Source organism: Flavisericum labens, assembly GCF_045446075.1.
Classification (GTDB): domain Bacteria; phylum Bacteroidota; class Bacteroidia; order Flavobacteriales; family Flavobacteriaceae; genus Flavisericum; species Flavisericum labens.
Window position 1 is genome coordinate 57,672 of sequence record NZ_JBJJBQ010000010.1, and the last position, 57,671, is coordinate 115,342.

The following is a 57,671-nucleotide window of genomic DNA, read 5'->3' on the forward strand; positions in this document are numbered from 1 at the left end:
TCCAACAGCTTTTCATTTATATTGTTGGGCAGATGCGTTAAACAGTAAGTTGGTAATTGTACCAGATAAAGTAGAAACTCAAAAACTTGTAAAGAGCGTTCAAAAGGAATTAGCTAACGATAATTCCAGTGTATGTAAAACGCCAGTAAATGATAATATGCTTGCAGTTTCAGAAAAGAAGATTAAGTTGAGTAACTAATACGTTAACACACAAAAAGAGGTCGCTGACCCTTAAAAGTCAAAGCGACCTCTTTTCTTAAGATACTAAAAACCATATAGATTAATACGCTCAATTTAATACTTGTGAAATAAAACATTATTATCTTGTAATACCGTATAAAGATTTTTATTTTTATAGCTAATTTCCGTCAATTTCTCTTACGTTTAACGGAGATATACAACCACTAAATTTAGAGCGTATTTATATGTCATCAAATGAAAAACTAGACCTTGCTTCACCTGATTTTGTGAATGAAAATTTTGAAAAATTAGCCGACTTATTTCCCAATTGTGTTACTGAAAGTGCAGATGGTAAAGCCATAGACTTTGATTTACTTAAGCAAGAATTAAGTCATAAAGTGGTTGAAGGTACAAAAGAACGGTATCGTTTAGAATGGTCAGGAAAAAGAGAGGCTATTGTAACGGCTAACCTGCCAACCACAAAAACACTTAGACCAGTACGAGAAGATTCGGTAGATTTCGATAATACCGAAAACCTGTATATAGAAGGTGATAATCTTGAAGTTTTAAAGCTTTTACAAGAAAGTTACTTGGGTAAAATAAAGATGATTTATATAGACCCGCCTTATAACACAGGTAAGGATTTTGTGTATAAAGACAACTTTACCAAAGATGCCCAAGAAGAACTTCTTGATAGTGGGCAAAAAGATGAACAAAACCAGCGTTTGGTGGCTAACCCTGAAACAGGAGGACGTTATCACTCAGACTGGTTAAGTATGATGTACCCTAGATTAAAACTTGCTAGAAATTTACTTACTGATGATGGTGTTATTTTCATTTCAATAGATGATAATGAAGTACATAATTTAAGAAGAATCTGTGATGATGTGTTTGGAGATTTAAGTCATGTTGGGACAATAGTTTGGAGAAAGAAGTATGGTTTACAAAATGATGCGAAATACTACTCGACAAGTCATGAGTATCTTTTAACCTATGCCAAAAAGAAATATGAATTTAAACCTAATCTAGTTGATAGAACTGATCAACAAGATAATAGATATAAGAATCCAGATAATGACCCACGAGGTCCATGGAAATCAGCGGATTTAAGTGTTGGTAGAGTAACTGAAAAGGATAGATATAGTATAACTACTCCTTCTGGAAGAGTGGTTAACCCTCCTGAAGGAAGAAGCTGGGTAGTGGGAGAATCTAAATTTGATGAGCTTGTAAAAGATAATCGTATTTGGTTTGGTCAGTCAGGTAGCAATGTTCCATCTGTTAAAAAGTTTTTGACTGAGGTAAAACAAGGTTTAACACCTGCTACTTTTTGGGATTATGACGAGGTTGGGCATACTGATGGCTCGAACAAAGCCTTAAAAAAAATTTTTGATGGAAGATCTTATTTTGATTATCCAAAGCCAGTTGAGTATTTAAAGAAAGCTATAACAATTGGTAGTAACCGAGATGATATAGTTTTAGACTTTTTTAGTGGGTCTGCTTCTATTGCTGAAGCTGTTTTCAAAATTAATAGTGAAAAAGAGAATAGTAATAGAAAGTTTCTTTGTGTTCAGTTAAATGAAAAAACTGAAGAAAAATCAGATGCGTTTAAAGATGGATACAAAAACATTTGCGAAATAGGCAAAGAACGTATTCGTAGAGCAGCTGCAAAAATAAAAGAAGAAACTAAAGCTGATATAGATTATGGTTTCCGAGTCTATCGTTTAGATGAAAGTAATATGCAAGATGTGTATTATAAACCCCAAGAATATACCCAAGATAATCTAGAATTATTTTCAGATAATGTAAAACCAGATAGAACTGCCGATGATTTGCTAGCTCAGGTCATGTTGGATTGGGGTTTGCCACTGTCGCTAAAAATAGAGCAAAAAACAATTGAGGGAAAACATGTTTTTAAGGTTTCTGAAAACTCTTTATATGCCTGTTTTGATGATGGCATTGATGAAGTTTTTGCCAAAGCCATCGCTAAAGACCAACCATTACGTATTGTATTTAAAGACAGTGGCTTTAAGGATGATACTGCCAAAACCAATGTAAAGCAGTTGCTAAAACAATTGAATCCCGAAACTGAAATGAAAGTTATTTAGTCTATGGCATTACCAATTAACATACAGGATTTGGTACATGGTAATACCGTAGAATGGGAACGACTGGAATTTAAACGTGGTTGGAATCCAGAAGAAATTGTGCATTCCATTTGTGCATTTGCCAATGACATCCATAATTGGGGTGGTGGTTATATTATTGTAGGTGTTGAAGAGAATAATGGGCAACCTATATTGCCGCCAGTAGGGCTGCAACAAAATCAGTTAGATGCAATTCAGGGTGATATTGTGAGGTTGGCGCACCAAGTACAGCCTAATTATTTCCCTATTTCGCAACCTTATGTTCTAGAGGGGCAGTATATATTGGTGCTTTGGTGTCCAGCAGGAGATAATCGTCCATATACTGCGCCAAGTACCCAAGGAAGAAATGCACAACGGCATCCTTATATAAGAGTTGGTTCTCGAAGTATTATTGCCCGAGGCGAAAACTTAAGAAGATTACACGAATTAGCGGCACGGATTCCTTTTGATGATCGTGTAAATAACCAAGCAACTATTAATGACTTGGATTTAGGTTTGATACAGGCACACTTACAAGAAGTTAAAAGTGATTTGTATGCAAGTAGTATAACAATGCCGCTTGTTGATTTATGTAGAGCAATGCTTATTGCTAAAGGTGCAGATGAAGATATTCGTCCTGTTAATGTTGGTTTGCTCTTTTTTACTAAAGCTCCAGAAGCATTTTTTCCAAGGTCTTGGATAGAATTGGTTTGGCATAAAGATAATTCTAGTAAAAAATTTAAGGAGTATTATTTTAAAGGACCTCTCCAGAAACAGTTGCGGGATGTATTTTCGTTTTTTAAAACGAATATTTTTTCTGAGCAAGTGGTTAAAAGTGCAGATGAAGCAAAAGCTGACAGGTTTTTTAATTTTCCATTTGCCGCTTTTGAGGAAGCTGTTTCTAATGCGGTATATCATAAAAGTTATGAATTAGGTTCGCCTATTGAAATACAAATTTGGTCTGATAAAATTGAGATATTAAGCTACCCAAGTCCTGTACCTCCTGTAAATGCAGAAATACTAAGTACACATAAGCGTATTGTTGCCCGTGAGTATAGAAATAGAAGAATAGGTGATTTTTTAAAAGAATTACAACTAACAGAAGGAAGAGGTACTGGTTTTCCAACTATTTATGATGCTATGGCTAATAATGGCTCTCCTGAACCAATTTTTGAAACAGATGAACAAACATATGTTCTAGTTACGCTTCCTATTCATGATGCTTTTAAAGAAAGTGACCAAGCTAGTAAACAAGTTAATACTCCTGATGACACTATTGTTTTAAATAGTTTAGAAGAAGTTATAGCTTTTAGTGACCAAGTTAGTGACCAAGTTAGTGACCAAGTTAGTGACCAAGTTAGTGACCAAGTTAGTGACCAAGTTAAAGCTGTACTTAATAATGAAATAAATAGTAAAGCAATTGATGTTCTTAATCTAACAATAGATTGGATTAAAAGAGGTGATTTGTTAAAAGGAATAGGGTTAAGTAATCATACAACAAATAGAAAAAAATATTTAGATCCATTAATAGATTTGGGATGGGTAAGCATGGAGTTTCCTGAGGCAAGAACAAGTCCTAATCAACGCTACAAATTAACCGCATCTGGTATGTCAGTATTAAAACTCATAAGGTAAGCATGAAATTACAGTTTAAAGAACAAGATTTTCAGGTAAATGCGGTAAAGGCAGTAGTAGATTGTTTTGAAGGGCAACCTTTAAAAACAAATCGTTTTACTTTAGAGCGAAGCAAGGAATTAATCAGAAAAGCAAAGCAAGCGGCTTCTGGTGCTACAATGTTAGATTTTAATATTGAAGAAGAAATTGGATACAGAAATAGTAGTATTCAAATTTTAGAAAGTCAGATATTAAAAAACATCCAAGCAGTTCAAAAAGAAAACGACTTACACGAAAGTCAACAAATAGAACGCCCTAAAGGGGTTAAGTTAGGGTATAACCTGACTATTGAAATGGAAACTGGAACGGGTAAAACCTATACCTATGTCCGTACCATGTATGAGTTATTTGAAAAATATGGGTGGAGCAAGTTTATTGTTATTGTACCAAGTATCGCTATTAGAGAAGGCGTTTATAAGTCGTTTCAAGTTACTCAGGAACATTTTCAAGAAAAATATGGTCATAAAGTAAACCCCTTTATATATAATTCTAGCCGTCCACAAGATATTGAGAATTTTGCATCTGATAGCCGTATTAGTGTAATGATAATCAATACACAAGCATTTAATGCCAGAGGTAAGGATGCTAGGAGAATTTATCAGGAGTTAGACCAATTTGGTACGCGGAAACCTATCGAAATTATTTCTCAGACCAACCCCATTTTAATTATAGATGAACCTCAATCTGTTGATGGGAAGAAAACTCTAGAGAGTATGCAGGATTTTAATCCACTCTTTACCTTACGATATTCGGCAACACACAAAGTTGATTATAATAAAATCTACCGCTTAGACGCTTTAGATGCTTATAACAAGCGATTAGTTAAGAAGATTCAGGTTAAGGGTATTAATTTAAAAGGGTCAACTGGTACAACAGGTTATCTGTACTTAGAGCATATAAGTTTAAGTACAACCAAGCCACCATTTGCTGTACTGGAATATGAACAACGTGTCGGGTCTGGAGTCAAAAAGGTTCGAAAAAAACTTAGTGAGGGAGCAAACTTATATGAGTTATCTGGTAATATGCCAGCTTATAAAAATCAGACCATTACAGAAATTAATGGCTATTTGAATAAAGTAGTTGTTGGCGGTCAGGACATTTACCCAGGCGATATACTGAATGACAAAGATGAAAATGCTTTTCGCAGAGTGCAAATACGCGAATGTATTATGTCTCATCTACAAAAAGAAAAGCAACTATTTGATAAGGGAATAAAAGTGCTGTCTTTGTTCTTTATTGATACGGTTGAAAAATATCGTGTCTATGATGAATTAGGAGAACAGCAATTAGGTGAATACGCTAAGATATTTGAAGAGGAATATAATAACGCGGTTAGTGAATTCCTTGACCTTTTTCATCAAGAATACAACGATTATTTAAAGGATAATGACCCAAGTCAGGTTCATAAAGGTTATATGCCTACTTCTTATGGTCAGTATTTAAAGCGTGACCATGCGGAAGATGTGCATGAGGGTTACTTTTCTATTGATAAAAAGAAGAGGATGGTTGACCCAGCCGTAAAAAGAGGTCGTGAAGATTCTGATGATATTTCTGCTTATGACCTTATTATGAAAGATAAGGAACGGTTGTTGAGTTTTGATGAGCCTACTCGATTTATCTTTTCGCATTCAGCGTTAAAAGAAGGGTGGGACAATCCAAATGTGTTTCAGATTTGTGCACTTAAAAATCCTGAAAGTGGAAGTGAAACCAGAAGGCGACAAGAAGTTGGGCGTGGAATGCGCTTGTGCGTGAACAAGAACGGTAATCGTTTAGATTTTGAATCTGTTGGTGAGCAAGTACACGAAATAAATAAATTAACGGTTATAGCTTCAGAAAGTTATGAAGCTTTTGCAAAAGGGTTACAAAAAGAAATTGCGGCAACTTTAAAAGACCGACCTCAAAAAGCAGAAGTGGAATATTTTGTTGGTAAGATTGTTACTAATGAAAAAGAAGAAGAGCATCGTATCACAGAAGAAGAGGCAAAGAAGTTAAATAAGATTCTTTATAAAATGGATGTAATCGATGAGGATGACAAGATTACAACAGAAGGGAAAGAGCTTATTGAACAAAATAAAATGCCTCTACCCGAAATTTTAGAACCTTATCGAGCATCGATTGGACAATTGTTGAAATCTGTATATACAGGTGAAGAATTTAAACCTGAAAATGAACGTGAAACGGTAGTGCTAAATACCAATGACAATTTCAAAAAGAAAGAGTTTCAGGCACTTTGGGATAAAATTAATTTGAAGACCATTTATGAAGTCAAGTTTGATACTTCTAAGCTTATTGAAGATAGTAAGATTCTCATCAATGCACAGTTAAATATTGGTGATAGGGTATATGAGGTGAAAACTGGAGAGTTACATGATGGAACTAAGGAACAGATGCAAGAAGGGAATCTTGTTAGAGAGTCGAAACGTGAATATTTAAAACTGAATAATAACTTATATGCCGATGCAGTTTATGACATCGTTGGTGAGATTGAGGCATTAACGAATTTAACAAGGCGGACAATCGTATCTATTCTAAAGTCTATTAGTGAAAAGAAGTTTTTACTTATTCGTAAAAATCCTGAAGAATTCATTGCTAAAACAAGTAAGCTTATTAATGAAATTAAGGCAAGCCTTATAATTAATAACATTGTCTATCACAAAACTGATGATAGGCATGATGCGAAAACGGTATTTACCAATGATAAATTTGCTTTGCGGAAATCGGAATTACTCAAAAAACACATATACGATTTTCTTACCTCAGATTCAGGGATTGAATCAAAATTCGCTGAAGCTTTGGAGAATAGTGTTGAGGTTGTTGTCTATGCAAAACTACCTAAGAGTTTCTACATTTCTACACCAGTAGCTAATTATAGTCCAGATTGGGCAATTGTTTTTGACAAGGATAAGGTTAGACAAATTTATTTTGTTGCTGAAACAAAAGGTTCAGATTCAGATATGGATTTAAGAGAAATAGAAAAACTAAAAATTCATTGTGCAGGGGAGCATTTTAAAGAGATTAGTGGCAATGAGGTTCGGTTTGAAAAAGTTAGTAGTTATGATAAGTTAATGGAAATAGTTCAAAGCCAATGAATAGCGTAGAAAAAATTATAAGAATTCCAATTAGAGAAGCTTTTCCTTATGAGGCTAGAAGTTTTACCCCTTGGCTTTGTGAGAATATTGAAGTTCTTGGGGATGCCATCGGCATTGAATTAATAAATGCTGAAAGAGAACAGAGTACTGGAAGTTTTAATGTTGATATAAAAGCTGAAAATGATAATGGGGATATTGTTGTCATAGAAAACCAATATGGCGCAAGCGATCATGACCATCTTGGAAAATTGATTACCTATTTGACGTCTTTTGAAGCCAAGGTTGCAATTTGGATTGTTGAAACTCCAAAACAAGAGCATATCAATGCTATATCATGGTTAAACGAAGCAGATAATGGTTGCGATTTTTACTTCTTAAAAATTGAGGCAATAAAGATTGGGGAAAGTAATCCTGCACCTTTGTTGTCCAAAATTATTGGACCTAGTGAAGAATCCAAACAAATTGGTAAGATTAAAAAGGAGGATTCATTAAGGCACAAGCAAAGGAGGGCTTTTTGGACAAAGCTTCTATCTGTAACTAGCACAAAAAAAGTAACAACATTTTCTGCTATTTCCCCATCAGGAGATGCATGGATAGGAGCTTCATCAGGTGTTAGAGGGTTATCATTTGTTTTCTGGGTAAATCAGCATAGTGTTCGTATTGAACTTCGCATTGACAGGGGCAAAGGTTCAGAAGATGAAAATTTGACTATCCTAAGAACATTGGAAAAATCAAAGCAGAATATAGAAGAAAGCTTTGGAGGCGGTTTGAACTGGGATGAACTAGAAGGCTATAGAGTTTGTAGTGTAAGAAAAGAATATGATTTAGGAGGATATAGAGATGACGAGGAAAAATGGGATTCAATAATTGACCAAGTGGTCGGAGCTATGAATTCCTTAATCAATGCCACCAAGAAACATATAAAGGCTTTGCGATTGTAAGCATGAAATTAATAGATAATATAAATAGCCGTTTAGGTGATGACTTAAAAGCAAGTATTGAAAAGGGCAGCAAGTTAAGTATTGCTGCCGCTTCTTTTTCAATTTATGCGTTCGAAGCTCTAAAAAAAGAGCTTGAGAAGATAGAAGAACTAAGATTTATTTTTTCATCACCAACATTTGTTGAAGAGGAAATTCAAAAACAAGATAGAAAATTTTACATTCCTCATATTTATAGAGAATCTGAGCTTTGTGGTGGCGAATTTGAATTACGTTTAATGAACCAGCTCAATCAAAGAGCAATTGCTAGAGAGTGTTCAAAATGGGTAAAAGAGAAAGTTACGTTTAAATCCAATAAGCATAGTAATCTGCCTTTAAATGGGATGATACATATTCAGGGTGAAAAGGAATATGCTTATGCTAATGTGAGTAGTTTTACTTCTTCAGATTTAGGAATTACCCATAAAAAGGGATTTCCTACTTTAATTCAAAAAACCGATTTTCCTGATAGTAGTGCTTACCTTGATTGGTTTAATCAAGTTTGGGAAAATGAGGAATATTTAAAAGACGTTACAGAAAAAGTTCAAGATTACTTTGAAAGTGCCTATAAAGAAAACAGTCCTGAGTTTATATACTTCATTACGCTATATAATATTTTTAATGATTTTCTCGATGATTTATCAATAGATAACTTGCCTAATGATCAGATTGGTTTTAAGCAGTCTGTTGTTTGGAGTAAACTTTATAATTTCCAGCAAGATGCGGTTATTGGCGCAATAAATAAATTAGAGAAATATAAGGGCTGTATTTTGGCTGATAGTGTTGGTTTGGGTAAAACTTTTTCGGCACTAGGGGTTATTAAGTATTACGAAATGCGTAACAAAGATGTGCTGGTTCTTTGCCCTAAAAAATTAGAAGCCAATTGGAATACGTATCGTCATAATGATAAAAATAATATTCTAGCCAAGGATAGATTTAGATATGATGTTTTATTTCATACAGATTTGTCTAGAGAAAGAGGAACAAGTAACGGACGGAATTTAGAGTCTGTCAATTGGGGTAATTATGGACTAATCGTTATTGATGAATCTCATAACTTTAGAAACAATAACACAGTTGTTGGAAAAGAGAATAGGTATCAAAAGTTACTTAGGAAAGTAATTCAAGAGGGAATTGAAACTAAGGTAATGATGCTTTCGGCTACACCTGTTAATAATAGATTTAATGACTTAAAGAACCAATTAGCTTTAGCTTATGAAGGTGAGACTGTTAATATTGATGATAAATTAGAGACTGACAGGGGAATAGATCAGGTATTTAGAAGAGCGCAAACTGCCTTTAATGTTTGGAGTAAATTTGATACGTCTGAGAGAACAACTGAAAAGTTGTTAGACATGTTAGATTTTGATTTTTTTGAAATCTTGGATTCACTCACAATAGCTCGTTCTAGAAAACATATAACGACGTATTATGATACCACAGCAATAGGGAAGTTTCCTGAGCGTAATAAACCAATATCTATACAAAGTCCATTAACTGATACAATGGATGTAACCTATGTAGATATAGCTGAGAAATTAACGCTGCTCAATCTTTCGATATATACGCCATTAAACTATATTCTTCCTAGTAAAATGCAGCTTTATGCTGACCTATACGATAAGACGGTAAAATCAGGGAGGTTGACACAGATTGATCGTGAAAAGAGTTTAAGAATTCTAATGAGAATTAATCTTTTGAAACGATTAGAGAGTTCAGTTGATTCATTCAGAATTACTTTGGAAGGTGTTATATCCCAAATTGAAAGTGCTATTAAAACTATAGACAAGGGTGGCTCTGGGGATTACGAGGGCTTGCAAGCTAAAATTGGAGATGAGAATTTTGATTGGGAAGCCGATTGGGGTGATGAAGAAAATGTTATAGGTAAGAAAATCAAAATTCATATTAACGATATGGATGCCACAAAATGGCGTGAAGATCTAAGTGAAGACTTAGTTATTTTAAACAGCCTTTGGAGTAGTATTGTTGATATAAGAGGGGAAAAAGATACTAAACTACAAAAGCTAATAAGTCTGCTAGATGATAAAGTTCAAAACCCTTTTAATGGAAAAAATAAAAAAGCAATAGTATTTACAGCATTTGCTGATACAGCCAATTATTTAAATGAGCATCTCGCTAAACATTTAAAGGATGAATATGGTTTAAATACTGCCATAGTTACTGGTTCAAGAAAGGTTAGTAATACTAAAAAAATTCCACCAGATTTGAATGCTATTTTGTCCTGTTTCTCGCCTATATCTAAAGATAAGAAGCAACTCTATCCAAAGATTACTGATTCAATTGATTTGTTGATAGCTACTGATTGTATTTCTGAGGGACAAAACCTTCAAGATTGTGACTATCTAATCAATTATGATATTCATTGGAATCCAGTTCGTATCATTCAACGTTTTGGAAGAATAGACAGGATCGGGTCTAAAAATGAAACCATAACAATGGTGAATTTTTGGCCCGATACAACCTTAGATAACTACATTAATTTAAAACAACGTGTAGAAAATAAAATGTTGATTAGCAATATGGCTAGTACAGGAGATGACAACATTTTAAATTCTGATGAGAAGGATTTAGATTATCGTAAAATTCAATTACAAAAGTTGCAAGAAGAAGTGATTGATTTAGAAGATTTGAGGGAAGGCGTTAGTATTACAGATTTGGGGTTAAATGATTTTAGAGTTGATTTAACAAACCTCATTAAAGAATATGGGGAATTGAAAGATATCCCTGAAGGATTGCACGCTGTTGTTAAATCAACCCCAATACTTGAATCAGGTGTCATTTATGTTTTAAAAAACCTAAATTCTGGGGTAAACATAAATAAGCTAAACAGACTTCATCCGTTTTATATGGTTTATATCAAAAAATCTGGAGAACTCTTGTTGAACCATGTTGAATCCAAAAAGATTTTAGATGCCATAAGAATGTTGTGTAAAGGAGTGAGTGAACCAATTGCTAACCTATGCCAAACACTTAATAAGGAAACTGATGAGTATCACGATATGAGAGAGTATTCAGAGTTGTTACAAAAAAGTATTGGAAGTGTGCTTCAGGTTGAAGAAGAGAAGGAGGTTTTAAGCCTATTTAAGTCGGGAGGAACTACAGCATTGCAAGACAAAATAAAAGGGCTTGAAGATTTTAAATTAATTTCATTTTTAATAGTTAGATAATATGGAATTTTTGAACCTGCCTCCAAGTACAAAAGTCAATAGATTTATTCCTAAAAATGCATTCGATAAATATACAAGTGCAAGGCAAAAGAAGCTTTTTGTTGAAAAAGTAAGTAAAATTACTTGGCTAAATAAGTTGTCCAAGGAAACTGTAAACCTTGAAGCTAAGGAAATTCAAGAGATACAAATTTTTAAGGTAGAGTTAAAGGCTAAAGAAGATATAAAAGAAGTGTTAGAGGTGATTGATAAATCAATTCCCTATCCTATTATATTTTTGGTTCAATATGATGAGCAATTTTACTTTTCTTGTTCCTCAAAACACCCTCATCCAATAGCCGAAGATAATTCTGTTATAGATTGGACATTTATATCCTCTTGGCAGGGTATAAATGAGAAAACATACTTATTAAACTTGAGAACAAGTTTAGATTGGGTTTTTAAAGACTTTTGTGTGCAATTATCGGGAAAAGAAAATTTGAAAAAGAGTTCTTTGGAGACACTTGTTAGTTATCAAAAACAAGTTGATATAGTAGAAAAGGATATATCCAAATTGAAGTCTGCAATATCGCGAATGAAGCAGTTTAATAAAAAAGTAGAATTGAATAATGAATTAAATGATAAGCTACGAGAGCTAGAAAAACTAAAAGGTAAGTAATGGAATTAACTAAAACAGATTTCATACAATATCTGAATTGCTCAGAGTCTTTGTGGCTTCTGAAAAATAAGCCAAAAGATTATCCTAGTGGAGAATTTTCTCTTTTTTTACAAAAGCTGATAGATGAAGGGTATGAAGTTGAAGAGCAGGCGAAAAAGCTATTTCCTAATGCATTTAGTATTTCTGAATTTGGTACACCTGAAGACACTCTAAGAGCCTTTGCAGAAGATAATACTATTTTTTTTCAAGCAGCACTTAAAACTGATACAGGTGTTTTTGCCAGAGTAGATATATTAGAACATCTTCCAAATAATACATGGCATTTGTATGAAGTGAAGTCTTCAACTAGCGTTAAAAAGGATAAAAAACATAATCATTTAAAAGATGCTTGCTTTCAAAAATATGTTTTAGAACAAAATGGTTTATCAGTTTCAAAAGTTTCAATAATTCACCTTAATAAAGAGTATGTTCGTCAAGGAGATATAAATCCATCAGAATTATTACAAATTACTGAGGTAACAGAGGAGGTTCAAAATTTATATCCTGAAGTTTCAATTGAAATAGAACAAGCAATATATTTTATTAATCAAGCTGAAATAGATATGACTTCTTGCTCATGTAGATTAAATACAAGGTCTAATCATTGTGATAGTTTTTTATTATTTAATGCCAATACTCCTCAGTTTAGCATTTATGAGATTGGGAATATTAGAGCAAATAAGATAAAGGAATTAATTGATAATGATATACTAGAGATTAAAGATATACCTAGTGATTTTAAACTTAATAATAAACAAATATTGCAGTATGAATCGGTAATTCAAGATGTTCCCATTATTGCTAAGGACAGAATTTGTAAGGTCTTATCTTCATTAACATTTCCGCTTCATTTTATTGATTATGAAACCTATGCAAGTGCTGTTCCTAAAATTGATAGAGTGCGACCACATCAACATATTCCTTTTCAGGTTTCTATTCATACAATGGCAAAGGATGGAGTAATAACACATTTTGAGTTTTTAGCCGATTGTTTAGAGCTGCCAGATAAAATGGTAGAATTTATGGAGCAAAGCACAGGTCAAACAGGAACATTTATATCTTGGCATAAAAGTTTTGAGATTGGGCGTAACAAGGATATAATACATTGGATTCCAAAGTATCATGAGTATTTAGAATATATGAACTCCAATATGTTTGATTTAGAAGATGTTTTTAAGTTGGACTATGTGGATTATCGTTTTCATGGGTCAACATCTATAAAAAAAGTTCTTCCAGTTTTATTGCCAGAGCTTTCATATGACGATTTAGAAGTTCAAAATGGTACAATGGCTTTAGACCTTTGGGGGCGCATGGTTTTAGATAAAAACTTTAATCAAGATAAAAAAGAGGTAAGGGAAAGATTATTAGAATATTGCAAACTAGATACCTGGGCTATGGTTGAGTTGTATAATATTTTGAGAAAAATATAAAAAGTAAATGATAAAAAAAATTAATCATATTAGGGGTTTTGGAGTATTTAACTCATATCGAAGATCAGGAAACATTCAAGATTTCGATAAGGTTAACATAATTTATGGTTGGAATTACTCGGGAAAAACAACGATTTCAAGGGTCTTTCAGTGTTTTGAAGAAAAGGAAGTAAAAGAACATTATCCAAGTGCTGAATTTGAACTAGAAGATTATGATGGTAATAAAGGAAATCAACAAAATTTAGATATTAATGGTGGTGAGGTCAAAGTGTTTAACTCAGACTTCATTAGAGATAATATACATCTTGAAGGAGAGAGCTTTAATCCAATCTTGTTATTGGGTGAAGATGCGAAAAAAACTGAAGGTGATATTAAGAAAAAAGATGAGAATCTAGGTAGGCTTAAGAAAATAGAAAATAACCTCAATAAAGTTTATACCACAATTGAAAGCCAAATATTATCAGGCTTAACAAATCGGGCTTCTTCGATTAAAGAAACACTTCAAATTGTTCAAGCTTTTACTCGAACACACTTAAAACCAATTTTTGATGAAGTAAAAGATAACCATAGGAGTTATATTAAAACAGACAAAGAACTGCCAGTTCTTTTAAAATTAGCAACTGCTTCAGAAAATGATAAACTTCCAAAGAAGGAAGATTATTCAACTAAGTTACCCATAGCTGATTTAATTAAAGGTGCGGAAAAATTACTAAAGGAAATTCCTGAGTTTTCTTCTACCGTGCAATATTTTATAGAAAATCCAGATATAGCAAATTGGGTTGAAAAAGGATTGCCGTTACATAAAGAAAAGGAAAAATGTGAATTCTGTGGAAATGAATTGGATTCTGAGCATATTCAAACAATAGCAGCTCATTTTTCGGAGGATTTAAAAAATCATAAAAAACGATTAGCAGATTTTATAGTCCTAATTAATGAGTCAAAAATCATGAACCCTGTTTTGCAGAAAAGTGATTTTTATAAGGAGTTTTGGACAGAGTTTGTTCAATGTAATTCATCCTTAAAAGAAGAGGTAAAGTCATATAACAAGCAACTTGATAATATTATAAAGCTAGTTGAAGCAAAGAATGAAAAACCATTTCAAGCTATTACTGATTTTAGCTTAATTGAAAATAATGATGAAAGGGTTGCAGCTAAAATTAGTGCTTATAATAAGGTTGTGAAAAAGAATAGAGAAAAAACTGATAAGTTTGAAACCAACAAGGCGGATGCCCAAGCAACTTTAAAAAAGCATTATGCAGCAAAGTTTGTAGATGAAATAGAACTAGATAAAAAAGAACTAAAAATTGAACTTTATAAAAAAAGAGAAAAACATTTTCAAGAAGCTCAAACAACTCTTGCCAAAGAAATAAAAACATTAGAAGCAAAGGTTAGTAAAGCTCATAAGGGAAGTGAAAAACTTAATGAGTTTATAAATAAATTTTTAGGTCGTGATGAAATAAAAGTCGTAGTTGAAAAAGAGGGAGAGAAAGAAAGGTTTAGATTAAAAAGGAAGGAAGCCAAGGCTGTAAATCTCAGTGAAGGAGAGAAAACCGCAATTGCTTTTTCTTTTTTTCTAACAAAACTGTTAGAATGCAAAGATTTGGAAAAAGTAATAGTTTATATTGATGACCCAATTTCAAGTTTGGACAGTAACCATATTTTTCAAGTAAATGCAGTTCTAAAAGATTTTTTTTATAGAAAGGAAAATCCAAGTGATGTACATCCAAAAATACTCAACTGTAAACAATTATTTCTTTCCACACATAATTTTGATTTTTTTAGTTTATTAAGGGAGTTACCTGTTCCTAAAGGCTTCAATCGTTTCTACTATTTTGTAAAGAGAGTAAACAGTAATCAGTCGGTAATTGATAGATTACCTAAATCATTGCAAAATTATGGGTCAGAGTATCATTATCTTTTTCAATTAATTCATAGTTTTAATAGTCAAGATGAAAAAGATATAGATTCGGCTATGATATTACCAAACGCGCTACGCAGATTTGTTGAACTGTATACCTATTCCAGAATTCCTAGTATTAAAAGTGAGTCGGTTGATATACGAACTGAGCAATTATGGGGTGCTCATGAAGCAAAACGGATTTTAAAAGTTTGTCATTATTTTAGTCATGGAGCAAGTATTGATAGAATGAGTAAGCATAATGATTTTATATGTGATATAGAAAATGCAGTTAAGGATTTAATAGATTTACTTTCATCGAACGATTCTTTGCATTACAATGAATTAATTAAAGCAGTAAATAGATAACATGAATGAATCCACTCAAATAAAATGTCCTAACTGTTCAACGTCAATTGATGTTCAAGACATTCTTGCACATCAATTAGAAGAAGAAATCAAACAAAAATATCAGGCACAACTTGTTCAAGAAAGGCAGAAGTTTGATAAAGAGTTGGAAAACCTTAATAATGCTAAAGAAGAGTTTGAAAAAAGGAAAAAACAACAAAACGAGTTGTTTGAAGAGCGTTTAGAGAAAAAACTGAAAGAAGAAAAAAAGGCAATAGAGAGTAAAATAAAAGCTAAACTCGCTGAAGAGCAGTCGGAGCAGTTTAAAGAATTGCAAAAAGAACTAAATGAAAAATCTGAGCAAATAAAAGAACTTAATCGTACAAAGGCTGAGATTGAAAAATTAAAACGTGAAAAGGCAGAATTGAAAGAGGCTGCTGAGGCAGAAGCTCAAAAGAAGCTGAATGAAACCTTGCAGACTGAAAAAGTAAAAATAAGGAAAGCTGAAGAAGAAAAGAATGAGTTGAAGTTCAAAGAACTTCAAAAGCAATTGGAGGACCAAAAGAAGCTCACCGAAGAAATGAAACGCAAACAGGAGCAAGGTTCTATGCAAATGCAGGGAGAAGTTCAGGAGCTTGCAATAGAAGAGTGGTTAATGGCACAATTTCCTTTAGATTCAGTGGAAGAAATTAAGAAGGGGACAAGAGGGGGGGATTGTCTTCAAGTTGTGAATACAAGAAGCCGTCAAAATTGTGGAAGGATTTATTATGAAAGTAAAAGAACTAAAGATTTTCAACCAAGCTGGATTGAAAAATTTAAGGCTGATATGCGCGAAAAAGGAGCTGATATTGGTGTTTTGGTAACTGAAGCTATGCCCTCTGATTTTGAAAGGATGGGAATTAAGGATGGTATTTGGATTTGTAGTTACGAAGAATTTAAAGGGCTTTGCTCAGTACTTAGAGAGTCAATCGTTCAAATAAACCTTGCAGTTTCTTCTCAAGAAAATAAAGGAGATAAAATGAACATGCTATATGATTATCTAACAAGTAATAACTTCAAAATGCAGGTGGAAGCTATTGTTGAAGGCTTTACACAAATGAAATCTGATCTTGATAGTGAAAAGCGATCGATGCAAAGAATTTGGAAACAAAGAGAGAGACAAATTGATAAAGTAACAACCAATACAATTGATATGTATGGTTCTATCAAAGGTATTGCAGGTAAAGCAATTCAATCAGTAAAAGCACTGGAATTACCAAATCCAGATGAGAATGAACTCGATTAAAATATGGAAGAAGAGAAGCCATTTACGTTTGAAGAAATTAGAGTTTTGAAGAAGAGATGGGCTTGGTGCTCTAATGTCGTTCTTTGGTTAGAGAATGAAGAGAAAAGAATTATAAATAGGGTTAGAGAAAATGTTAGAAAGCAATAATGGCTTTTTTTCTATTGCTAATCGAAATAATATAAATGTTGTACCTATGTTGTACCCAATAAAATAAAAAAGGCTTCACGTTTTCGTGAAGCCTTGTCTTTTCTAGTAGCGAGATCGAGATTTGAACTCGAGACCTCCGGGTTATGAATCCGACGCTCTAACCAACTGAGCTACCTCGCCTAATTTAAGGCTGCAAATATATAAACAAAATTGGTGTAAGCAAACCAAACCCTCAGAAAATATTCTTAAAAATTCTTGTAATTCTTATCAATTAATGTATATATTGGGCATTATAAATTTCACAGTTATTTATGGACGATAAAGTTAAATTTGATATTGAATTCCCCATACACGCATCACCTCAATTGTTATACCAATATATTTCAACGCCATCGGGTCTGTCCGAATGGTTTTCAGATAATGTAAATTCCAGAGGCGAACTGTTTACATTTATTTGGGATGGCAGCGAAGAAAAAGCGAAATTATTGAATAAGAAAAGTGGAGAACGCGTTAAGTTTAGATGGCTTGTAGATGAAGAAGATGGGCAAACCTATTATTTTGAAATTAGAATTCAAGTTGATGAAATTACAAAAGACGTATCGTTAATGGTTACCGATTATGCAGAAGTAGATGAAATTGATGAATCTAAAATGCTATGGGAAAACCAAATATCTAGCCTAAAACAAGTATTAGGCTCTGCTTAGTTAAAGAAGTATATTTTAAATTATATTTGTCCCGCTGAAAAAAATGAATTTAGTGGGATTTTTTTATGATAAATTTTAACGGAAACCTTTTAAAAGAAAACAATATATTATCAATTCAAAACCGTGGTTATGCCTATGGCGATGCCCTTTTTGAAACCATAAAAGTAAGCCACGGAAAGGTTTTGTTTTGGGAAGACCATTATTTTAGGCTAATGGCCTCAATGCGCATTTTGCGTATGGAGATACCCATGAGTTTTACCATGGAATTTTTGGAAGGCCAAATAAATAAAACTTTGGATGCCACTGGTTTATTAAAAGCATCGGCGCGGGTTAAACTAACGGTTCATAGAAATGAAGGTGGATTGTACGCACCCGAAACCAATGATGTCGGTTTTATTATTTCTGCAAAAGATTTGGATGAAGACTTTTACTTGTTAGCTGACAGTTTTTACGAAGTCGATTTGTTTAAAGATTATTATGTTTCGCCGTCTCTCTTATCAACCTTAAAAACCAATAACAAAGTGCTTAACGTAGTAGCGAGTGTTTATGCCAAAGAAAACAACCTAAATAATTGTTTTCTTTTAAATACCGATAAAAAGGTGATTGAAGCCTTAAACGGAAATGTGTTTTTGGTAAAAGGCAAAGTAATTAAAACGCCGCCGTTAACCGATGGCTGTTTAAAAGGCGTTATGCGAACCCAACTTATTAATATAATTAAACAAGTTCCAGAATATGATTTGGTTGAAGAATCGGTTTCACCATTTGAAATTCAAAAAGCTGATGAAGTTTTTATAACTAACGTTATTGCGGGAATTCAGCCCGTAAGTAAGTATAGAAAGAAAGTATTTGGTAACGAAGCGGCCAAATTGTTACTTCAAAAATTAAATATAAAAGTAAGGCTGGGCTAGTTATAACTGGGGTTTTCTGGTGCGTTGGACCATATGCTGTATTCGCCACCAAATTCCAACATTTTTTCCTTCCAAAACGTTTCGTAGTCTTTTTCTATAATATTCTTTTCATAAACATTTTTTGTAACTACCCACGAATTAGCTTTTAATTCATTTTCCAACTGGTCGGTTTCCCATCCAGAATAGCCCAGAAAAAATTTAATATCTGTTTCCTTAATGGTGCGGTCTTTTATAAGCTCTGCAACCACAGAAAAATCACCACCCCAATATATACCCAAGGAAATTTCTATACTATCTGGAATAAGTTGCGGCACCTTATGGATAAAATACAGGTTGTCCTGCTCTACGGGACCACCATTGTAGACTTTGAAAGTGGCCTCTATTTCGGGGATCAGGTCGCTTATATTATATTCTAGAGGCTTATTTAGTATAAAACCAATAGAACCTTCGTGAGAATGGTCTGCCAATAAAACAATTGAACGATTGAACGAAACATCCCCAATTATCGCAGGTTCTGCAATTAATAAGTTTCCTTTTTTGGGTTTTGCTGTAACCATATGATGAGGAATTAATAACTAAATCTAATATTTATTTATTAAAAATGCAACTGTTTGGGGTATATATAAAAAAACCCCCACGTTTTGTGGAGGCTTTTTTTTCTATAAAAAGGGGCAAATTAGTTTACCGCACTTGATAAATCTGATCCAGCTTTAAACTTTACTACGTTTTTAGCTTTGATTTTTATAGTTTCTCCAGTTTGAGGGTTTCTTCCTTCTCTTGCAGATCTTTTAGAAACTGACCAAGATCCGAAACCAACTAAAGAAACTCTGTTTCCTTTTTGTAAAGCTCCTTCAATTTCAATAAGCGCACACTCTAAAGCTTTTTTTGCGGCAGCTTTAGTAATTCCTGCGTGTTCCGCCATTGCATCGATTAAATCTGTTTTGTTCATAATGTAAAATTTAATTATTAATAAATCGGTTAAACTTTTTGTTAAATCCTCTACAAATTTATACGGATTATGCAACCATGCAAGTAATGGTAAGGGAAAAACGTGGTTTTGTTGATAACTTAAATCATTTGTTAATAAACGGAAGGTATTTCATCGAGTTTTTTTGAAATATCAGTGATAATGAGGGTTTACAGCATTTTAGCATTTTCTTCAAAAGAGAACCCGTTTAAAAAAGATTTTACGTCCATGTTTCGTTTGCCTGGCAACTTTAATTCTTTAATAACAATGTAACCTTTTGAAACTACAACCTTTAGTTCCTTTTTGGTGTGTTTTATGCTTCCTGGTTCAAAATTATGCTCGGCACTTTCTTTTTCTGCACTATAGATTTTTATATCCAAGTGGTCATCACCATTTAATAATGTACACCATGCCGCAGGGTATGGGCTCAGTCCACGAATATGGTTATAAATATGATCCACAGTGTTACTCCAGTCTATTTTACAATTATCCTTGTTGAGTTTATAGGCGGTTTTTATATTTTGGGTTTCAGGCTGCGGAATGGTTTCTACATTACCTTTTTCGATTAGTGTTACCGTTTTTAAAACTAAATCACTACCGATTTCCATCAGTTTATCATGAAGGCTTCCAGCATCTTCATTAGGTTCGATATTTATTTCCTCCTGAAGAATCATGTCGCCTGTATCAATTTTTTCATCAATAAAGAACGTGGAAACACCTGTTTTTGTTTCACCATTAATAATAGCCCAGTTTATAGGAGCCGCACCACGGTAGTTAGGTAATAAGGAAGCATGCAAGTTGAACGTGCCATATTCGGGCATTTGCCAAACCGCTTTGGGCAACATTCTAAATGCCACCACAATTTGAAGGTTAGCCTTTAAAGATTTTAGTTCGCTTAGGAATTCTTGGTTTTTTAAGTTGGTGGGTTGTAACACCCTTAAGTTTTGTGAAACGGCATATTTCTTTACGGCACTCTCGTTAAGTTTTCTGCCGCGTCCAGCAGGCCTGTCAGGTGCAGTTATTACACCAACGATATTATAATGGTTTTCTACTAGCGTTTTTAATGTGGCCACAGCAAAATCTGGTGTGCCCATAAATAGTATTCTTAAATCTTTCATTTATTATAAATGTAGGTTGTGCATTTTTGTAAAATCGTCATTATTTATAAATGACTTAATTTATATGTATTTGTTGGTGTAATAGTAACAATTTGATGCTCCAATAACAACTTTAATACGGTTTTTAGTTCGGTTTGGGTACAGTCCAATTGGGTTAAAAGGTTCCTAGAAGATTGGTCTCCCAATTCAAGAATTTTAATGATACTCTTTTTTAAGGCGTTTAAATCTTTAGGTTTGTCGCTTTTTTTAGATTGAATACAAACCGAACAAATTTTGCAAGGTTGTGTGTCTTTTTCTCCAAAATACGCTAATAGCTGAACGCTTTTACAAACCGAATCGTTTTCTACATAATCAATTATCGCTTTAACTTGTTGTTGTTTCAGCTTGTTTTGCTGTTTTATTATTGAAGCGATTCTATTTATGGTCTTTTCATCTTCACGAGGTTCTATAAAAGTGACTTGAGCATCGGTTTTGGTTAGATTCAATAAGATGATTTCATCACGTTCTAGTTGAGTTAGGCCATTTATTATGGTTGCTTGATTTACTGAAGCTTTTTCTGAAACTTTACTTAAATCGATTTTGGACGGATTGTCAAAAATTCCGCCATAAAGGCGTAAAATTGATTTTACAATAATATCTAGTCTTTTGTGTGTTCCTAGATACCTAAAAAGGGTTTGATTGGATGCTATAAACTGAACGGTAGTTTTATTTTGAAACTGCCTTGATAAAGTAATGACACTATTCCTATCTAAAATAAGTAAGGCGTTGTAACATAAAATGATATTGAAATTATAGGTTTTGCAAAAAGTGTTGAAATCAAAATCGAAAGTTTGATACTGGCCCTCACCGTAAGATATTTGAAAGTAGGCACACAGCTTTCTGTAAACCTGCTTTACAAAATCTACATTGGGCAAAACATTTAAAAACTGATTTTTAACCAATTCTTTGTCGCTATTGTTTTTTAAAATAACAGCAAAGGCTTTTTCGCCATCACGACCAGCCCTACCAGCCTCCTGAAAATAACTTTCAATACTTTCTGGCAAGCTAAAATGGATAACGGTTTTAACATCGGGCTTGTCTATGCCCATACCAAAAGCATTTGTGGCTACCATTACCTGATTTTGGTTATGCAGCCAAGATGTCATATTGGTTTCTTTCTCTGTATTTGAAAGCCCGCCATGGTAATTTGTGGCACTAATGTTTTTCGATTGTAAAAAATGACTCAATTCAACAGTAAGCTTACGGTTTCTTACATATACAATGGAAGGTTTTTGATGTTTTTTTAAAATGGTTTCCAGCCTGTAGTGTTTATCATTTTCATTAAAAACCATATAGGCCAAATTAGGTCTTGAAAACGATTTTCTAAAGATTTTAGGGTCAATAAAATCGAGTTCATTAACAATATCCTGAACTACTTCTGGTCGCGCCGAAGCCGTTAAGGCAACCACATTAACCGTGGGCTGCAGCTGTCTTAAAATAACAATATTCTTGTATGCTGGCCTAAAATCGCTACCCCATTGGGAGATGCAGTGGGCTTCATCAACGGCAATTAAATTAACATTCATTTGCCTTATTCTATCCTGAACCAATTCTTGTTGCAAACGTTCTGGAGAGAGGTATAAAAATTTGTAGTTTCCGTAAATACAGTTGTCTAAAAGCGTGTCTAATTGGCTATAAGAAATACCGCTGGTTATGGCCATGGCCTTAATGCCTTTGTCTTTTAAGGCTTGCACTTGGTCTTTCATTAGTGCGATTAACGGCGAAATAACAATACAAATACCTGGTTTTGCCAATGCCGGTATTTGAAAACATAATGATTTTCCGCCACCAGTAGGCATAAGAACGAAAGTGTCTTCACCCTTTAAAACAGCCTCTATTACAGCTTCTTGATGAGGCCGGAACGAAGTGAAATTCCAATAGCGTTCTAATATGTTTATAGGGTGTTCCATTCTAAATTTTTACAGTATTTAAAATGAAATTGGTGCGGTTTTCAACGGTATCAAATGGTACATCTACTAAGTCATAGTCGAAACTTTTATAAGTACTTACCAAATGGGCATGAATTTTCAAGGCTTGATCAAAATTTTCATAACGTTCGTTGTCGTTGGTGTAAATCGCTCGCCACGGTTTTAAAATAAAAACCTTGTTGTACCTTGAATTTTTACAGGCCTCTATAAATTTTTCGGGATAGGTGTCTCCAATATAGTCCATATAGGCCAAGATATCTGGAATGCCCCTATCAAAGAAAACGGTCTCGTTCTTATAAAGTTCAGACTCAAAATATTGTTTTTGCCTACCTTTTAGCAATAATTCACTAAACATTAAAGGTTTGGTTAAAAACAGTTGGTCGGCACCATTTTTTTGGGCTTCCAAAGTAACCTGTCTCGAAACTTCCTCTAAACAATGGTGCCCTTGACGTATCAAATTATTTATTAAAGTTGATTTTCCCGTTCCTGGACCTCCGGTTATGACAATTTTATGGGTGTTCAATTTGGCTTTATTTGTTGTAAAATTCGGAATTTAACTGTTATAAAAAAAATAGAAAGTAAACCGTATATTTGCCGTCTAATATAATGTTATGGGAACTTCTCCAAATTCAGAAGAATTTTATAAAAAATTAAAAGGCCAATTACAAGACACTGCACTTTGGCCATCAGAGTACCTTTATAAGTTTATTGTGATTTCCGATAAGGAAAAAATCAAGAAAATAGAGGACCTTTTTGATAATTTGGGTGCTGTTATAAATACTAAAGAGTCAAAAAACGGTAAATATACTAGCGTTTCAATAAATGTTAGAATGAAAAATCCAGACGCAGTAATTGAAAAGTATAAAGTAGTTGCAGAAAAAGTTGAAGGTGTCATAAGTCTTTAATAATTTTTTGTATTTTGCGATTGCATAAAAACTACGTGCAAAAATTTTAAAACTTCACATTTATTTTGATAGATAACCTAGAATACAATACAGAGCGTGAACATTTAATCATTCCAGAATACGGACGCCACCTGCAAAAAATGATTAACCATGCTAAAACCTTTGAAAGCAAAGAGGAACGTAACAAAGTGGCAAAGGCCATTATTGCGGTGATGGGTAATATGCAACCGCACTTAAGGGATGTTGCCGACTTTCAGCACAAACTTTGGGACCAACTCTTTATTATGTCTAATTTTGAGTTAGATGTAGATTCACCTTATGAAAAGCCCACCAAAGAGCTTTTTGAGGAGCGGCCAGAACCTTTAAAATATCCTCAAAACCATCCTAAATACCGTTTTTATGGAAACAACATCAAAACGATGATAGATGTGGCCAATACTTGGGAAGAAGGCGAATTAAAAGAGGCTTTGATTTATACCATTGCCAACCATATGAAAAAGTGCTTTTTAAACTGGAACAAAGACACGGTTGAGGATGATGTAATTTACGATCACCTGTTTGAGCTTTCAGGAGGAAAAATCAACTTGAAAAATTCAGAAGAAGACTTATCAGATGCATCGAGTTTAATGCGTTCTAAAAATAAATATTCAAATACAAAAAAAAGCCATCACAAAAAAGGAGGTAATCGTCAACGTAAGCGTTACTAAACAATATGGGAACATTTAGAATTGAAGGAGGCCACCGATTAAAAGGAAGTATACAGCCCCAAGGTGCAAAAAATGAAGCGCTTCAAATTTTATGCGCCGTTTTACTGACTCCAGAAAGAATTACAATCCACAACATTCCAGATATAGTTGATGTTAATAAGCTTATCGACTTATTGAAAAAACTGGGTGTAAAAATTGAAAAATTAAATAAAGGCTCTTATACATTTCAGGCTGATGATGTCAATTTGAAATATTTAGAATCCAATCAGTTTAAAATTGATGGCCGTGGTTTACGAGGCTCAATCATGATTGTAGGGCCGCTTTTGGCACGTTTTGGTAAAGGTTATATACCTAAACCGGGTGGCGATAAAATTGGTCGCCGCAGACTAGACACCCATTTTGAAGGACTAATAAAACTAGGAGCCAAATTTGGCTATAGCCGTGAAGAACAATTTTATGGGGTTGAAGCCAAAAAATTAAAAGGCACATACATGCTTCTTGAAGAAGCATCGGTAACCGGTACCGCCAACATTTTAATGGCTGCGGTTTTGGCTGAAGGTCAAACCACCATTTATAATGCGGCTTGCGAGCCCTATTTACAGCAATTGTGTAAAATGCTGAATAGAATGGGGGCGAAGATAAGTGGCGTTGGGTCTAATATGTTGATTATTGATGGTGTTGACAGCTTGGGTGGAACTGAACACACCATGCTTCCGGACATGATTGAGATTGGCAGTTGGATTGGTTTGGCAGCGATGACAAAAAGTGAACTGACTATTACTAACGTCTCTTGGGATGACTTAGGACTAATTCCTGAAACTTTCAGAAAATTGGGGATTACTGTTGAGCGCCAAGGCGACGATATCCATATTCCAGCACATACCGATGGCTACGAAATACAGAGTTTTATCGATGGTTCTATTTTAACCATTTCTGATGCCCCATGGCCTGGGTTTACGCCAGATTTATTAAGTATTATTTTGGTTGTAGCTACACAGGCTAGAGGAAGTGTTCTTGTGCATCAAAAAATGTTTGAAAGTCGTTTGTTCTTTGTGGATAAACTGATTGATATGGGGGCGAAAATTATTCTATGTGATCCGCATCGTGCCACTGTTATTGGTCATGATTACAAATCGACTTTAAAGGCAACTACTATGACATCGCCAGATATTCGTGCGGGGGTGTCCCTTTTAATTGCTGCACTTTCGGCAAAAGGCACATCAACCATTCAAAACATAGAACAGATTGATCGTGGCTATGAAAACATTGATGAACGTTTAAGGGCTATAGGAGCAAAAATTGAACGGATTTAAGCTTGTCTAGGATGATTTAAAATAAGAGTACTATCTTAATTTGACTTAAGGGCGTCGTTGTATTTTTGAAAACGTTCTGGTTTTTATGATTCAAAAAGTCCCCTAGGATTGAGATTGAAATATAGAGGTTTTGATATTTTTATATCTCAATTCTAATGTCTTCTCATGCTTTTTGAATTAAGATGCTTGAAAAAGAGGGTTTTCAATGAAGCAGTATCACAACATTGAAGTGGTTTGTTAATTATCTATTTGATATCCAGCAAATAAATTCAGTGATGTTCTTCGTTGAAAACAACACGCACTTTTACTTATTTTTATCACTTGATGTTAAATCATAAAATTGGTCATTTTTTTTCTTTAAACGTATCAAATTCAGATTTGCTATCGGCCTTTGGATAACTATTGTTAGCTGTATTGGTGTCTGCAAGCTCAAAATTAGGGTCTAAATTAATCTTTGAAACTTCTTTGCTTTTTACAAAGGTTTCTTTTATTTCATACTCGTTTCTACGCCATACTTGGGCAGATAGAGTTTCTATTTCATTGGTGCCATCCGTAAAAACCCATTCTATGGTAACGGGCATTACCAAACCACCCATGTTCCTTATGGTAAGTTCGTAAATATTTTTTCCATAAAGTTGCTTTCTAACTTCTTCGTCGTCTAAACGAGATAAAAATTGCCCATAACCTTTGTCAGGTGTATCTATTACGGTTATTATTTCTGGACCGTTAGAAAAACTATCAGTTAAGGTCTTGGTATTTTTGTCATTCGTTTGAATTTTCAATTGAGAATAGGCCTTTTTGTCTTCAATGTTAGTGTCTTTCTCAAAAATCTTAAACCATTTTACGTTACTTAACTCCATATCAACATGGTCGGTGGTGAAAAACCATCCTCTAAAAAACCAATCTAGGTCAGTAGCTGTGGCATCTTCCAAGGTTCTAAAGAAATCGGCAGGGTTAGGGTGTTTATATTTCCATCGATTGGCATATTCTCTAAAAGCCTCGTCAAACAGTTCTTTTCCAATAATGGAATTGCGGAGCATTTGAAAGCCAACAGTAGGCTTTGCGTAAAAATTCATTCCAAATTGGTTAAGCAGTTCATTGTCTGAAACGGTCATAATGGGGCGCAGAATACTTTTGTCTCCGCTCATAAATGGAACAATGGTTTTAGGAGAATAGCTATTAAAATTAGGGTAGCGTTCGGCAATAGTTCTTTGGTGCAAAAAGGTGTTGAGGCCTTCATCCATCCACATCCACTTGCGCTCGTCTGAACTTACAATCATAGGGAACCAATTGTGTCCCACTTCGTGTATAATGGTGCTAATCATACCTTGTTTTGCCGCATCACTAATTTTACCGTTTATGGGTCTGCCACCATTAAAGCTAATCATGGGGAATTCTATTCCAACATTCGATGTATTAACCGAAATACATACTGGATAAGGGTAGTCAAAAGTGGCTTCAGAGTAAACTTCTAATGCATGCTTTATGGCTTTTGTAGATTCTTGCTGCCAAACGGGTAAACCTTCCTTTGGATAGAATGACATAGCCATAACTGCATTGGTAGGAAGTTTTACAGCTTGGGCATCCCATAAGAATTTTCTGGAAGATGCAAATGCAAAATCTCGAACATTTTCAGCTTTAAATTTCCAGGTTTTTTGTTTTGACGTTTTTTGGTTTTCATTGGCAATGGCTTCTTCTTTTGTGACAATCATCACAGGTTTATCAAAGGATGCTCTTGCCAATTTCAACCGCTTTTGTTGAGCTTTTGTTAATACAGATTCGCTGTTTTGAAGCGCTCCGGTAGATGCGACGATGTGGTCTTCAGGAACCGTGATTTCCACTTCGTAATCACCAAATTCAAGTGCAAATTCGCCCAATCTTTGGAACTGCTGGTTTTGCCAGCCTTCGGTATCGTTGTAAACGGCCATTCTGGGAAACCAGTGCGCTATTAAGTAAACGGTATTGTCGTCTTCCGGAAAATATTCATAACCTTCCCTAGATAACAAAAATAAGCTTCTATCGGTAATGGGATATGACCATGAAATAGATAAAACAGTCGATTTTCCAGATTTTAGCGGTTCGTTTAGTTTTACTTTCATCATGGTATTGTTTACCATGGTTTTTAAGTTGTTCGCATTGCTGTCTTTTACATATTTAATTGAATAGCCAGCTGGGAAATCAAGAGCTCTGGTAAGAAACTGCATTTTTCTTGTGGTCATGCCGTTTTTTATACTGTTGCTAATGTCACCGAAATCTTCATTGCCTTTTTCGTTGACGTTTTGTTCGAGCTGCAACCAAACATAGCTTAAGTTGTCTGGTGAATTATTGTAATAGGTAATCGTTTCTTCACCTGTAATGGTGTTATTGTTTTCGTTTAAAGTCGCTTTTATTTTATAATCTGCACGTTGCTGCCAATAATCTTTTCCAGGAGCACCACTAGCCGTCCTATAGGTATTAGGTGGGGCAATTAAACGGTCGATGGGTTCAAATTTACCCTGCCATGGCTCGTTCTGTGCACTCAGATAAGAAAAAGAAAATGCAAACACGACCACACACTGAAGTATTCGTATCATTATTATTTATTTGAATTAGTCAACTACAATATAGGAAATATTAAAGGACTTTATGAAAAAATAACATTTAGGTTAAGTCATGTTGATGATTACTTAAAAAACTTATAAAACCATTCGTTTTAGTTGCTTTAAGGATATGCGTTCTTTACATTTGCACCTTTAAGAATGAATCTTATTCTTCTTTTTTGAAGGATAAAAATTATGATAAAATGAGCGATAAAAAGGAAAAACCAGTAACTTTTGATGTACTGATAGAAATACCAAAAGGAAGTAGAAACAAATATGAGTATGATTTTACCTTGCACAAAATCAGGTTTGATCGTATGTTGTTTTCGTCAATGATGTATCCTGGGGATTATGGTTTTATTCCAGAAACATTGGCTTTAGACCAAGATCCATTGGATGTTTTGGTTTTGGGTCACCAGCCAACATACCCTATGGTGGTTATGGAGGTAAGACCGATAGGCGTGTTTTACATGACCGACGAAAAAGGCCCAGATGAAAAAGTAATATGTGTACCTGTTTCTGACCCAATTTGGAGTAAGAAAGGTGATATCATGGATTTAAACCCGCACAGATTAAAGGAAATTGAGCATTTTTTTCAAGTTTACAAAGATTTAGAAAAGAAAAAAGTAGATACAGGAGGTTGGGGTAATGCAGAAGCTGCCGTTAAAATTTATCACGAATGTGTAAAGCGCTATGAAGAAAGCGAACATAAGAAAAAAAGGACCTTTACTATCTAGATTATCATATTCATAAAAAATTAAAATTATATTAAGCCATCTTAAATTTAAGATGGCTTTTTTTATCACTTATATTTTTCTATTTTTAGCCCCATTAAAAATATAAACCAACTAATGTAATATGGAATTAATAGTAAAGTTTTTACCGCTATTTGGTGTTTTGGCACTGGCGTTTGTTTTAATTAAAAGTTCATGGGTCTCTAAGCAGGACCAAGGCGACGAAAAAATGATAAGAATCGCTAAAAATATTGCTGATGGTGCAATGTCATTTTTAAAGGCAGAGTACAAAATATTATCAATCTTTGTTATAGCAGTTGCCATCTTGTTATTTTTTAAAGGCAACTCTGAGGAAGGGTCTAATGGAATGGTGGCTATATCTTTTGTTGTTGGGGCTATTTGTTCTGCTTTGGCTGGCTTTATAGGAATGAAAGTAGCCACAAAAGCTAATGTGCGCACGACAAGTGCTGCAAGAACATCTCTAGGAAAAGCTTTAGAAGTGGCTTTCGCAGGAGGGGCTGTAATGGGCTTGGGTGTTGTTGGTCTTGGCGTGCTTGGCTTAAGTGGATTGTTTATGATTTATAGCGAAATGGGATGGGGCATTAACGAAGTGCTTAATGTGCTTTCTGGTTTTTCTCTTGGAGCATCATCCATTGCATTGTTTGCACGTGTTGGTGGTGGTATTTATACGAAAGCTGCAGATGTGGGAGCCGATTTGGTTGGTAAAGTTGAAGCAGGAATTCCTGAAGATCACCCTTTAAACCCGGCAACTATTGCCGATAACGTAGGTGATAACGTAGGAGATGTTGCAGGTATGGGAGCCGATTTATTTGAATCTTATGTAGGCTCTATAATCGGAACAATGGTATTGGGAGCGTTGATTGCTACGGAAGATTTTAATGGTCTTGGAGCAGTTTATTTACCGTTGGTATTGGCTGCTGTAGGAATTATTATGTCTATTATCGGAACCTTTTTCGTAAAAGTGAAAGATGGTGGTTCCCCACACAGAGCATTGAATATTGGAGAATTTGGATCAGCAGCCTTAATGGTTGTAGCGTCTTATTTTATTATTAATGAATTTATTCCAGAAAGTTACACATTTAAAGGTGTTGAGTATGGAGCTATGGGCGTATTTTGGGCTACGATTGCAGGGTTAATAGCTGGTTTGCTGGTAGGTAAAGTTACTGAGTATTATACAGGCACAGGAACTAAGCCGGTAAATGCTATTGTAAGACAATCTGAAACTGGTGCAGCAACCAATATTATTGCTGGATTAGGAACAGGAATGATGTCTACCATGATTCCCATCTTATTAATTGCAGCCGCTATTTTGGTATCACATCATTTTGCAGGTTTATATGGTATTGCAATTGCAGCCGTAGGGATGTTAGCTAATACAGGAATACAATTGGCTGTTGATGCTTATGGACCAATTTCAGATAATGCTGGAGGTATTGCTGAAATGGCAGAATTGCCAAGTGAGGTACGTGAGCGCACCGATAAATTGGATGCCGTTGGTAATACAACTGCAGCTATTGGAAAAGGTTTTGCCATTGCATCTGCTGCTTTAACAGCTTTAGCCTTGTTTGCAGCATTTATGGAAACTGCCGGTGTAGAAACTATTGATGTGTCGCGGCCCGATATTATGGCTGGATTACTAGTAGGAGGAATGTTGCCTTTTGTATTTTCGGCGTTATCAATGAATGCAGTTGGTCGTGCAGCAATGGCTATGATTGAAGAAGTGCGTCGTCAGTTTAGAGATATCCCACAGTTAAAAGCCGCTTTAGAGGTGATGCGTAAGTATGACTCAGATATGACGAAGGCTTCAGAAGCCGATAGAAAAATATTTGACGCAGCTGACGGAGTAGCTGAGTATGATAAATGTGTTGCCATTTCAACTCAAGCATCAATTAAGGAAATGGTATTGCCAGGGTTGTTGGCCATCGCCGTTCCTGTGGCTGTTGGTTTTATTGGTGGTGCAGAAATGTTAGGAGGTTTGCTTGCAGGTGTAACCACTTGTGGTGTACTTATGGCTATTTTTCAATCTAATGCAGGAGGAGCGTGGGATAATGCGAAAAAAACAATAGAAGAGCAAGGTAGAAAAGGAACTGAGGCGCATAAAGCTGCTGTGGTTGGAGATACTGTTGGAGATCCGTTTAAAGATACTTCAGGACCTTCATTAAATATATTGTTAAAGTTAATGTCTGTTGTGGCATTGGTTATTGCACCAAGTATTGCTTTATCATCGGATGTTGTAACAGCTTATGTTTCTGAGGATGTTCAATTGGAACAGATTGAAGTTACGAAAGAAGTTGAAGTGAAAATGAATAAAAATGAAGACGGAACTGTTAAAGCTGTGGTTACTACCACAACTACAAAAAACGGTGAGGAATCAGTAGTATATGAAACGTTTGAAGGTTTAGAAGAGGAGGTGAAAACTAAAATTGAAGCTCTTAATAGTGACGAACTAAGTGAAGTAAAAGTTCAAAAAGTTCTAAAGAAAGCTCAAGAAAACACCAGTTTCACAAATTAATTTTTGTTATAATTTACCTTGTCAACTAAATTTGTAGGATGACACTGAAAATAAAAAAAGGCTATCACATTTAGAGTGATAGCCTTTTTTATGAACAAAACTTATATTATAATTAAATCTTTGCAGATTTAACAGTTTTAATAATTCTAGCGGCGATTTTGTATGGGTCACCGTTTGAAGCTGGACGTCTATCTTCCAACCATCCTTTGTAGCCTCTTTCTACAGTTGCAATTGGAATACGGATTGAAGCTCCACGGTCAGATACACCATAAGAGAACGCATCGATAGATTGTGTTTCGTGATCACCAGTTAATCGTTGATCGTTAAACTCACCGTAAACTTCAATGTGCTCTTTTACAACAGGGCGGAATGCTTCACAAACTTTTTCGTAAGTCGCTTTATCTCCACAAGTTCTCAACAATGTGTTAGAGAAGTTGGCGTGCATACCAGAACCATTCCAATCCAAATCTCTACCTAATGGTTTTGGATGGTACTCAATGTAGTAACCATATTTTTCAGTTAATCGGTCTAGTAAATATCTAGAAATCCAGATTTCATCACCTGCTTGTTTTGCGCCTTTGGCAAATAATTGGTATTCCCATTGTCCGCAAGCTACCTCTTGGTTAATACCTTCAAAGTTTAATCCGGTATCAATGCATAAATCAGCATGTTCTTCAACTAAATCACGTCCGTGAGTGTTTAAACCACCAACAGAACAGTAGTACATACCTTGTGGTGCAGGGTATCCTCCTCTAGGGAAACCTAAAGGTAATTCCGTTTTAGTATCCATTATAAAATACTCTTGCTCAAAACCAAACCAGAAATCATCATCTTCATCATCAATAGTAGCTCTACCGTTAGATTCATGCGGCGTTCCGTCAGGATTCATAACTTCTGTCATTACTAGATATCCATTAACACGCTCTGGGTCAGGATAAATAGCAACTGGTTTTAAGACACAATCTGAAGAACCTCCAATGGCCTGCCTTGTAGAAGACCCGTCGAACGACCAGTTTCCTATTTCTTCAAGAGTTCCCTTGAAATCTTCATGATCTTCTACTTTAGTTTTACTCCTCATATTTTGGGTAGGGAAATATCCGTCTAACCAAATATATTCTAACTTGATTTTTGCCATAATAAATATTTATTTTTAAGAATGAAATAATAATTTTTGCGAAACAAATATATAATTTATCAGATGCACTATGAATTTTATAGGGGTGTTTTAATTAATTGGTGAGTTATTTTTATTTATACCCTATTTTTTTAAGGATTATTTTAAAAAAAGATGATTATTTTATTTAAATATTGAAAAAATGTTAACAACAATTTTCAAAAGTTAGTGGTATTATTACTCCTGCTGTTTTATTTTTGCTTAATAATTCATTTTGAATCATTTAATTAAAAATATAGAATGTCAACATTAAGATTTCACGCTTTAAAAGAATCTTTTGCCCATAAACCTGTGGTGTTTATTGAAAAAGAACGTCGGTCCGAACTATTTGGCAAAAATGTTTTTAATGAACGGACTATGCGCCAATACCTTACTAGAGATGCTTTTGAGGGTGTTACGAATGCCGTAAGCTTCGGCAAAAAGATTAATAGAAGTATAGCCAATCAAGTGGCGTCTTCAATGAAAGATTGGGCACTTTCCAAAGGGGTGACGCATTACACGCATTGGTTTCAGCCTCTAACTGGAGCAACTGCCGAGAAACACGATGCTTTTTTCGAAACTACTGGAGATGGCCTTGCCATTGAGAAATTTGGAGGCGGACAATTGGTTCAGCAGGAGCCCGATGCTTCTAGTTTCCCAAGTGGAGGTATCCGTAATACTTTTGAGGCAAGGGGTTATACTGCTTGGGATCCTACGTCGCCGGCATTTATTTATGGAACCACGCTTTGTATTCCAACCATATTTGTGGCTTATACTGGGGAAGCCCTAGATTATAAAACGCCATTACTAAGGGCGTTACAAGCGGTTGATGTTGCCGCAACAGATGTGTGTAAATATTTCGATAAAAACGTGAAAAAAGTAAGCTCATCTTTGGGGTGGGAGCAAGAGTATTTTTTAATTGACAAAATGTTGGCAACAAGCCGTCCTGATATCAATTTAACCGGAAGAACTTTATTGGGGCATTCAGCCGCTAAAGGCCAACAATTGGACGATCACTACTTTGGGTCAATCCCAAGAAGGGCCCTAAATTTTATGCGTGATTTAGAAAACGATTGTATGCTTTTGGGCATTCCAGTTAAAACCCGGCATAATGAGGTGGCTCCTAATCAATTTGAGCTAGCGCCCATTTTTGAGGAAGCCAACCTGGCTGTAGATCATAATTCTTTACTCATGGACATTATGGGGCGTGTCGCCTCGCGTCATAATTTTAAGGTGCTATTGCACGAAAAACCGTTTGCAGGCATCAATGGTTCGGGTAAGCATAATAACTGGTCGCTTTCTACTGATACGGGTGTCAATTTATTAGCTCCAGGTAAAACACCTATGAGTAACCTACAGTTTTTAACCTTTTTTATCAATACCATTAAGGCCGTTTATAAGCACGAAGCACTTTTACGTGCGGCCGTGGCATCTGCAAGTAATGACCATAGGTTAGGTGCAAACGAAGCACCACCGGCTATAATGTCGGTATTTATTGGTGAACAGCTAACTAAGGTTTTGGAGGAGCTTGAAGGCGTGACAAAAGGAAAGTTGTCGCCAAAAGAAAAAACAGAACTTAAACTTAATGTGGTTGGGAAAATACCCGACGTTCTGCTTGATAATACGGATAGAAACAGAACCTCGCCATTTGCATTTACAGGTAACAAGTTTGAGTTTAGAGCGGTAGGTTCAACAGCTAATTGTGGTGACCCGATGACTGTTTTAAATACGATTGTAGCCAAGCAATTAACTGACTTTAAAGTTGAAGTTGATGCGCTTATTGATAAAAAAGGACTAAAAAAAGATGAAGCCGTTTTCAATGTTCTGAGAGAATATATAAAATCCACAAAAGCCATTCTGTTTGAAGGTAACGGGTACGGAAAGGAATGGGAGAAGGAAGCAAAAAAACGCGGACTTAGTAACAATAAGACCACGCCTGAAGCCCTTAAAGCCAAAATTTCTGAGCAAACTATTAAATTGTTTGAGGAAATGAAGGTAATGAGTAAAATTGAAACCGAGGCACGTTATGAAATTGAAATCGAAGCGTATATAAAGCATATTCAAATTGAAAGTAGGGTTTTGGGTGATATTGCAAGAAATCATATTGTTCCAACCGCGGTAAAATATCAAAACATATTGATTGAAAACGTAAGGGGGCTAAAAAGTATTTTCGATAAGAAGTTTGATACGGTTTCAAAAGAACAGGTGAAATTGATTGAAGAGATTTCAAATCACATTGAAGGAATCAATACCCAGGTAACAAAAATGATTGATGAACGTAGAAAAGCCAACGCTATTCTCGATGACGAGAAAAGAGCTTTTGCCTATTGTAACAAGGTGAAAGCCTTGTTTGAAGATATACGATATCACTGCGATAAATTGGAACTTTTGGTAGACGACGAACTTTGGCCTTTGGCTAAGTACCGAGAACTACTATTTACGAGATAAGTTTTTAATCACTCAAAAAAAATCCTGCCCTAAAAAAGCAGGATTTTTTCATTCAAAAAACTACCTTTGCACCACAATACAAAGTTATGAGTCAAGAGGTTTCAAAACGTTACGCGCAACGCGGAGTATCAGCATCAAAAGAAGATGTTCACAGTGCGATTAAAAATATAGATAAAGGTTTATTTCCAAAGGCATTTTGTAAAATAGTGCCAGATTATCTAACAAATGATGATGATTATTGCTTGATTATGCATGCCGATGGTGCAGGAACCAAATCTTCTTTGGCCTATATGTATTGGAAGGAAACTGGCGATGTGTCAGTTTGGAAAGGTATTGCGCAAGATGCATTGATAATGAATATTGACGACTTACTTTGTGTGGGGGCAACAGATAATATCATGCTGTCTTCAACCATTGGGAGAAATAAAAACCTTATTCCCGGTGAAGTTATTTCGGCTATTATAAACGGTACCGAAGAGTTGATTTCAGAACTAAAAAGCTTCGGTGTAACCATACATTCCACTGGAGGCGAAACGGCTGATGTAGGTGATTTGGTTAGAACTATAATAGTGGATTCTACCGTTACCGCGCGAATGAAACGGAGCAATGTTATAGATAATGCCAATATAAAGCCAGGCGATGTTATTGTTGGTCTTGAAAGTTTTGGGCAGGCTAACTATGAAAAAGAATATAATGGCGGTATGGGCAGCAATGGGCTTACCTCTGCTCGACACGATGTTTTCAGTAAATATTTAGCAGAAAGATATCCAGAAAGTTTTGACGCAGCTGTACCTGAGAATTTAGTGTATTCGGGAGCTGTAAAATTAACCGATGCTGTTGAGGATTCACCTATTGATGCAGGAAAACTGGTATTGTCACCAACAAGGACTTATGCACCAATCATAAAAAAAATATTATCGGAATTTAATAGTGATACCATTCACGGTATGGTGCATTGTTCTGGAGGGGCTCAAACTAAAATCCTTCATTTTGTTGACGAACTTCATATAATAAAGGACAATATGTTTCCTGTTCCGCCATTGTTTAAATTGATACAGGAACAATCAAAAACCGACTGGAAAGAGATGTATCAAGTCTTTAACTGTGGCCATAGAATGGAACTTTATGTGACACCCAAAATAGCTGAAGAGATTATAGAAATTTCTAAGTCCTTTAATGTAGATGCAAAAATTATTGGTAAGGTAGAAGCATCAAAATCCAAAAAGCTTACAATAAAATCTGAGTTTGGAGAGTTTAACTATTAATTATTCTTATTTTTTATAAAATGGAATGGTTGTTGATGAGAATGTAAACTTTTAAAACGAACCAACAAATCATGAAATATACGCTATTAGCATTAGTGTGCTTTAGTTTTCATTTTGCTTTTGCTCAACCCGATTCTTTATTTATTAAAAAAGTTGAAGAAAAATATTCTGGCCCACAATGGGTTCAAGAGAATAAAGCTTCTTTAGATTTAAGCGAAGTTGCTTTTTTTAACTGGAATTCTGGTGGTACCAATTCTATTTCTGGGCTATTAGGTTTTGTCTCTTCGGCCAATTACTCCGATAAGTTTTTTGCTTGGCGAAATGAAGCTAGAATTCAATATGGAATTAATAAACAGGAGGCGAGAGAGCTTAGAAAAACTGATGATCTGTTCGAAATAAATTCTAATCTAGGTTATAGGCCTGATACCAAATCCAATTGGTTTTATTCTGCAAGGCTTAATTTTAGGACACAATTGACAAATGGTTACAAATACCCAAATACTGATGAACCTATATCTAGGTTGATGGCTCCCGGGTATCTCTTTTTTGGTGGGGGTATGGAATACGGAAAGCATATAGAGAAGGTGTCCTTGTATTTTTCACCATTAACCTTAAAAGCCACATTTGTTTTGGATGAAGATTTGGCCAATGCAGGTTCCTTTGGGGTGACGCCAGCCGTTTTAGATGCTGAGGGAAATGTAATTGTTCCCGGTGATCGTATAAGGCGGGAAGTAGGGATTTTGCTCACCAATAGTTATGAAATGGAGGTGATTGAAAATATTACCGTAAAAAACCAAATGAGCCTTTATTCAGATTATGTTAATAATTTTGGAAATGTTGATATTGACTGGCGTTTGGATTTCGATTTTAAAGTCAATCAATTTGTAAGGGCTACTTTGGGGTCGCATCTTAGGTACGATGACGATATAAAAACCCAAGTACCATCGCAAACCGAAGAAGGTGAGTTTGATGAAGCTGGTGCCAAAGTACAGTGGAAACAGTTTTTAGGCGTTGGTTTTGCTGTAGATTTTTGAAATTATTTTTCAAATTAATTTGAAAAATTTGTTAACTTTTTAATGTTGATAAATTTTTAAAACACTGTAAATCAGTTGGTTTTTGGTTTTTAGTTGAAAACTTTATGATTTTTGTCATGTTTTAAATTGTATATTTATGGTTAATTTATAACCTTAATTAATCTAAAAATATATAGTTTACTAATGAAAGCAGAACTTGCCAAAACTTCACTTAAAATTTTCACACAAGAAGAAGCGTTTAACGCTAGTCTGGAATATTTTAATAATGATGATTTAGCGGCGCGTGTTTGGTTAAACAAATATGCACTTAAAGATTCAGAAGGAAATATTTATGAGCTTACCCCTAACGATATGCACAGACGTATCGCTAAAGAAATTGCGCGTGTTGAGACTAAATACGCCAATCCGCTATCTGAGGATGATGTGTTCAATCTAATTAAAGATTTTAAATACATTGTGCCACAGGGCAGTCCAATGGCAGGAATTGGTAATCCGTTTCAAATTGCTTCCCTTTCAAACTGTTTTGTAATTGGCAACGCCGGAGATTCAGATTCTTACGGTGGCATCATGAAAATTGACCAAGAGCAAGTTCAGCTTATGAAACGCCGTGGGGGTGTAGGGCACGATTTGTCGCATATTCGTCCAAAAGGTTCTGCTGTAAAAAATTCAGCTTTAACATCAACGGGGATTGTACCCTTTATGGAGCGCTATTCAAATTCAACGCGCGAGGTGGCACAAGATGGAAGACGTGGTGCATTAATGCTTTCGGTTTCAATTAATCATCCAGATTCTGAAGATTTTATCAATGCCAAATTAGAACAAGGAAAAGTAACTGGAGCCAACGTTTCTGTTAGGATTGATGACCATTTTATGAAAGCTGTTAAAGACGGTGGTGAGTATGTACAAAAATATCCTGTGTTTAGTGATAATCCGAAAGTTTCAAAAAGTGTCGATGCCACATCACTTTGGAAAAAAATAGTGCATAATGCATGGAAGTCAGCCGAACCCGGTATTTTGTTTTGGGATACCATAATCAATGAGTCGGTTCCAGATTGCTATGCAGATTTAGGTTATAAAACAGTGTCAACCAATCCATGTGGTGAAATACCCTTATGTCCATACGACTCTTGTAGGCTTTTGGCCATCAACTTGTTTTCTTATGTAGAAAACCCGTTTACCGAAAAGGCTGCCTTTAATTTCGAACTGTTTAAAAAACATGTGGCTGCAGCACAACGTATTATGGACGATATTATCGATTTGGAATTAGAAAAAATTGATAAAATCCTAAAAAAGATTGATGAAGACCCTGAATTGGATGAAGTTAAATCGACCGAACGTAATTTGTGGTTAAATATTCAAAAAAAGGCTCAAGAAGGACGTAGAACGGGAGTTGGCATAACGGGTGAAGGCGATATGTTGGCCGCGCTTGGTATTCAGTATGGAAGTAAAGCAGGTAATGCGTTTTCTTTGGAAGTTCATAAAACTATTGCTATCGAAGCTTATCGTGCTTCTATACATTTAGCAAAAGAGCGTGGCCCATTTACGATTTTTGATACGAAACGCGAAAAGGACAATCCGTTTATTAATAGGTTAAAAGATGCCGATAGCCAGTTGTATTACGAAATGATGGAATATGGTCGTAGAAATATTGCGCTACTAACCATCGCGCCAACAGGGACTACAAGTTTGATGACACAAACGACATCGGGAATTGAGCCTGTTTTTATGCCCGTTTATAAGCGAAGAAGAAAAGTAAATCCTAACGACAAAGATGTACGTGTAGATTTTATTGATGAGGTAGGAGATTCTTGGGAAGAATATGTGGTATTCCATCACCGATTTAAACAGTGGATGGAAGTAAACAACATTGATACCTCCAAAAATTATTCGCAGGAAGATATTAATGCGCTGATAAAAAAATCGCCATATTATAAAGCAACATCCAACGATGTGGATTGGTTGAGTAAGGTAAGTATGCAAGGAGCCATCCAAAAGTGGGTGGATCATTCCATTAGTGTTACCATCAATTTGCCAAACGATGTTTCGGAAGATTTGGTTGGTGAATTGTACCTAAAGGCTTGGGAAGTAGGTTGTAAAGGTGTAACGGTTTATAGAGATGGATCAAGGTCAGGGGTTTTGATTTCCAATGATGATAAAAAGGAAGAAACATCTGAAGATACATTGACAACTTTCCCAACAAAGCGTCCTCAAGTGTTAGAGGCTGATGTGGTTCGTTTTCAAAATAACAAAGAAAAATGGATTGCTTTTATTGGTTTGATAGATGATAAACCCTATGAAATATTTACAGGTTTGGCTGATGATGAAGATGGTATTTTAATTCCGCGTTGGGCGAATAACGGACTCATTATAAAACATCGAAATGAAGATGGTACCAAACGTTACGATTTTCAATATGAGAACAAAAGAGGTTATAAAACCACTATTGAAGGACTGTCCCATAAGTTCAATCCAGAATTTTGGAATTACGCTAAGTTGATTTCAAGTACGTTGCGACACGGAATGCCTATTGATAAAATTGTTGATTTAATAAACAGTTTGCAGCTCGACAGCGAATCTATTAATACATGGAAGAATGGTGTAGTTCGTGCCTTAAAACGTTATGTTGAAGACGGTACTCAAGCCAAAGGTCAGAGGTGCGAAAATTGCAAATCTGAAAATTTAATTTATCAGGAAGGTTGCTTAACCTGTAAGGATTGCGGGTCTTCTAAATGTGGATAAACTACAGTTAAATCCAGCATAAAAAAGGAAGCCCAAAAGGCTTCTTTTTTTATTTAATCAAAAGTGCCAAAACTAACATATTTGTAATCTTCAAGCTCTTTCAAATCATTGACTTTTTTTGAACTACCGTTTTTTAATAAATAAATGTTATCCGATATACCAATTATATGACGGTACATGTGGTCGGTTATAATAATAGCTTTATACTTTTTCTCTTCTTTTATAATTTGATTTATTTTTTTCAATATACAGAGGTTCTAAATGAGAAAACGGTTCATCTAAAAGCACTATTCCTCTATTCATTTTTAAAACAATATATGTTTCAACAAGGCGACGTTCTCCTCCCGGTAATGTGTTGAAATTTTGTGTTTTATAAACTTTAAAGTTTTTAAAAATGTTGGTAAAGTCGCACCATGATATATTAAAAAGGTTAAAGATTTTTTTTAATTTATAACTCTGCGGTATAAAATTGTTTTGGGGTAAATATCCTGCCATTTTTTTTGGTATAAAGGCTTTAAAATGGGTTTGCCGTTTATTCGTATAAGTTTGTATTTTGGTTTGAGGGTTCCAAATATAATATTCAGTAAACAACTTTTTCCGCAGCCATTACTTCCAAGCATACCCGTAACCTTTCCTATTTCAGATATATGCCACTTAAAATGCGTTTTTCTTTAAAGGAAAGTTCAACATTATCGATTTCGATCGTCATACGAATTCTTTCAAGATTAAAAGGAAAGGTAAAGAAAAAACGATGTCAATTATAAACAATAAAGAAAACAATTTGAATGATGAAAATCCTAAGTTTTTGTAAAACAATAGTTTGCGTTTAGCAGAGGTTTCATTCATTAAATACCATAAAAGATTGACCAATAAAAGCTTTACTATAATTATAGGTATAATATCAAACTTCAAAAAAGAAAGCACGGTATTGATACCTAACGACCAAATAATAAAAGGCCTGTAAAAAACGTATATGGAAAATAATTGTTGCATAGGTAAGTACCATAACGCTCTAAGCGCAAAGATTATTTTAGCAATCGTGTATAACGCGGCTTTGCGAGCATGGTAAATTGATAAATTATCGTATTTTTGGTTCCCAATAAAAAAGGCAGATGTTAGAGAAATTACAAATAGTAAAACAACGTTTTGATGAGGTTAGCGATTTAATTATCCAGCCCGATATTATTTCAGACCAGAAGCGTTATGTGGATTTGAATAGGGAGTACAAAGATTTGAGAATCTTGATGGACAAGCGTGAGCAATACATCGAACTGACCAATAATTTAGCTGAGGCCGAAGAAATAATTGCCGACGGCAGTGACCCAGAAATGGTTGAAATGGCCAAAATGCAATACGACGAGGCTAAAGAAGGAATCCCGAAATTGGAAGAAGAAATAAAAGTACTTTTAATACCTAAAGATCCTGAGGATACTAAAAACGCTGTAGTAGAATTACGTGCTGGAACAGGTGGTGATGAGGCTAGTATATTTGCAGGAGATTTATTTAGAATGTATACTAAATATTGTGAAGGCAAAGGTTGGCGTGTTGATACGGTAGATTTTAGTGAAGGTACCAATGGTGGTTTTAAAGAAATTCAGTTTGAGGTTTCGGGTGATGATGTTTATGGAACCCTAAAATTTGAAGCTGGTGTACACCGTGTACAACGTGTGCCACAAACCGAGACCCAAGGCCGTGTACATACCAGTGCCGCGACCGTTATGGTGTTTCCGGAAGCCGAAGAGTTTGATGTGGAAATAAACCCGAAAGATGTACGAATTGATTATTTCTGTTCGTCAGGTCCAGGTGGGCAGTCGGTAAACACTACCTATTCGGCCGTACGTTTAACACATGAGCCAACGGGTTTAGTGGCGCAGTGCCAAGATCAAAAATCGCAGCATAAAAATAAAGAAAAGGCTTTTAAGGTATTGCGTTCGCGCTTATACGATTTAGAGTTGGCCAAAAAGCAGGAAGAAGATGCGGCAAAGCGTGGAAGTATGGTAAGCAGTGGTGACAGGAGCGCAAAAATTAGAACCTACAATTATCCGCAAGGTCGTGTAACCGACCACAGAATTGGGTTGACGCTTTACGATTTGCAAAATATTGTAAATGGTGATATTCAAAAAATAATAGATGAGTTGCAATTAGCTGAAAATACTGAAAAGTTAAAGGCTGGTGACGATACCAACTGAATGAAAAAACAGATCAAGTGACCACAGCCGAATTAGTAAACCAAATCCAGAAAAAAAAATCCTTTCTATGTATTGGTCTGGATGTCGATTTAAATAAAATCCCTCAACATCTTTTAAAAGAAGAGGACCCTATTTTTGCGTTTAATAAAGCCATTATAGATGCTACGCACCATTTGTGTGTAGCCTATAAACCCAATACGGCGTTTTACGAAGCTTATGGTTTAAAAGGCTGGAAAGCACTCGAACAAACGATTAATTACATTAACGAAAGATATCCAGAAATTTTTACCATTGCCGATGCCAAGCGTGGTGATATAGGCAATACAAGTACCATGTATGCGAAAGCGTTTTTAGAAGATTTAGCCTTCGATTCGGTTACTGTGGCTCCGTATATGGGAAAGGATTCGGTTGAGCCTTTTTTAGCTTTTGAAAATAAGCATACTATTTTATTGGCATTAACATCCAATGAAGGGGCCTTCGATTTTCAAACCAAAACCATTGAAAACAAGGAGCTGTACAAATATGTTTTGGAAACTTCAAAAACATGGCAAAATGCCCAAAACTTAATGTATGTTGTTGGTGCTACAAAAGCGGAGTATTTGGCCGATATCAGACAAATTATACCCGATAGCTTTTTGCTGGTTCCTGGGGTTGGTGCCCAAGGTGGTAACTTGCAAGACGTGTGCAAATACGGTATGAACAAAAATATTGGTTTGCTCATTAATTCGTCAAGGGGTATTATTTACGCTTCTGATAGTGCAGAATTCGCCCAGGCTGCGGCAAATAAAGCAGAAGAACTTCAAAAAGAAATGCAGATTATATTATCTAAATAGACGCACCCCTAAAATCTTTTGAGTATTCAACCTTGGTGGCATCGTCAACAAAATTGGAGATTCGGTTTTCTAAATCCTTTAAGCTAACTAGCTTGTTGAGGTTGGGTTTAATTTTGCCCACTTTGCAAAAATGTGTATTCATAATGTTCCTTTTATATACAAAATACGTATAAAACCCTTATTTAGATGTTATTACAGTGTTAAGGAATTGATAAAAATCAAACAGCCGTTTTTTTCTCGTCGCGGTAAAAGTATTTGAGCTTATTTAATTTATTGAGAAGTTTGATGGCTTTGTATTCTGAAATATCGCTTAAAGCAGAATCTGTTTGTCTTAAATTATAGGCTTGTTCAACCAAAGATTTGTACTGTTTCTTTAATTTGTCTTGACGACTTTTTATTTGGTCAAATCTTTTCATTAATAGTTGGTTAACAAGTACTTAAATATACATTATTTAGTTCGGATTTAAAAACAGAACAGCTCCTTTATCATTCGATAAACAAAAAACGGATCAGTTATCAGTTTAAAGGGCTTTTGGGAATGCAAAAAGCCAAATACAAAAGTATCTGGCTAAGTGTTGAAATTTTGATATAAATATTAATCTTGTAAAGCGAAAACTTTTCGTAATAAATCGGTTGTTCTAGAAGACAGTTTTGTTCTTATTTCTTTTTCTTCAACTGAAATCATGGTAAAAACACCTTCTAGAGCTTCCCCTGTTACATAATCAGTTAAATCAGGGTTTACATCATTTGTAAAAGGGATGTTGTTGTATTTAGTAATTAAGTTGTTCCAAATATCATCGGCACCCACTTTACTAAATGAGTTTTTAATTACCGGATTGAATTTGTTATAAAGTGCTGTTTGCGTTTTCGAAGTTAAATATTGCGTAGCGGCGTTATCATTTCCTAGCAGTATATTTTTGGCATCGGCAAACGTAATACCTTTAACCGCATCAATAAAAATAGGAGTGGCTTCTTTTACAGCATCTTCTGCAGCTCTGTTGAGTACTTTTAGCCCTTCATCTGCTAATTTACTAAGCCCAATGTCTCGAAGTGTTTTGTCTACTTTTTGTAATTCATCCGGTAAAAGAATTTTAACCAAGTCGTTTTTATAAAAACCATCGGTTTGGGTAAGTTTGGTAACTTGTTTGTCTATACCAAAGTCTAAAGCTTGCCTAAGTCCAGAGGCGATTTGGTCATTTCCTATAGTTTCTCCTTGCGGTAATTGGTTAACTACTTGTTGTAGCTCGGCACAGGCCGTTAAATTTAAAATGAAAATGAATGCTAAAAATTTACGTATCATAGTATTTGGGTTAATGATTAGAGGATTGAAATTTACAAAATTAAAATAGGGAAACGTTAAGAGAAAATAACCGTCTTATTATTATATACCATAACCTTACGGTTGGAATGAAGTTTTACCGCATTGGCAAGTACTATTTTTTCTAAATCACGCCCTTTAGCAATTAAATCAGAAATGGAATGTGCATGAGTAACACGCGTAACATCTTGCTCAATAATAGGACCGGCATCCAATTCCTCGGTTACATAATGACTAGTGGCTCCAATAATTTTTACGCCGCGTTTGTATGCTGAATGGTAAGGTTTGGCACCGACAAAAGCAGGTAAAAACGAATGGTGAATGTTAATAATTTTATTAGGGTACTTGTCAATTAATTTACTGGAAACAATCTGCATATATCTGGCAAGTACGATAAAATTAATTTTGTGCTTTTCCAAGAGTTCTAATTGTTTTTCTTCAGCAGCGGTTTTAGTGTCTTTGGTTACCGGAATATGGTAAAACGGAATGTTAAAATTATCAGCTATAGATTTTAAAGTATTATGGTTACTAATGATAAAGGGAATCTCTAAATTAAGTTCACCCGAATTGTAACGCCCCAATAAATCGTACAAACAATGGTCGTATTTCGAAATAAAAAGGGCCATTTTAGGTTTGTTTTCAGAAGAATATATGCGCCATTTCATCTTAAATACTTGGGCTATATTTGCTTTAAATTCAGCTTTAAAAACTTCTGTGTCAAAAGCATGTTCAATAAATTCGCTTTCCAAGCGCATAAAGAATATATTTTGCTCCCTATCGACATGTTGGTCTATGTAAACGATATTACCTTGGTTTTCGGCGATAAAACTAGTCACAGAAGCAATAATGTTTGGGCGGTCTTTGCAATTAATTAAAATGGTAATCTTGTTCATTCATTCTTAATTTAGGAGCTAAAAATAATGTAAATATTATTGAGGTTAAATTTAGGTTGATAATTTTAGATAATTTTATGTAAACCCCTTATTTTTTTGAATATTTCTTAAATTGCACTAGAGTATTTTAATATTTTTTATGAATGAAACAAATATCGCCATATAAACCAAAGCATCATGTAAGGATGGTTACTGCTGCATCACTTTTTGATGGACACGACGCTTCCATAAATATCATGCGCCGCATCATACAGGCCACTGGTGTTGAGGTTATTCATTTGGGACATGACCGAAGTGTTGAAGAAGTTGTCAATACGGCCATTCAAGAAGATGTTCAGGCCATTTGCTTAACATCGTATCAAGGTGGACACAACGAATATTTTAAGTATATGTTCGATCTTCTTAAGGAAAAGGGAGCTGGACATATTAAAATCTTTGGCGGTGGAGGAGGTGTTATTTTGCCTGCGGAAATAAGAGATTTGATGGAATACGGTATTTCACGAATTTATTCTCCAGACGATGGACGTGAAATGGGTTTACAGGGTATGATTAATGATTTGGTTGAAAAATCAGATAGTAAAAGCCCATCCCTAATACTTCCCAAAGGGACGGAGATAAAAGCGTCTTTAAGAAATAAGGACGTTGTTACAATTGCGAGATTGATTTCACTTGCCGAAAATAGGCCCGAAGAATTTAAGGAATTATTTCCAAGTATGAGTGAGACCTCGGCTCCATTGGGGAGGTCGGGAGGGGCTTCTCCTGTTTTAGGTATAACAGGTACAGGTGGTGCCGGAAAATCTAGTCTGGTAGATGAATTGGTAAGACGGTTTTTAAAAGATTTTCCTAAGAAAACGATTGGCATTATTTCGGTAGATCCTTCAAAACGAAAAACAGGTGGCGCTTTGTTGGGCGACCGTATACGAATGAATGCCATTAACAACCCAAGAGTTTACATGAGAAGTTTGGCCACGCGCCAATCTAATTTGGCCTTGTCAAAACACGTTAGCGAAGCCGTTGAGGTTTTGAAAGCCGCTCAGTTTGATTTGATTATTCTAGAAACTTCTGGTATTGGGCAATCCGATACCGAAATTATTGAACATTCCGATGTGTCACTTTATGTGATGACGCCCGAATTTGGTGCAGCCACTCAATTGGAAAAGATTGATATGTTAGATTTTGCCGATGTTGTTGCCATTAATAAATTCGATAAAAAAGGGGCTCAAGATGCATTACGTGATGTAAAAAAACAATACATGCGCAACCTTGGACTTTGGGATGTTTCACAAGATGAATTGCCAATTTTTGGAACTATCGCATCACAGTTTAACGACCCAGGAATGAATGCGCTTTATAAAGCAGTGATGAATAGGCTGAATGAAAAGGAAAACGTAGAATTTAAATCAACATTTACCATTTCAAACGAAATGAGTGAAAAAATTTATGTTATTCCACCTGCAAGGGTACGCTATTTATCTGAGATTGCTGAAAACAACAGGAACTACGATAAAATAGCCTCAGAACAGGTTGAGGTTGCCCAAAGTTTGTATGGTGTTTTTAAAACTATTTGCTCTATTGGGGTTATATCAGATAAAAACGGTAAAACCTATTTAGATAAGTCAGGATTAATAGCAGATGAGATTTTAAAGGAAGTGCAAAGTGAAGATGACAAGGCTTTGTTAAAACTCCTTTTCAAAGAATTTGATAAACTTAAATTTAAACTGAACCCCAATAATTGGGAAGTCATTTTAGGCTGGAACAACAAAGTAGAATCTTATAAAAAACCAATCTATTCGTTCAAAGTTAGGGAAAAAGAGATAAAAATCGAAACTCATATAGAGTCTTTGTCGCACACGCAAATTCCAAAGGTAGTTTTGCCCAAATACAAAGCTTGGGGCGATATTTTAAAATGGTGCTTGCAGGAGAATGTGCCGGGCCAATTCCCATATACAGCTGGTTTATACCCTTTCAAAAGAATGGGGGAGGACCCTACAAGAATGTTTGCAGGCGAAGGTGGGCCTGAACGTACCAATAGACGATTTCATTATGTGAGTGCCGATTTGCCGGCCAAACGTTTATCAACCGCTTTCGATAGTGTGACGCTTTACGGAAACGACCCAGATTACCGTCCAGATATTTACGGAAAAATAGGGAACGCTGGTGTTTCCATTTGCTGTTTGGATGATGCCAAAAAATTATATTCTGGATTTAATTTGGCTGATGCCATGACGTCGGTAAGTATGACCATAAATGGTCCCGCACCCATGTTATTAGGCTTTTTTATGAATGCAGCCATCGACCAGCAATGCGAAATTTATATTAAGGAAAATAATCTCGAAAAAGAAGTAGAGGCTGAAATTGCAAAATTATATAAAGAAAAAGAACGCCCTAAATATAATGGTGCGCTCCCAGAAGGAAATGATGGACTTGGGTTGATGCTTCTTGGTGTTACTGGAGATGAGGTATTGCCCTCTGAAGTTTACCAAGAAATAAAAACAAAAACTATAGCACAAGTTCGTGGAACGGTTCAGGCCGATATTTTAAAGGAAGATCAGGCTCAAAACACGTGTATATTTTCAACTGAATTTGCGCTTCGTTTAATGGGGGATGTTCAAGAGTATTTTATCGAAAATAATGTTCGTAATTTTTATTCGGTATCTATTTCGGGGTATCACATTGCCGAAGCTGGTGCCAATCCTATTACACAATTGGCTTTAACACTTTCCAATGGATTCACTTACGTGGAATATTATTTAAGTAGAGGTATGGATATCAACAAGTTTGGACCCAACCTGTCGTTTTTCTTTTCCAACGGAATAGATCCTGAATATGCCGTTATCGGCCGTGTGGCCCGTAAAATTTGGGCAAAAGCGTTGAAGCATAAGTATGGCGCCAATCCAAGGGCACAAATGCTGAAATACCACATCCAAACATCCGGACGCAGTTTGCATGCTCAGGAAATCGATTTTAACGATATTCGTACCACACTTCAGGCGTTATACGCTATTTACGATAATTGTAACTCGCTGCATACCAATGCTTACGACGAGGCTATTACCACCCCAACAGAAGAGTCTGTAAGACGTGCTATGGCCATTCAGCTAATCATCAATAAAGAACTGGGGCTTGCAAAAAGCGAAAACCCTATACAAGGCGCGTTTATCATTGAAGAATTAACGGATTTAGTTGAAGAAGCGGTTCTATTGGAATTTGACAGAATTACTGAGCGTGGTGGCGTTTTGGGGGCTATGGAAACCATGTATCAACGAAGTAAAATACAAGAGGAAAGTTTGCATTATGAAACATTAAAGCATAATGGGGAATATCCTATAATTGGTGTAAACACTTTTTTAAGTAGCAAGGGGTCGCCCACAGTACTCCCCATGGAGGTGATTCGGGCGACGGAAGAAGAAAAGAAGTTTCAGATAAAAACACTGCAAGATCTTCATAAAAATCATGATACTGATAAACTCTTAACAGAACTTCAACAAAAAGCAGTTAACAACGAAAACATTTTTGAATCGCTCATGGAAGTATGTAAAATTTGTTCTTTGGGGCAAATTACCCAAGCTCTGTTTGAAGTTGGCGGGCAGTATCGACGAAATATGTAAGCAGAGAAACCATTTTTCCTTTTTCGGAAGATAAAGTGAATCATTTATGTTTAGAATTCACATTAAGCGAAGTCTGAATGTAGACGATATAAAATTTTCCACAAAAAATGCATCTTTTTTAATCATTCTACGTCTATTAGATGAACCATAAAAACATACATTATGAAAAATAAAGAATGCATTTGTAATTGCGAACCCTGTAAAAATGGAAATTGTGCGCAATGTACTTGCAAAAACTGTACATGCACCAATTGTAATTGTTAAGATTAATTAAAAATGAAGAAAAATAGCATTCATATTTGTAAATTTAATATGAATGCTATTTCTATATTAAACTCATGAAAACAAAAGAAATTTGGAAGGCATATGCAGAGGATGTTAAACACTTTATAAGAAGTAAGGTGAAAGATCCAGTGGTAGCTGATGATTTGTTGCAGGATACCTTTATAAAAGTGCACACCAAGTTTAGTACGCTAAAGGATGAATCAAAACTGAAGTCGTGGCTGTTTACCATAGCCCGATATACGGTGATGGATTATTTTAGAGATAAAAATATCGACTACCATGTAACGGAAGCCGACATGGGTTTTGAAGAACACAAAACAGAACATACCAAAGAAGACTGCTTGCACGGAATCATTAAAAATCTACCTAAAAAATATAGAGCACCTCTTTTTTTAGCCGATATAAAGGGAGAAAAACAAGCACAGGTGGCAGAACGATTGCAACGACCACTGCCCACGGTAAAATCGCAAATACAGCGAGGCAGAAAATTAATAGCGCAAGGTTTTATGGATTGCTGCGATTTTAAGCTAAACCACGATGGTTATTTGGTTGGCGAGCTCAAGGCCAAAGAGGATTGTAAGGTGTGCCATTAAAATTTTACCAAAAAAAAGTCCTACCGAAGCAGGACTCAAGATTTTTCATCTACGGCATATAGCCTTATTGTGATAAGATTAAAGATTAGAAAGTTTAATCTGTTTCAAATGTAGGAAAAAGATTTTAAATTTAAAAAAGCAAATTATAACCTCTGGAGACAAAATAACGAGGGGAAATCTTAGATTGTTTAAATTTAATCTTTTAAATCAAAAGACGGAAAACGTGAGGTTTTTTGGTAAAGATGTTTTAAAATATAATAGAGGAAACTATAAACTCAGCATCCAAGAACGTTGCAACTTCTTAAATTTCTTTAACTCACTACGTAAAATAGGCAAGAAATCTTTTCCGTTACTGTTTGAGCGTTCTAATCTATAAGAGCTTTTGTAAAGTTTATTGGTAAGTTTTCTTAACGATGCTAAGTGTTTGTCTTTTTTGTCAGAATACCGTTGAAGCTCCACATTTACTATCTCAGGTGCCAATGATACAGATTGTTGTACTATATCTCCAGAAAAATAAATATTTCCATCTTCAGAACCATCTGGTTTTAGTGAAGATAAGTCATGGTTTAGGTAAGTAGAAATGTTTTGCGACAATGCAAAAATCTCTAAGGCTTTTTGGTAAACCGGTAATTCCGATAGGTTTGATGGGGTATTATGTAACATAATCTATTTCTAATAGCAATTTTATCAAAATTACTAACAAGAAACGAGATTCATCTTTAGATTTTAAAGTAAAAACGTATATTTGCCTTAAGATTTAATTTTTTAGGTTTAAAATTCCTTTAAATGAGTATTGATTCGATTAACAGCAAGATTTTAAGGTGTTTACAGCAAAATGCACGTATGAGTAATGCGGAAATTGGTCGCCAAGTGGGTATCAGTTCGCCAGCCGTTTCAGAGCGTATTAAAAAGATGGAAGACCTTGGGATAATTGAAGGTTATAAGACTATTGTTTCTCCATATGAAATGGGGTACCAGTTAAAAGCCATTATAACCTTAAGGGCATTTATGGGAAAGTTGAAGCCTTTTTTGGAAAAGGTAAAAACCTTTGACGAGGTGATTAACTGTTATCGTATTACGGGTGATGAAAATATCGTTATGGAAGTGGTATTGAAGAATAATAAACATTTGGAATCTTTTATTGACCAACTGATAACCTATGGAGAGTCGAAAACGCAAATAGTTTTATCGCGTGTAGTAAAGCAAAAGGCTGTTATACCAATAAAATAGAATGTTTAATTAATACGCCAAGGCGGATTTTTGCGGTTTTTACCAGCGAAGTACAAAATGATTTGGTGTCCATCGGGATCCTGCAAATGAGCTTCACGCCAAAGCCAGGGCTGCTCTTTGGGTAGTGATTTGAAAACTATACCCTTTTGCTGAAGTTTTTTAACCGTTTCATCTAAGTTTTCATCTTCAAAATAAATAGTAATGCCCTTGCCTTTAGCCAGTTTATCGACGTGGTGTAACGACAAAGTTGAAGTACCATTAGAGCATTCAAAACGAGCATATCGTGGAATGGAATCAACAATAAGCCTTAACCCCAACGTTTTGTAAAACTCGGTCGACTTTTCCAAATTTAAAGAGGGTATGGTTATTTGATTTAAATTCACGCGTTCTTTTTCTTTTCAATGTGTTTTGCAATTTGTTTTGCGTGGATTCTAGAGTTTTCAATAAACCATTTATGGGTTTCCTTCCCACCGCAAATAACACCTGCCAAATACAAGCCTTCTACGTTGGTTTCCATGGTTTCGTTGTTGTAGGTTGGGATGCGTTTACCGTCATCTGAAACAGTAATGCCACTATCAGTTAATAAATCAAAATTAGGTAAATACCCTGTTAGCGCCACTACATAATCATTTGGAATGGTTACAGTACCATCAGGCGTTTTTATAATGACTTCATCTTCTTTAATTTCAGTGATTTCTGAATTAAAATAAGCTGTTATACTACCTTCTTTAATACGGTTTATAATATCTGGCCGTACCCAATACTTAACACGTTCTCCAATGGCTTCTTTGCGCACTACCATAGTTACACGTCCGCCTTTACGCCATATTTCTAGTGCGGCATCAACGGCCGAATTACTTGCGCCAACTACAACAACATCTTGCATGCTGTAATTGTGGGCTTCTTTGTAATAGTGGGTCACTTTACTTCTGTGCTCTCCACGAACATTTAACAGTTTCGGGATATCATAAAACCCTGTACAAATAATTACGTGATTAACCGTATAACTAGATTTACTCGTATCTACTTTAAAATGTTCAGGTTGTTTTTCAACAGAAACCACATTTTCATATAAGTGGATATTTAATTGGTTGGATGTGGTTACCCGCCTGTAATACTCCAAAGCCTCATCTCTGTTAGGTTTGGAGTTGTTACTTATAAACGGAATATCGTCAATTTCAAGTTTTTCTGAAGTTGAAAAGAAGGTCATGTTTTTCGGGTAATTGAACAATGAATTTGTCAACGCGCCTTTTTCAATAATCAAATAGTCCCAGTTCCTTTTTTTGCATTCCAAGGCACAGGCAATACCAATTGGGCCTCCGCCGACGATGATAACTTCTTTTTTTTCTTCCAATGCTTTCATTTATAAATTTAATTCGTGTTTTTTAATTCCATCAATCTCCAATGCAGTTTTTAACCTTTTGGCTTTTCTTGAATTTAAATACTGACTTAAAACAAACAACAAAAATACACAAAACGTTGCCAGTAAAGTAATGATGTACCAAGTGTTGTTAAATCCCATGTGGTCTGCCATACGCATCCCAGCATTATGCCCAAAAATATGGGCAATTGAAAATGCTATGGAGTACAAGGCCATATATTCACCTTGGTTTCCTTTTCTGGCACGATCCATGGCAAATGCATTCGAAAACGGAAATGCGATCATCTCACCAAAGGTCATTAATAGCATACCCAAGATTAAAACACCTTTCCAGTCCGTAAGGTTTAGAATAATAAAGCTTGCACCCGTTAAAATGGCTCCGAAAAGCATCAATCCAGTTTTAGTAAATCGTGAATTTTCTAACCATTTTATAAGAGGCATTTCAAAAACAAAAATGAAAAATCCATTAGTTCCTAGTAGGATACCTATTTCCAGTTCGGTTAAAAAATGTGCTTCTTTATAATACAGTGGCATGGTTGAAAAATATTGTAAAAACACAACACCAAACAATACCATTGCTACCAGAAAGATTAAAAATGCTTTGTCCTTATAAGCTGATTTTGGATTTTCAATGGTGACATCGTCCAAAACTTTTGTTGTTTTTGGGTTTAAAACCGTTATAAGAACCCAAACGGCCAAAATACAGGTAATACCATCAACCCAGAATAAGCCGTTATAGCTTAAAGCGGTAATAATGAGACCACCAATGGCAGGCCCAGCAGAGAATCCTAAATTTATGGCAAGTCGTATTAAGGTTACCGACCGCGTTTTATTTTCAGGTTTACTGTATGCACTTAAGGCCACGAACATAGCCGGGCGAAACATATCGGCCACTAACATTACCAAAAATATACCAAAACAAAACGCTTCAAATGTTTTTAAAAACTGCAAGGCAATAAATAAAACACCTGTGGCCAACAAGCTAAAAACCATTACTTTGTAAAAACCAATTTTATCGGTTAATCGGCCTCCCAGCCATGAACCAACTACCGATCCTAACCCAAAGGCGGTCATAATCCAACCAATTTTGCTAAACGAAAAACCAAGGCTTTCGTTCAGGTAGAGCGACAAAAAAGGAACTACCATGGTGCCAGCTCGATTAATTAGCGTAATTAATGCTAGCCACCAAACTTCGCGAGAAAGTCCGTTAAAAGTGTTCAGGTAATTGTTGAATAAAGTTTTCATAATGTTGTTGGTTTCTGTTTTGTGCTACATATTTTGCTGTTTTAAAAAAGGGATACCACTAAAAATAAAAAGTCCGACGGCGAAGTCGGACTTTTACATATTGTATTATTTTATATTTACATCACCACAATATATAACAAGCCCAACTTCCTTTATAAGAAGCGGTCCATTGTTTTCTACAAATAGTGACGTGGTTACGCATTTTTGTTTTATTTGATTGGTCAAAACTAGGTAAAATATTTGTAAGTTGTATTTTTGAAATGAAATTTTTTAAAACGAAAGCCAATCATGAGCATTAAATTTTCAGCTATTTTTAAAAGGATGGAGAAATTTGTTACACTTATTTTTGTTTTAATTTGTTTAGCAGCTTGTGCACAGAAAAAGCATGCCATAAAAGGTGAAACTGAATTTCAAAAGGAGCAAAACGCCATGTTTAAAGATGCTTCAACTTCACCTCTTAAGGAAAAGGACTTTAAGCATTTTGAAGGCTTGGATTTTTTTAAGTTTGATTCGGCTTATGTTGTTAAGGCTACTTTTAAAAGAACACCCAACGAAAAGACGTTTAAAATGAAAACCACAACGGATAGAGCACCCATTTATTTGAAGTATGGAGAACTATCGTTTACATTAAAAGGCGGAAATTTTAAATTGAACATTTATCAAAATCAAGATTTGTTAAAGAAAGAAGGCTATGAAGATTATCTGTTTTTACCCTTTTTGGATGAAACTAATGGATTGGAAAGTTATGGTGGCGGACGCTATATCGATGCTAAAACTCCAGAGGGCAATACCATGGTTTTAGATTTTAATAAAGCCTACAACCCTTATTGTGCATATAACGACAAATATTCTTGCCCCATTGTACCACGCGAAAATTATTTAAAAATTAGGGTAGAAGCTGGGGTAAAGGCCTTTAAGAAGGGTAAAAAATGAGAATGGAGATGTTCGTTTAGCGGTCTCCTTTACTTTGATTTATAAATTTAATAGAAGAAAAGAGGAGAACTAAAACGGTCTTTAGATTAAAGCTTCGTTATAACTACGAGTCCTCTTTTCTTCTAAGATGTTTCTTCTGTGATGTAATGGAACACTCTTTTTTGCTTGGATGTAGCGTTGGCGTAAAAGTGTGTGAAATGGTAATTTATGTATTACACTTTAATGCTTTCTGAAACTTTTTTCTTTTTGTAATTCCGTCCGTACCATAATAAAATTCCGGTTACTGGTAAACTTGCAGTTAGCAAACTAACGAAAAACGCAATAATTTTTCCCGTAATTCCGCCAATTGCTCCAATATGAATGTCGTAATTCATTCGCTGAATTTTGTCAGCTACTTTTGCATTTTTGTATTTTCCGTAAATACTCGCTGTTTCAATTTCCTCCAATGTGTTTTGGTCGAAAAATCTAAAATCGGAATCGTAATAGAGTCCTTTGCTGTTTGAAACTTCCACGTAAATACTTTCGTCTGCTGTTTTGGGATAGTGTAATTCAAAACTTTTTGCATTTGGGTTTTCTTTTAAAAGTTTTGTAATTAAATAGTCCATTGGAATTTTAATATCTCTTTCTCCGATTTCGCTTTGGTTTTTAGGAATAGTAAAACGTGCCTCTTTTTCGCCACCTGTTGATTTGTAAACTACATATTTAAGCCAATTATAAGACATCATTGAGCCTGTAAAAGCTAAAATTAATGCAAGTGAACAAATGTAAAAGCCAACCACAGTATGCAAATCAAAGTTTTTACGTTTCCAACGTGTTGTTTTTTTCCAATCAAATTTTAAACGTTGTTTTAAGTTTTTACGCTTTTTGGGTAGCCAAATAATAAAACCTGAAATGATGATTAATATGAAAATTAAAATAGAAACTCCAACAACCTGCTCGCCAATAGTTTTGGGTAACCAAAGTCGCATATGACCTTTTAGAATAAATGCAAAAAATCCTGACAGATGATTATCTACTTGAATCACTTCGCCTGAATATGGATTTAAGAAAACACTTTGATAAAATTCTGGTTCGGCATCATAGAAAATTACTTCAATTGCATCATCTTCTTTTTTAAATAGAGTTCCGTGAACTGTGTTTTTTGGAAATATTTCTTTTGCTAATTCCTTTGCTTTTGTTGGTGTTAATATTGATTGGTCTTGTGGTGTGACTTTTTTATAGTCATCATAAAGACTTTCCATTTCATCTCTAAACGCCCAACAACAACCAGTTATAGACACAATAAAAACTACTAAACCTGTTGTTAAACCTAAATATTTATGTAATTGAAATATGAATTTTTTAGCTGTCATTATTTTAAATTTAAAAAAGAGCAACCTGGATAAAAAGTTGCTCTTTTTCACTTGACTAATTAAAATTGATATGAAATGTTTGCCAATAATGCTCTTGGTTGTTGTGGGTTTATGGTTGTCCAACCTTTGTAATATTCCTTGTTAAAAGCATTGTTTAGCTTTAAACCAATTCTGTATTTATTAGCTTGGTAAAAAACGGAAGCGTTTGCAATCGTATAACTTGGCAGAATAAATTCGCCAGTCGATTCGTAGTTTATCGCAAAACGTTCACTTGCTCCATTAAACCCTAAACCAATTCCAAAACCGTCTAAAGTTCCATCTTGAAATTCATAATTTGCCCAAAAGTTGTAAAGCGTTTCTGGTCCAGCCTCAAGCGGTCTTCTGTTTAGAATTTCAGTATTATCGGATTCCGTAGTTTCGCTATCATTGTTACTAAAACCAGCTCTAATATTTAGTCCTTTAAATGGGTTGGCGTTGATTTCAATTTCAAAACCTTTACTTACTACTTCGCCACCTTGAATTTTATTGAAAGGTGATGAAGGGTCAGTAATTACACGGTCTTTCAATTTAATATCATAGTAACTAATCGTTGCATTTAAGCGATTATTAAAGAGATTTGTTTTAATACCAAATTCTAATTGGTTTGCTTGTTCTGGGTCAAAAGTTTGTAAATTTTGCGGACCTTCATCAGGATTACCTACTAATTGAGGTGCTACATTGGTAAATCCATTTTGGTAGTTTCCAAAAATTGATAGTTTGTCTTTTATGGGTTGATAAACGATTCCGAATTTTGGTGATAACGTAGTTTGGTCATAATCATCTTCAAGATTTGCTAAATCACCTTCATTATCAAAATGGTCTAATCGTAAACCTATCGTTGCTGTAAGGTTATCCGTGAAATTGATGACGTCAGACAAATACAAACTATAAATATGGTATTTAGATTTTATGTTGCCAACGCCTTGTGAAGCCAAAGCAGCATCAACTCCTGAAGTTGAAAGCGGATATATATCATTTTCGACATCTGGTGTAAAAGGATTATCTCCATTTGAACCGCCATTTGGCGTTACATTTCCGTAAAAGGCATATCCTGTGCTGTTGTTTGTTTGTGTTTCATTGAAATAATCGATACCAACGACCATTCTATTTCGTAGTGAAGCAATTTTGAAATCTCCGATAAAGTTTTGCTGAATATCGGTTGTTTGTGTATTTGCGTTTTGTTTATTGATAAAACGAGAATAAGTATTGCCTTCTAAAATTCCGAAATCAAATAAGTATGAATAATATCCTTTTGTAGAAGTTGAACTTTTAGAAAGTAACGTTTGAGAATGCCACGTATCCGATAACTTGTAATCCATTTCAATTCTGTAATTCTGCGTTGGATTTTGTAATGTTAAATCGTTGCTTGTAAACGACAACTTGTTATTGTAGTTAAGTTCATCAAGATTTGAAGCAACGGTTGGTGCACTTCTATTTAGGAATAAGAAAGTTGGGTTTGTTTGTTCTGCTTGGGTAATTTCTCCGTAAAACGAGAAAGAAAGTCTGTTGTTTACTTTGTACGATAATGATGGTGCAATAAAAAACGACTTTCTAAAGCCAGCATCTTGAAAACTTTGCTCTGTTGTGTAAGCTGTATTTAATCTGAAATATAAGTTATCATCTTTACTCAAAGCAGTATTAAAGTCTCCAACAATTTGATTTAGAC

The 57,671-nt window shown here is 35.1% G+C and carries 47 protein-coding genes and 1 tRNA gene (2 of these 48 cut by a window edge); 28 read left to right on the forward strand and 20 right to left on the reverse strand.

Features of this window, described 5'->3' with window-relative positions; translation table 11 throughout:
- From ACIEHO_RS14160 to ACIEHO_RS14210, 11 genes are all read left to right on the forward strand, one after another.
- Positions 1 to 199, forward strand: partial view of a helix-turn-helix domain-containing protein gene (locus ACIEHO_RS14160; RefSeq protein WP_406972861.1) — the 3' portion only. The gene continues 170 nt to the left of window position 1, outside the view; the window shows 199 of its 369 coding nt (coding positions 171-369); its start codon lies beyond the left edge, outside the window; its stop codon occupies positions 197 to 199.
- Between the two features lie 226 nt (positions 200 to 425).
- On the forward strand, positions 426 to 2,285 hold the full coding sequence (locus ACIEHO_RS14165; RefSeq protein WP_406972863.1) for a site-specific DNA-methyltransferase: 1,860 nt from the start codon (positions 426 to 428) through the stop codon (positions 2,283 to 2,285).
- A gap of 3 nt (positions 2,286 to 2,288) precedes the next feature.
- The gene (locus ACIEHO_RS14170; RefSeq protein ID WP_406972865.1) at positions 2,289 to 3,938 is read left to right on the forward strand and encodes an RNA-binding domain-containing protein; all 1,650 of its coding nucleotides are present in this window, start codon (positions 2,289 to 2,291) and stop codon (positions 3,936 to 3,938) included.
- A gap of 2 nt (positions 3,939 to 3,940) precedes the next feature.
- Positions 3,941 to 7,066, forward strand: coding sequence for a type III restriction-modification system endonuclease (locus tag ACIEHO_RS14175; RefSeq protein WP_406972867.1), 3,126 nt, complete (start codon positions 3,941 to 3,943; stop codon positions 7,064 to 7,066).
- Positions 7,063 to 8,007 (forward strand): DUF4268 domain-containing protein, encoded by a 945-nt coding sequence (locus ACIEHO_RS14180; protein ID WP_406972869.1) that lies wholly within the window; start codon positions 7,063 to 7,065, stop codon positions 8,005 to 8,007. Before ACIEHO_RS14175 ends, ACIEHO_RS14180 begins: the two co-directional genes overlap by 4 nt.
- A gap of 2 nt (positions 8,008 to 8,009) precedes the next feature.
- Positions 8,010 to 11,231 carry a helicase-related protein gene (locus tag ACIEHO_RS14185; RefSeq protein ID WP_406972871.1) on the forward strand — a complete coding sequence of 1,074 codons (3,222 nt, stop codon included), beginning with the start codon at positions 8,010 to 8,012 and terminating at the stop codon, positions 11,229 to 11,231.
- Position 11,232: 1 nt separating this feature from the next.
- The gene (locus ACIEHO_RS14190) at positions 11,233 to 11,886 is read left to right on the forward strand and encodes a DUF4391 domain-containing protein (protein ID WP_406972873.1); all 654 of its coding nucleotides are present in this window, start codon (positions 11,233 to 11,235) and stop codon (positions 11,884 to 11,886) included.
- Positions 11,886 to 13,355: a DUF2779 domain-containing protein gene (locus ACIEHO_RS14195; protein WP_406972875.1), complete on the forward strand. Its 1,470-nt coding sequence runs from the start codon at positions 11,886 to 11,888 to the stop codon at positions 13,353 to 13,355. Before ACIEHO_RS14190 ends, ACIEHO_RS14195 begins: the two co-directional genes overlap by 1 nt.
- Before the next feature lie 7 nt (positions 13,356 to 13,362).
- Positions 13,363 to 15,621 carry an AAA family ATPase gene (locus tag ACIEHO_RS14200; protein WP_406972877.1) on the forward strand — a complete coding sequence of 753 codons (2,259 nt, stop codon included), beginning with the start codon at positions 13,363 to 13,365 and terminating at the stop codon, positions 15,619 to 15,621.
- Position 15,622: 1 nt separating this feature from the next.
- Positions 15,623 to 16,885: a DUF2130 domain-containing protein gene (locus tag ACIEHO_RS14205; protein WP_406972879.1), complete on the forward strand. Its 1,263-nt coding sequence runs from the start codon at positions 15,623 to 15,625 to the stop codon at positions 16,883 to 16,885.
- Positions 16,886 to 16,888: 3 nt separating this feature from the next.
- Positions 16,889 to 17,032, forward strand: coding sequence for a hypothetical protein (locus tag ACIEHO_RS14210; RefSeq protein WP_406972881.1), 144 nt, complete (start codon positions 16,889 to 16,891; stop codon positions 17,030 to 17,032).
- 106 nt (positions 17,033 to 17,138) lie between these two features.
- Here ACIEHO_RS14210 and ACIEHO_RS14215 read toward each other — a convergent pair.
- A tRNA-Met gene (locus ACIEHO_RS14215) sits at positions 17,139 to 17,212 on the reverse strand.
- Positions 17,213 to 17,343: 131 nt separating this feature from the next.
- Here ACIEHO_RS14215 and ACIEHO_RS14220 point away from each other — a divergent pair.
- Both ACIEHO_RS14220 and ACIEHO_RS14225 read left to right on the forward strand, forming a co-directional pair.
- Complete coding sequence (locus tag ACIEHO_RS14220) at positions 17,344 to 17,736, forward strand: START-like domain-containing protein (protein ID WP_406972883.1); 393 nt, start codon at positions 17,344 to 17,346, stop codon at positions 17,734 to 17,736.
- A 65-nt stretch (positions 17,737 to 17,801) separates the two neighbouring features.
- Positions 17,802 to 18,644, forward strand: coding sequence for an aminotransferase class IV (locus ACIEHO_RS14225; RefSeq protein WP_406972885.1), 843 nt, complete (start codon positions 17,802 to 17,804; stop codon positions 18,642 to 18,644).
- Here the strand turns inward: ACIEHO_RS14225 and ACIEHO_RS14230 are convergent.
- From ACIEHO_RS14230 to ACIEHO_RS14250, 5 genes are all read right to left on the reverse strand, one after another.
- A complete protein-coding gene (locus ACIEHO_RS14230) occupies positions 18,641 to 19,201 on the reverse strand; it encodes a YqgE/AlgH family protein (protein WP_406972887.1) in 561 nt (186 codons plus the stop codon). The two genes, ACIEHO_RS14225 and ACIEHO_RS14230, sit on opposite strands and share 4 nt — an antisense overlap.
- A 119-nt stretch (positions 19,202 to 19,320) precedes the next feature.
- Positions 19,321 to 19,593: an HU family DNA-binding protein gene (locus ACIEHO_RS14235; RefSeq protein ID WP_092580684.1), complete on the reverse strand. Its 273-nt coding sequence runs from the start codon at positions 19,591 to 19,593 to the stop codon at positions 19,321 to 19,323.
- Between the two features lie 188 nt (positions 19,594 to 19,781).
- Positions 19,782 to 20,729, reverse strand: coding sequence for a methionyl-tRNA formyltransferase (gene fmt / locus ACIEHO_RS14240; protein ID WP_406972889.1), 948 nt, complete (start codon positions 20,727 to 20,729; stop codon positions 19,782 to 19,784).
- 44 nt (positions 20,730 to 20,773) lie between these two features.
- On the reverse strand, positions 20,774 to 22,678 hold the full coding sequence (locus tag ACIEHO_RS14245) for a RecQ family ATP-dependent DNA helicase (RefSeq protein WP_406972891.1): 1,905 nt from the start codon (positions 22,676 to 22,678) through the stop codon (positions 20,774 to 20,776).
- 1 nt (position 22,679) lies between these two features.
- The gene (locus ACIEHO_RS14250; RefSeq protein ID WP_406972893.1) at positions 22,680 to 23,219 is read right to left on the reverse strand and encodes an AAA family ATPase; all 540 of its coding nucleotides are present in this window, start codon (positions 23,217 to 23,219) and stop codon (positions 22,680 to 22,682) included.
- 88 nt (positions 23,220 to 23,307) lie between these two features.
- Between ACIEHO_RS14250 and ACIEHO_RS14255 the strand changes: the two genes are divergently transcribed.
- The 3 genes from ACIEHO_RS14255 to murA all read left to right on the forward strand — a co-directional run bounded on the left by ACIEHO_RS14255 (position 23,308) and on the right by murA (position 25,621).
- Positions 23,308 to 23,601 carry a DUF493 family protein gene (locus ACIEHO_RS14255; RefSeq protein WP_406972895.1) on the forward strand — a complete coding sequence of 98 codons (294 nt, stop codon included), beginning with the start codon at positions 23,308 to 23,310 and terminating at the stop codon, positions 23,599 to 23,601.
- A gap of 65 nt (positions 23,602 to 23,666) precedes the next feature.
- A complete protein-coding gene (locus ACIEHO_RS14260) occupies positions 23,667 to 24,308 on the forward strand; it encodes a DUF4290 domain-containing protein (RefSeq protein WP_406972897.1) in 642 nt (213 codons plus the stop codon).
- Positions 24,309 to 24,313: 5 nt separating this feature from the next.
- Positions 24,314 to 25,621 (forward strand): UDP-N-acetylglucosamine 1-carboxyvinyltransferase, encoded by a 1,308-nt coding sequence (gene murA, locus ACIEHO_RS14265; protein WP_406972899.1) that lies wholly within the window; start codon positions 24,314 to 24,316, stop codon positions 25,619 to 25,621.
- 344 nt (positions 25,622 to 25,965) lie between these two features.
- Here murA and ACIEHO_RS14270 read toward each other — a convergent pair whose 3' ends face one another.
- Positions 25,966 to 28,194: a M1 family metallopeptidase gene (locus ACIEHO_RS14270; protein ID WP_406972901.1), complete on the reverse strand. Its 2,229-nt coding sequence runs from the start codon at positions 28,192 to 28,194 to the stop codon at positions 25,966 to 25,968.
- Between the two features lie 209 nt (positions 28,195 to 28,403).
- Here ACIEHO_RS14270 and ACIEHO_RS14275 point away from each other — a divergent pair, with 209 nt between their 5' ends.
- Positions 28,404 to 28,937, forward strand: a complete 534-nt coding sequence (locus ACIEHO_RS14275; RefSeq protein WP_406972903.1) for an inorganic diphosphatase — start codon at positions 28,404 to 28,406, stop codon at positions 28,935 to 28,937.
- Positions 28,938 to 29,058: 121 nt separating this feature from the next.
- Positions 29,059 to 31,467, forward strand: coding sequence for a sodium-translocating pyrophosphatase (locus ACIEHO_RS14280; RefSeq protein WP_406972905.1), 2,409 nt, complete (start codon positions 29,059 to 29,061; stop codon positions 31,465 to 31,467).
- Between the two features lie 112 nt (positions 31,468 to 31,579).
- On the opposite strand, the gene ACIEHO_RS14285 is transcribed toward ACIEHO_RS14280, so the two are convergent.
- Positions 31,580 to 32,602, reverse strand: a complete 1,023-nt coding sequence (locus ACIEHO_RS14285; protein ID WP_406972907.1) for a glutamine synthetase beta-grasp domain-containing protein — start codon at positions 32,600 to 32,602, stop codon at positions 31,580 to 31,582.
- A 279-nt stretch (positions 32,603 to 32,881) separates the two neighbouring features.
- Between ACIEHO_RS14285 and ACIEHO_RS14290 the strand changes: the two genes are divergently transcribed.
- The 4 genes from ACIEHO_RS14290 (at position 32,882) to ACIEHO_RS14305 (ending at position 40,106) form a co-directional block, all read left to right on the forward strand.
- Positions 32,882 to 35,068 (forward strand): glutamine synthetase III family protein, encoded by a 2,187-nt coding sequence (locus ACIEHO_RS14290; protein WP_406972909.1) that lies wholly within the window; start codon positions 32,882 to 32,884, stop codon positions 35,066 to 35,068.
- Between the two features lie 86 nt (positions 35,069 to 35,154).
- On the forward strand, positions 35,155 to 36,333 hold the full coding sequence (locus ACIEHO_RS14295) for an AIR synthase related protein (RefSeq protein ID WP_406972911.1): 1,179 nt from the start codon (positions 35,155 to 35,157) through the stop codon (positions 36,331 to 36,333).
- A gap of 71 nt (positions 36,334 to 36,404) precedes the next feature.
- The gene (locus ACIEHO_RS14300; RefSeq protein WP_406972913.1) at positions 36,405 to 37,367 is read left to right on the forward strand and encodes a DUF3078 domain-containing protein; all 963 of its coding nucleotides are present in this window, start codon (positions 36,405 to 36,407) and stop codon (positions 37,365 to 37,367) included.
- A gap of 183 nt (positions 37,368 to 37,550) precedes the next feature.
- Positions 37,551 to 40,106 carry an adenosylcobalamin-dependent ribonucleoside-diphosphate reductase gene (locus ACIEHO_RS14305; protein ID WP_406972915.1) on the forward strand — a complete coding sequence of 852 codons (2,556 nt, stop codon included), beginning with the start codon at positions 37,551 to 37,553 and terminating at the stop codon, positions 40,104 to 40,106.
- A 53-nt stretch (positions 40,107 to 40,159) separates the two neighbouring features.
- Here the strand turns inward: ACIEHO_RS14305 and ACIEHO_RS14310 are convergent, their stop codons facing one another.
- On the reverse strand, positions 40,160 to 40,351 hold the full coding sequence (locus tag ACIEHO_RS14310) for a hypothetical protein (RefSeq protein ID WP_406972917.1): 192 nt from the start codon (positions 40,349 to 40,351) through the stop codon (positions 40,160 to 40,162).
- Between the two features lie 198 nt (positions 40,352 to 40,549).
- Positions 40,550 to 40,726 carry an ATP-binding cassette domain-containing protein gene (locus ACIEHO_RS14315; RefSeq protein ID WP_406972919.1) on the reverse strand — a complete coding sequence of 59 codons (177 nt, stop codon included), beginning with the start codon at positions 40,724 to 40,726 and terminating at the stop codon, positions 40,550 to 40,552.
- A 492-nt stretch (positions 40,727 to 41,218) separates the two neighbouring features.
- Here ACIEHO_RS14315 and prfA point away from each other — a divergent pair, with 492 nt between their 5' ends.
- On the forward strand, positions 41,219 to 42,295 hold the full coding sequence (prfA, locus tag ACIEHO_RS14320; protein WP_406972921.1) for a peptide chain release factor 1: 1,077 nt from the start codon (positions 41,219 to 41,221) through the stop codon (positions 42,293 to 42,295).
- 17 nt (positions 42,296 to 42,312) lie between these two features.
- Positions 42,313 to 43,128, forward strand: coding sequence for an orotidine-5'-phosphate decarboxylase (gene pyrF, locus ACIEHO_RS14325; protein WP_406972923.1), 816 nt, complete (start codon positions 42,313 to 42,315; stop codon positions 43,126 to 43,128).
- On the opposite strand, the gene ACIEHO_RS14330 is transcribed toward pyrF, so the two are convergent.
- From ACIEHO_RS14330 to purU, 4 genes are all read right to left on the reverse strand, one after another.
- Complete coding sequence (locus ACIEHO_RS14330) at positions 43,121 to 43,270, reverse strand: hypothetical protein (protein WP_406972925.1); 150 nt, start codon at positions 43,268 to 43,270, stop codon at positions 43,121 to 43,123. The two genes, pyrF and ACIEHO_RS14330, sit on opposite strands and share 8 nt — an antisense overlap.
- 76 nt (positions 43,271 to 43,346) lie before the next feature.
- Positions 43,347 to 43,544 carry a Lacal_2735 family protein gene (locus ACIEHO_RS14335; RefSeq protein ID WP_406972927.1) on the reverse strand — a complete coding sequence of 66 codons (198 nt, stop codon included), beginning with the start codon at positions 43,542 to 43,544 and terminating at the stop codon, positions 43,347 to 43,349.
- A gap of 179 nt (positions 43,545 to 43,723) precedes the next feature.
- Positions 43,724 to 44,428: a DUF4197 domain-containing protein gene (locus ACIEHO_RS14340; protein WP_406972929.1), complete on the reverse strand. Its 705-nt coding sequence runs from the start codon at positions 44,426 to 44,428 to the stop codon at positions 43,724 to 43,726.
- Positions 44,429 to 44,484: 56 nt separating this feature from the next.
- Entirely contained in the window at positions 44,485 to 45,339 is an 855-nt protein-coding gene (purU, locus tag ACIEHO_RS14345) for a formyltetrahydrofolate deformylase (RefSeq protein ID WP_406972933.1), read from the reverse strand.
- 143 nt (positions 45,340 to 45,482) lie between these two features.
- On the opposite strand from purU, the gene ACIEHO_RS14350 reads away from it, so the two are divergent.
- Positions 45,483 to 48,947 (forward strand): methylmalonyl-CoA mutase family protein, encoded by a 3,465-nt coding sequence (locus tag ACIEHO_RS14350; RefSeq protein ID WP_406972935.1) that lies wholly within the window; start codon positions 45,483 to 45,485, stop codon positions 48,945 to 48,947.
- Positions 48,948 to 49,285: 338 nt separating this feature from the next.
- The gene (locus ACIEHO_RS14355) at positions 49,286 to 49,825 is read left to right on the forward strand and encodes a sigma-70 family RNA polymerase sigma factor (protein WP_406972937.1); all 540 of its coding nucleotides are present in this window, start codon (positions 49,286 to 49,288) and stop codon (positions 49,823 to 49,825) included.
- Positions 49,826 to 50,092: 267 nt separating this feature from the next.
- On the opposite strand, the gene ACIEHO_RS14360 is transcribed toward ACIEHO_RS14355, so the two are convergent.
- Complete coding sequence (locus tag ACIEHO_RS14360) at positions 50,093 to 50,488, reverse strand: hypothetical protein (protein ID WP_406972939.1); 396 nt, start codon at positions 50,486 to 50,488, stop codon at positions 50,093 to 50,095.
- Between the two features lie 123 nt (positions 50,489 to 50,611).
- Here ACIEHO_RS14360 and ACIEHO_RS14365 point away from each other — a divergent pair, with 123 nt between their 5' ends.
- Positions 50,612 to 51,055 (forward strand): Lrp/AsnC family transcriptional regulator, encoded by a 444-nt coding sequence (locus tag ACIEHO_RS14365; RefSeq protein WP_406972941.1) that lies wholly within the window; start codon positions 50,612 to 50,614, stop codon positions 51,053 to 51,055.
- Between the two features lie 5 nt (positions 51,056 to 51,060).
- Here the strand turns inward: ACIEHO_RS14365 and ACIEHO_RS14370 are convergent, their stop codons facing one another.
- Genes ACIEHO_RS14370 through ACIEHO_RS14380 form a run of 3 tightly spaced genes read right to left on the reverse strand, consistent with a single transcriptional unit; the run spans position 51,061 to position 53,681 of the window.
- Positions 51,061 to 51,438 (reverse strand): VOC family protein, encoded by a 378-nt coding sequence (locus ACIEHO_RS14370; RefSeq protein ID WP_406972943.1) that lies wholly within the window; start codon positions 51,436 to 51,438, stop codon positions 51,061 to 51,063.
- Positions 51,435 to 52,418: a YpdA family putative bacillithiol disulfide reductase gene (locus tag ACIEHO_RS14375; RefSeq protein WP_406972945.1), complete on the reverse strand. Its 984-nt coding sequence runs from the start codon at positions 52,416 to 52,418 to the stop codon at positions 51,435 to 51,437. Before ACIEHO_RS14375 ends, ACIEHO_RS14370 begins: the two co-directional genes overlap by 4 nt.
- Positions 52,419 to 53,681, reverse strand: a complete 1,263-nt coding sequence (locus ACIEHO_RS14380; RefSeq protein WP_406972947.1) for an MDR family MFS transporter — start codon at positions 53,679 to 53,681, stop codon at positions 52,419 to 52,421.
- Positions 53,682 to 53,969: 288 nt separating this feature from the next.
- Between ACIEHO_RS14380 and ACIEHO_RS14385 the strand changes: the two genes are divergently transcribed.
- Entirely contained in the window at positions 53,970 to 54,614 is a 645-nt protein-coding gene (locus tag ACIEHO_RS14385) for a DUF1684 domain-containing protein (protein WP_406972949.1), read from the forward strand.
- 212 nt (positions 54,615 to 54,826) lie between these two features.
- Here the strand turns inward: ACIEHO_RS14385 and ACIEHO_RS14390 are convergent, their stop codons facing one another.
- Both ACIEHO_RS14390 and ACIEHO_RS14395 read right to left on the reverse strand, forming a co-directional pair.
- Positions 54,827 to 55,966: a PepSY-associated TM helix domain-containing protein gene (locus tag ACIEHO_RS14390; RefSeq protein WP_406972951.1), complete on the reverse strand. Its 1,140-nt coding sequence runs from the start codon at positions 55,964 to 55,966 to the stop codon at positions 54,827 to 54,829.
- A 59-nt stretch (positions 55,967 to 56,025) separates the two neighbouring features.
- Positions 56,026 to 57,671, reverse strand: partial view of a TonB-dependent siderophore receptor gene (locus ACIEHO_RS14395; protein ID WP_406972953.1) — the 3' portion only. The gene runs 778 nt beyond the window's last position; only the last 1,646 of its 2,424 coding nucleotides appear in the window; the start codon falls outside the window, past its right edge; its stop codon occupies positions 56,026 to 56,028.

Excerpts from the sequence above, each read along its gene's own strand:
- ACIEHO_RS14280 (WP_406972905.1), top strand. The coding sequence starts at position 29,059 with ATGGAATTAATAGTAAAGTTTTTACCGCTATTTGGTGTTTTGGCACTG.
- ACIEHO_RS14195 (WP_406972875.1), top strand. The coding sequence starts at position 11,886 with ATGGAATTAACTAAAACAGATTTCATACAATATCTGAATTGCTCAGAG.
- purU (WP_406972933.1), bottom strand. The coding sequence starts at position 45,339 with ATGAACAAGATTACCATTTTAATTAATTGCAAAGACCGCCCAAACATT.
- ACIEHO_RS14290 (WP_406972909.1), top strand. The coding sequence starts at position 32,882 with ATGTCAACATTAAGATTTCACGCTTTAAAAGAATCTTTTGCCCATAAA.
- ACIEHO_RS14235 (WP_092580684.1), bottom strand. The coding sequence starts at position 19,593 with ATGAACAAAACAGATTTAATCGATGCAATGGCGGAACACGCAGGAATT.
- ACIEHO_RS14220 (WP_406972883.1), top strand. The coding sequence starts at position 17,344 with ATGGACGATAAAGTTAAATTTGATATTGAATTCCCCATACACGCATCA.
- ACIEHO_RS14365 (WP_406972941.1), top strand. The coding sequence starts at position 50,612 with ATGAGTATTGATTCGATTAACAGCAAGATTTTAAGGTGTTTACAGCAA.
- ACIEHO_RS14385 (WP_406972949.1), top strand. The coding sequence starts at position 53,970 with ATGAGCATTAAATTTTCAGCTATTTTTAAAAGGATGGAGAAATTTGTT.
- ACIEHO_RS14175 (WP_406972867.1), top strand. The coding sequence starts at position 3,941 with ATGAAATTACAGTTTAAAGAACAAGATTTTCAGGTAAATGCGGTAAAG.
- ACIEHO_RS14205 (WP_406972879.1), top strand. The coding sequence starts at position 15,623 with ATGAATGAATCCACTCAAATAAAATGTCCTAACTGTTCAACGTCAATT.
- ACIEHO_RS14200 (WP_406972877.1), top strand. The coding sequence starts at position 13,363 with ATGATAAAAAAAATTAATCATATTAGGGGTTTTGGAGTATTTAACTCA.
- ACIEHO_RS14165 (WP_406972863.1), top strand. The coding sequence starts at position 426 with ATGTCATCAAATGAAAAACTAGACCTTGCTTCACCTGATTTTGTGAAT.
- ACIEHO_RS14315 (WP_406972919.1), bottom strand. The coding sequence starts at position 40,726 with ATGCTTGGAAGTAATGGCTGCGGAAAAAGTTGTTTACTGAATATTATA.
- murA (WP_406972899.1), top strand. The coding sequence starts at position 24,314 with ATGGGAACATTTAGAATTGAAGGAGGCCACCGATTAAAAGGAAGTATA.
- ACIEHO_RS14340 (WP_406972929.1), bottom strand. The coding sequence starts at position 44,428 with ATGATACGTAAATTTTTAGCATTCATTTTCATTTTAAATTTAACGGCC.
- ACIEHO_RS14230 (WP_406972887.1), bottom strand. The coding sequence starts at position 19,201 with ATGGTTACAGCAAAACCCAAAAAAGGAAACTTATTAATTGCAGAACCT.
- ACIEHO_RS14180 (WP_406972869.1), top strand. The coding sequence starts at position 7,063 with ATGAATAGCGTAGAAAAAATTATAAGAATTCCAATTAGAGAAGCTTTT.
- ACIEHO_RS14295 (WP_406972911.1), top strand. The coding sequence starts at position 35,155 with ATGAGTCAAGAGGTTTCAAAACGTTACGCGCAACGCGGAGTATCAGCA.
- prfA (WP_406972921.1), top strand. The coding sequence starts at position 41,219 with ATGTTAGAGAAATTACAAATAGTAAAACAACGTTTTGATGAGGTTAGC.
- ACIEHO_RS14225 (WP_406972885.1), top strand. The coding sequence starts at position 17,802 with ATGATAAATTTTAACGGAAACCTTTTAAAAGAAAACAATATATTATCA.
- ACIEHO_RS14390 (WP_406972951.1), bottom strand. The coding sequence starts at position 55,966 with ATGACAGCTAAAAAATTCATATTTCAATTACATAAATATTTAGGTTTA.
- ACIEHO_RS14270 (WP_406972901.1), bottom strand. The coding sequence starts at position 28,194 with ATGATACGAATACTTCAGTGTGTGGTCGTGTTTGCATTTTCTTTTTCT.
- ACIEHO_RS14170 (WP_406972865.1), top strand. The coding sequence starts at position 2,289 with ATGGCATTACCAATTAACATACAGGATTTGGTACATGGTAATACCGTA.
- ACIEHO_RS14190 (WP_406972873.1), top strand. The coding sequence starts at position 11,233 with ATGGAATTTTTGAACCTGCCTCCAAGTACAAAAGTCAATAGATTTATT.
- ACIEHO_RS14375 (WP_406972945.1), bottom strand. The coding sequence starts at position 52,418 with ATGAAAGCATTGGAAGAAAAAAAAGAAGTTATCATCGTCGGCGGAGGC.
- ACIEHO_RS14355 (WP_406972937.1), top strand. The coding sequence starts at position 49,286 with ATGAAAACAAAAGAAATTTGGAAGGCATATGCAGAGGATGTTAAACAC.
- ACIEHO_RS14285 (WP_406972907.1), bottom strand. The coding sequence starts at position 32,602 with ATGGCAAAAATCAAGTTAGAATATATTTGGTTAGACGGATATTTCCCT.
- ACIEHO_RS14360 (WP_406972939.1), bottom strand. The coding sequence starts at position 50,488 with ATGTTACATAATACCCCATCAAACCTATCGGAATTACCGGTTTACCAA.
- ACIEHO_RS14275 (WP_406972903.1), top strand. The coding sequence starts at position 28,404 with ATGAGCGATAAAAAGGAAAAACCAGTAACTTTTGATGTACTGATAGAA.
- ACIEHO_RS14305 (WP_406972915.1), top strand. The coding sequence starts at position 37,551 with ATGAAAGCAGAACTTGCCAAAACTTCACTTAAAATTTTCACACAAGAA.
- ACIEHO_RS14300 (WP_406972913.1), top strand. The coding sequence starts at position 36,405 with ATGAAATATACGCTATTAGCATTAGTGTGCTTTAGTTTTCATTTTGCT.
- ACIEHO_RS14185 (WP_406972871.1), top strand. The coding sequence starts at position 8,010 with ATGAAATTAATAGATAATATAAATAGCCGTTTAGGTGATGACTTAAAA.
- ACIEHO_RS14335 (WP_406972927.1), bottom strand. The coding sequence starts at position 43,544 with ATGAAAAGATTTGACCAAATAAAAAGTCGTCAAGACAAATTAAAGAAA.
- ACIEHO_RS14380 (WP_406972947.1), bottom strand. The coding sequence starts at position 53,681 with ATGAAAACTTTATTCAACAATTACCTGAACACTTTTAACGGACTTTCT.
- ACIEHO_RS14210 (WP_406972881.1), top strand. The coding sequence starts at position 16,889 with ATGGAAGAAGAGAAGCCATTTACGTTTGAAGAAATTAGAGTTTTGAAG.
- ACIEHO_RS14350 (WP_406972935.1), top strand. The coding sequence starts at position 45,483 with ATGAAACAAATATCGCCATATAAACCAAAGCATCATGTAAGGATGGTT.
- ACIEHO_RS14245 (WP_406972891.1), bottom strand. The coding sequence starts at position 22,678 with ATGGAACACCCTATAAACATATTAGAACGCTATTGGAATTTCACTTCG.
- ACIEHO_RS14255 (WP_406972895.1), top strand. The coding sequence starts at position 23,308 with ATGGGAACTTCTCCAAATTCAGAAGAATTTTATAAAAAATTAAAAGGC.
- ACIEHO_RS14330 (WP_406972925.1), bottom strand. The coding sequence starts at position 43,270 with ATGAATACACATTTTTGCAAAGTGGGCAAAATTAAACCCAACCTCAAC.
- fmt (WP_406972889.1), bottom strand. The coding sequence starts at position 20,729 with ATGAAAGATTTAAGAATACTATTTATGGGCACACCAGATTTTGCTGTG.